Origin of the sequence: Streptomyces sp. NPDC086554 (assembly GCF_040686095.1) — a bacterium.
Taxonomy (GTDB): Bacteria; Actinomycetota; Actinomycetes; order Streptomycetales; family Streptomycetaceae; genus Streptomyces.
On sequence record NZ_JBFBJK010000038.1, the window covers coordinates 1 to 55761 of the forward strand.

General features: G+C 69.5%; 54 protein-coding genes and 9 pseudogenes (1 of these 63 only partly in view). 30 read left to right on the forward strand and 33 right to left on the reverse strand.

Translation table 11 applies throughout. The annotated features are described in order from the left end of the window. Positions 1-158: 158 nt before the first annotated feature. Together AB0O76_RS39765 and AB0O76_RS39770 are read left to right on the forward strand one after the other, a co-directional pair. A complete protein-coding gene (locus AB0O76_RS39765) occupies positions 159-1151 on the forward strand; it encodes an immunity 49 family protein (protein WP_365501871.1) in 993 nt (330 codons plus the stop codon). Positions 1152-1269: 118 nt separating this feature from the next. Next, the gene (locus AB0O76_RS39770) at positions 1270-1593 is read left to right on the forward strand and encodes a hypothetical protein (RefSeq protein WP_365501873.1); all 324 of its coding nucleotides are present in this window, start codon (positions 1270-1272) and stop codon (positions 1591-1593) included. A 177-nt stretch (positions 1594-1770) separates the two neighbouring features. On the opposite strand, the pseudogene AB0O76_RS39775 reads toward AB0O76_RS39770, so the two are convergent. Then, positions 1771-2978, reverse strand: a pseudogene (locus tag AB0O76_RS39775) (IS701 family transposase). A gap of 262 nt (positions 2979-3240) precedes the next feature. Here AB0O76_RS39775 and AB0O76_RS39780 point away from each other — a divergent pair. Continuing rightward, positions 3241-4005 (forward strand): annotated as a pseudogene (locus tag AB0O76_RS39780) (helix-turn-helix domain-containing protein); the annotation flags it as partial. On the opposite strand, the gene AB0O76_RS39785 reads toward AB0O76_RS39780, so the two are convergent. After that, entirely contained in the window at positions 3921-4148 is a 228-nt protein-coding gene (locus tag AB0O76_RS39785) for a hypothetical protein (RefSeq protein ID WP_365501992.1), read from the reverse strand. The pseudogene AB0O76_RS39780 and the gene AB0O76_RS39785 sit on opposite strands and share 85 nt — an antisense overlap. 244 nt (positions 4149-4392) lie before the next feature. Next, positions 4393-5082 carry a TetR/AcrR family transcriptional regulator gene (locus AB0O76_RS39790; RefSeq protein WP_365501875.1) on the reverse strand — a complete coding sequence of 230 codons (690 nt, stop codon included), beginning with the start codon at positions 5080-5082 and terminating at the stop codon, positions 4393-4395. On the opposite strand from AB0O76_RS39790, the gene AB0O76_RS39795 reads away from it, so the two are divergent. The 10 genes and pseudogenes from AB0O76_RS39795 to AB0O76_RS39840 all read left to right on the forward strand — a co-directional run bounded on the left by AB0O76_RS39795 (position 5081) and on the right by AB0O76_RS39840 (position 13610). Beyond that, the gene (locus tag AB0O76_RS39795; RefSeq protein ID WP_365501877.1) at positions 5081-5599 is read left to right on the forward strand and encodes a cupin domain-containing protein; all 519 of its coding nucleotides are present in this window, start codon (positions 5081-5083) and stop codon (positions 5597-5599) included. The two genes, AB0O76_RS39790 and AB0O76_RS39795, sit on opposite strands and share 2 nt — an antisense overlap. Before the next feature lie 1517 nt (positions 5600-7116). Beyond that, positions 7117-7407 carry a hypothetical protein gene (locus AB0O76_RS39800; protein ID WP_365501879.1) on the forward strand — a complete coding sequence of 97 codons (291 nt, stop codon included), beginning with the start codon at positions 7117-7119 and terminating at the stop codon, positions 7405-7407. Between the two features lie 280 nt (positions 7408-7687). Further along, positions 7688-8097: pseudogene (locus tag AB0O76_RS39805) on the forward strand (DUF932 domain-containing protein). Between the two features lie 130 nt (positions 8098-8227). Continuing rightward, entirely contained in the window at positions 8228-8503 is a 276-nt protein-coding gene (locus tag AB0O76_RS39810) for a hypothetical protein (protein WP_365501881.1), read from the forward strand. Then, positions 8487-8960, forward strand: a complete 474-nt coding sequence (locus tag AB0O76_RS39815) for a hypothetical protein (RefSeq protein ID WP_365501883.1) — start codon at positions 8487-8489, stop codon at positions 8958-8960. The genes AB0O76_RS39810 and AB0O76_RS39815 overlap by 17 nt, the downstream gene beginning before the upstream one ends. Positions 8961-10098: 1138 nt before the next feature. After that, positions 10099-10665 (forward strand): hypothetical protein, encoded by a 567-nt coding sequence (locus AB0O76_RS39820; protein WP_365501885.1) that lies wholly within the window; start codon positions 10099-10101, stop codon positions 10663-10665. Further along, positions 10662-11042: a VOC family protein gene (locus tag AB0O76_RS39825; RefSeq protein ID WP_365501887.1), complete on the forward strand. Its 381-nt coding sequence runs from the start codon at positions 10662-10664 to the stop codon at positions 11040-11042. Before AB0O76_RS39820 ends, AB0O76_RS39825 begins: the two co-directional genes overlap by 4 nt. Positions 11043-11588: 546 nt before the next feature. Next, complete coding sequence (locus AB0O76_RS39830) at positions 11589-11864, forward strand: hypothetical protein (RefSeq protein ID WP_365501889.1); 276 nt, start codon at positions 11589-11591, stop codon at positions 11862-11864. Between the two features lie 181 nt (positions 11865-12045). Continuing rightward, a complete protein-coding gene (locus AB0O76_RS39835) occupies positions 12046-12453 on the forward strand; it encodes a YciI family protein (protein WP_365501891.1) in 408 nt (135 codons plus the stop codon). 17 nt (positions 12454-12470) lie between these two features. Then, positions 12471-13610: a DUF6596 domain-containing protein gene (locus AB0O76_RS39840; protein WP_365501893.1), complete on the forward strand. Its 1140-nt coding sequence runs from the start codon at positions 12471-12473 to the stop codon at positions 13608-13610. 45 nt (positions 13611-13655) lie between these two features. Here AB0O76_RS39840 and AB0O76_RS39845 read toward each other — a convergent pair. From AB0O76_RS39845 to AB0O76_RS39855, 3 genes and pseudogenes are all read right to left on the reverse strand, one after another. Continuing rightward, a pseudogene (locus AB0O76_RS39845) lies at positions 13656-13871 on the reverse strand (cupin domain-containing protein); the annotation flags it as partial. 120 nt (positions 13872-13991) lie between these two features. After that, positions 13992-14384 (reverse strand): SDR family NAD(P)-dependent oxidoreductase, encoded by a 393-nt coding sequence (locus AB0O76_RS39850; RefSeq protein ID WP_365501895.1) that lies wholly within the window; start codon positions 14382-14384, stop codon positions 13992-13994. Further along, positions 14345-14686, reverse strand: coding sequence for an SDR family NAD(P)-dependent oxidoreductase (locus tag AB0O76_RS39855; protein WP_365501897.1), 342 nt, complete (start codon positions 14684-14686; stop codon positions 14345-14347). The genes AB0O76_RS39850 and AB0O76_RS39855 overlap by 40 nt, the downstream gene beginning before the upstream one ends. Here AB0O76_RS39855 and AB0O76_RS39860 point away from each other — a divergent pair. Continuing rightward, positions 14654-14761: pseudogene (locus tag AB0O76_RS39860) on the forward strand (transcriptional regulator); the annotation flags it as partial. The gene AB0O76_RS39855 and the pseudogene AB0O76_RS39860 sit on opposite strands and share 33 nt — an antisense overlap. A 16-nt stretch (positions 14762-14777) precedes the next feature. On the opposite strand, the gene AB0O76_RS39865 reads toward AB0O76_RS39860, so the two are convergent. Both AB0O76_RS39865 and AB0O76_RS39870 read right to left on the reverse strand, forming a co-directional pair. Then, entirely contained in the window at positions 14778-15155 is a 378-nt protein-coding gene (locus AB0O76_RS39865; RefSeq protein ID WP_365501899.1) for a toxin Doc, read from the reverse strand. Continuing rightward, positions 15155-15394 carry a hypothetical protein gene (locus AB0O76_RS39870; RefSeq protein WP_365501901.1) on the reverse strand — a complete coding sequence of 80 codons (240 nt, stop codon included), beginning with the start codon at positions 15392-15394 and terminating at the stop codon, positions 15155-15157. Before AB0O76_RS39870 ends, AB0O76_RS39865 begins: the two co-directional genes overlap by 1 nt. 55 nt (positions 15395-15449) lie before the next feature. Between AB0O76_RS39870 and AB0O76_RS39875 the strand changes: the two genes are divergently transcribed. Further along, complete coding sequence (locus AB0O76_RS39875) at positions 15450-15896, forward strand: hypothetical protein (RefSeq protein WP_365501903.1); 447 nt, start codon at positions 15450-15452, stop codon at positions 15894-15896. A 43-nt stretch (positions 15897-15939) separates the two neighbouring features. On the opposite strand, the gene AB0O76_RS39880 is transcribed toward AB0O76_RS39875, so the two are convergent. From AB0O76_RS39880 to AB0O76_RS39900, 5 genes and pseudogenes are all read right to left on the reverse strand, one after another. Next, positions 15940-16509 (reverse strand): DUF664 domain-containing protein, encoded by a 570-nt coding sequence (locus tag AB0O76_RS39880; RefSeq protein ID WP_365501905.1) that lies wholly within the window; start codon positions 16507-16509, stop codon positions 15940-15942. Beyond that, positions 16497-16939, reverse strand: a pseudogene (locus tag AB0O76_RS39885) (hypothetical protein). The gene AB0O76_RS39880 and the pseudogene AB0O76_RS39885 overlap by 13 nt, the downstream one beginning before the upstream one ends. Positions 16940-17061: 122 nt before the next feature. Then, positions 17062-18486 carry a carboxyl transferase domain-containing protein gene (locus tag AB0O76_RS39890; protein WP_365501907.1) on the reverse strand — a complete coding sequence of 475 codons (1425 nt, stop codon included), beginning with the start codon at positions 18484-18486 and terminating at the stop codon, positions 17062-17064. After that, positions 18479-19978 carry an acyl-CoA synthetase gene (locus AB0O76_RS39895; protein WP_365501909.1) on the reverse strand — a complete coding sequence of 500 codons (1500 nt, stop codon included), beginning with the start codon at positions 19976-19978 and terminating at the stop codon, positions 18479-18481. Before AB0O76_RS39895 ends, AB0O76_RS39890 begins: the two co-directional genes overlap by 8 nt. Before the next feature lie 131 nt (positions 19979-20109). Next, a complete protein-coding gene (locus tag AB0O76_RS39900; protein WP_365501911.1) occupies positions 20110-21375 on the reverse strand; it encodes an SLC13 family permease in 1266 nt (421 codons plus the stop codon). Between the two features lie 299 nt (positions 21376-21674). Between AB0O76_RS39900 and AB0O76_RS39905 the strand changes: the two genes are divergently transcribed. Continuing rightward, positions 21675-22388 carry a FadR/GntR family transcriptional regulator gene (locus AB0O76_RS39905; protein ID WP_365501913.1) on the forward strand — a complete coding sequence of 238 codons (714 nt, stop codon included), beginning with the start codon at positions 21675-21677 and terminating at the stop codon, positions 22386-22388. A 130-nt stretch (positions 22389-22518) separates the two neighbouring features. Next, positions 22519-22980, forward strand: a complete 462-nt coding sequence (locus AB0O76_RS39910) for a pyridoxamine 5'-phosphate oxidase family protein (protein WP_365501915.1) — start codon at positions 22519-22521, stop codon at positions 22978-22980. 324 nt (positions 22981-23304) lie between these two features. Here the strand turns inward: AB0O76_RS39910 and AB0O76_RS39915 are convergent, their stop codons facing one another. The 5 genes and pseudogenes from AB0O76_RS39915 to AB0O76_RS39935 all read right to left on the reverse strand — a co-directional run bounded on the left by AB0O76_RS39915 (position 23305) and on the right by AB0O76_RS39935 (position 26932). Continuing rightward, complete coding sequence (locus tag AB0O76_RS39915) at positions 23305-23949, reverse strand: dihydrofolate reductase family protein (RefSeq protein WP_365501917.1); 645 nt, start codon at positions 23947-23949, stop codon at positions 23305-23307. Between the two features lie 159 nt (positions 23950-24108). Next, entirely contained in the window at positions 24109-25314 is a 1206-nt protein-coding gene (locus AB0O76_RS39920; RefSeq protein WP_365501919.1) for a glycosyltransferase, read from the reverse strand. A 67-nt stretch (positions 25315-25381) separates the two neighbouring features. Continuing rightward, positions 25382-25985, reverse strand: a pseudogene (locus AB0O76_RS39925) (hypothetical protein); the annotation flags it as partial. A 42-nt stretch (positions 25986-26027) separates the two neighbouring features. After that, positions 26028-26324, reverse strand: coding sequence for a hypothetical protein (locus tag AB0O76_RS39930; RefSeq protein ID WP_365501921.1), 297 nt, complete (start codon positions 26322-26324; stop codon positions 26028-26030). Between the two features lie 176 nt (positions 26325-26500). Beyond that, entirely contained in the window at positions 26501-26932 is a 432-nt protein-coding gene (locus AB0O76_RS39935) for a PPOX class F420-dependent oxidoreductase (RefSeq protein ID WP_365501923.1), read from the reverse strand. A gap of 129 nt (positions 26933-27061) precedes the next feature. On the opposite strand from AB0O76_RS39935, the gene AB0O76_RS39940 reads away from it, so the two are divergent. The 3 genes and pseudogenes from AB0O76_RS39940 to AB0O76_RS39950 all read left to right on the forward strand — a co-directional run bounded on the left by AB0O76_RS39940 (position 27062) and on the right by AB0O76_RS39950 (position 30147). Then, a complete protein-coding gene (locus tag AB0O76_RS39940; RefSeq protein ID WP_365501925.1) occupies positions 27062-27784 on the forward strand; it encodes a DUF4352 domain-containing protein in 723 nt (240 codons plus the stop codon). Then, positions 27781-29871, forward strand: coding sequence for a SpoIIE family protein phosphatase (locus AB0O76_RS39945; RefSeq protein WP_365501927.1), 2091 nt, complete (start codon positions 27781-27783; stop codon positions 29869-29871). Before AB0O76_RS39940 ends, AB0O76_RS39945 begins: the two co-directional genes overlap by 4 nt. Before the next feature lie 79 nt (positions 29872-29950). Then, positions 29951-30147 (forward strand): annotated as a pseudogene (locus AB0O76_RS39950) (DUF1272 domain-containing protein). A gap of 375 nt (positions 30148-30522) precedes the next feature. Here AB0O76_RS39950 and AB0O76_RS39955 read toward each other — a convergent pair. Next, positions 30523-31095: a winged helix-turn-helix domain-containing protein gene (locus AB0O76_RS39955; protein WP_365501929.1), complete on the reverse strand. Its 573-nt coding sequence runs from the start codon at positions 31093-31095 to the stop codon at positions 30523-30525. 136 nt (positions 31096-31231) lie between these two features. Between AB0O76_RS39955 and def the strand changes: the two genes are divergently transcribed. Beyond that, on the forward strand, positions 31232-31894 hold the full coding sequence (gene def, locus AB0O76_RS39960; protein WP_365501931.1) for a peptide deformylase: 663 nt from the start codon (positions 31232-31234) through the stop codon (positions 31892-31894). Between the two features lie 34 nt (positions 31895-31928). Then, entirely contained in the window at positions 31929-32123 is a 195-nt protein-coding gene (locus AB0O76_RS39965) for a hypothetical protein (RefSeq protein ID WP_365501933.1), read from the forward strand. Positions 32124-32378: 255 nt separating this feature from the next. Here the strand turns inward: AB0O76_RS39965 and ligA are convergent, their stop codons facing one another. Together ligA and AB0O76_RS39975 are read right to left on the reverse strand one after the other, a co-directional pair. After that, positions 32379-34457, reverse strand: coding sequence for an NAD-dependent DNA ligase LigA (gene ligA / locus AB0O76_RS39970; protein ID WP_365501935.1), 2079 nt, complete (start codon positions 34455-34457; stop codon positions 32379-32381). Between the two features lie 135 nt (positions 34458-34592). Next, positions 34593-35273 carry a TetR/AcrR family transcriptional regulator C-terminal domain-containing protein gene (locus tag AB0O76_RS39975; protein WP_365501937.1) on the reverse strand — a complete coding sequence of 227 codons (681 nt, stop codon included), beginning with the start codon at positions 35271-35273 and terminating at the stop codon, positions 34593-34595. A 70-nt stretch (positions 35274-35343) separates the two neighbouring features. On the opposite strand from AB0O76_RS39975, the gene AB0O76_RS39980 reads away from it, so the two are divergent. Then, positions 35344-36453, forward strand: a complete 1110-nt coding sequence (locus tag AB0O76_RS39980) for an FAD-dependent monooxygenase (RefSeq protein ID WP_365501939.1) — start codon at positions 35344-35346, stop codon at positions 36451-36453. Positions 36454-36535: 82 nt separating this feature from the next. Here AB0O76_RS39980 and AB0O76_RS39985 read toward each other — a convergent pair whose 3' ends face one another. Next, complete coding sequence (locus AB0O76_RS39985; RefSeq protein WP_365501941.1) at positions 36536-36856, reverse strand: hypothetical protein; 321 nt, start codon at positions 36854-36856, stop codon at positions 36536-36538. Positions 36857-36910: 54 nt separating this feature from the next. Here AB0O76_RS39985 and AB0O76_RS39990 point away from each other — a divergent pair, with 54 nt between their 5' ends. Further along, a complete protein-coding gene (locus AB0O76_RS39990; RefSeq protein WP_365501943.1) occupies positions 36911-37645 on the forward strand; it encodes a MerR family transcriptional regulator in 735 nt (244 codons plus the stop codon). Between the two features lie 60 nt (positions 37646-37705). Beyond that, positions 37706-39142: a polysaccharide lyase 6 family protein gene (locus AB0O76_RS39995; protein WP_365501945.1), complete on the forward strand. Its 1437-nt coding sequence runs from the start codon at positions 37706-37708 to the stop codon at positions 39140-39142. 102 nt (positions 39143-39244) lie between these two features. On the opposite strand, the gene AB0O76_RS40000 is transcribed toward AB0O76_RS39995, so the two are convergent. Next, positions 39245-39382 carry a hypothetical protein gene (locus AB0O76_RS40000; protein WP_360780052.1) on the reverse strand — a complete coding sequence of 46 codons (138 nt, stop codon included), beginning with the start codon at positions 39380-39382 and terminating at the stop codon, positions 39245-39247. A gap of 938 nt (positions 39383-40320) precedes the next feature. On the opposite strand from AB0O76_RS40000, the pseudogene AB0O76_RS40005 reads away from it, so the two are divergent. Then, a pseudogene (locus tag AB0O76_RS40005) lies at positions 40321-40584 on the forward strand (GNAT family N-acetyltransferase); the annotation flags it as partial. Positions 40585-40804: 220 nt separating this feature from the next. Beyond that, complete coding sequence (locus AB0O76_RS40010) at positions 40805-41209, forward strand: Rid family hydrolase (RefSeq protein ID WP_365501948.1); 405 nt, start codon at positions 40805-40807, stop codon at positions 41207-41209. A gap of 115 nt (positions 41210-41324) precedes the next feature. Here AB0O76_RS40010 and AB0O76_RS40015 read toward each other — a convergent pair whose 3' ends face one another. Both AB0O76_RS40015 and AB0O76_RS40020 read right to left on the reverse strand, forming a co-directional pair. Then, a complete protein-coding gene (locus AB0O76_RS40015; protein ID WP_365501950.1) occupies positions 41325-42614 on the reverse strand; it encodes an MFS transporter in 1290 nt (429 codons plus the stop codon). Between the two features lie 68 nt (positions 42615-42682). Continuing rightward, positions 42683-43024 (reverse strand): DUF5958 family protein, encoded by a 342-nt coding sequence (locus AB0O76_RS40020; RefSeq protein ID WP_365501952.1) that lies wholly within the window; start codon positions 43022-43024, stop codon positions 42683-42685. Between the two features lie 280 nt (positions 43025-43304). Here AB0O76_RS40020 and AB0O76_RS40025 point away from each other — a divergent pair, with 280 nt between their 5' ends. Continuing rightward, positions 43305-43526, forward strand: a complete 222-nt coding sequence (locus AB0O76_RS40025) for a hypothetical protein (RefSeq protein ID WP_365501954.1) — start codon at positions 43305-43307, stop codon at positions 43524-43526. A 26-nt stretch (positions 43527-43552) separates the two neighbouring features. On the opposite strand, the gene AB0O76_RS40030 is transcribed toward AB0O76_RS40025, so the two are convergent. Then, a complete protein-coding gene (locus AB0O76_RS40030; protein WP_365501956.1) occupies positions 43553-44395 on the reverse strand; it encodes a winged helix-turn-helix domain-containing protein in 843 nt (280 codons plus the stop codon). 412 nt (positions 44396-44807) lie between these two features. Further along, positions 44808-46310 carry a helix-turn-helix domain-containing protein gene (locus AB0O76_RS40035; RefSeq protein ID WP_365501958.1) on the reverse strand — a complete coding sequence of 501 codons (1503 nt, stop codon included), beginning with the start codon at positions 46308-46310 and terminating at the stop codon, positions 44808-44810. Between the two features lie 175 nt (positions 46311-46485). On the opposite strand from AB0O76_RS40035, the gene AB0O76_RS40040 reads away from it, so the two are divergent. Next, a complete protein-coding gene (locus tag AB0O76_RS40040; RefSeq protein ID WP_365501960.1) occupies positions 46486-47388 on the forward strand; it encodes an LLM class flavin-dependent oxidoreductase in 903 nt (300 codons plus the stop codon). 13 nt (positions 47389-47401) lie between these two features. On the opposite strand, the gene AB0O76_RS40045 is transcribed toward AB0O76_RS40040, so the two are convergent. Continuing rightward, the gene (locus tag AB0O76_RS40045) at positions 47402-48880 is read right to left on the reverse strand and encodes an oxidoreductase (protein WP_365501962.1); all 1479 of its coding nucleotides are present in this window, start codon (positions 48878-48880) and stop codon (positions 47402-47404) included. An 86-nt stretch (positions 48881-48966) separates the two neighbouring features. Further along, on the reverse strand, positions 48967-49506 hold the full coding sequence (locus tag AB0O76_RS40050) for a CGNR zinc finger domain-containing protein (RefSeq protein WP_365501964.1): 540 nt from the start codon (positions 49504-49506) through the stop codon (positions 48967-48969). 150 nt (positions 49507-49656) lie between these two features. Between AB0O76_RS40050 and AB0O76_RS40055 the strand changes: the two genes are divergently transcribed. Next, on the forward strand, positions 49657-50916 hold the full coding sequence (locus tag AB0O76_RS40055) for an MFS transporter (protein WP_365501984.1): 1260 nt from the start codon (positions 49657-49659) through the stop codon (positions 50914-50916). A gap of 140 nt (positions 50917-51056) precedes the next feature. Here AB0O76_RS40055 and AB0O76_RS40060 read toward each other — a convergent pair whose 3' ends face one another. The 4 genes from AB0O76_RS40060 to AB0O76_RS40075 form a co-directional block, all read right to left on the reverse strand. Further along, a complete protein-coding gene (locus AB0O76_RS40060) occupies positions 51057-52352 on the reverse strand; it encodes a phosphatase PAP2 family protein (protein ID WP_365501986.1) in 1296 nt (431 codons plus the stop codon). 308 nt (positions 52353-52660) lie between these two features. Next, positions 52661-53902 (reverse strand): hypothetical protein, encoded by a 1242-nt coding sequence (locus tag AB0O76_RS40065; RefSeq protein WP_365501966.1) that lies wholly within the window; start codon positions 53900-53902, stop codon positions 52661-52663. 217 nt (positions 53903-54119) lie between these two features. Then, positions 54120-55304: a MalY/PatB family protein gene (locus AB0O76_RS40070; RefSeq protein ID WP_365501968.1), complete on the reverse strand. Its 1185-nt coding sequence runs from the start codon at positions 55302-55304 to the stop codon at positions 54120-54122. A gap of 36 nt (positions 55305-55340) precedes the next feature. Further along, positions 55341-55761 carry the 3' portion of a family 16 glycoside hydrolase gene (locus tag AB0O76_RS40075; RefSeq protein ID WP_365501988.1) on the reverse strand. It continues 2528 nt past the right edge of the window, so only the last 421 of its 2949 coding nucleotides appear in the window; its start codon lies off the right edge, out of view; the stop codon is at positions 55341-55343.

Sequence of the window (55761 nt, forward strand, 5' to 3'; positions counted from 1 at the left end):
CCCAGGCACAGCCGTGGATTTGGGGCCGTCCGCCCCCTCCCACCCGCACACGCAGGCGTCGCTACATGTACATCCTTTGAGGAACGCAGCACTAGTGCTGTCAGTGCTCGTTGATAACGTGCTTGTCCAGTCGTGGAGTTCATGAAGGGACGGGGCACGTGCAAGATGTGACATGCCATCAGGTCGGCGAGCAGCGGTTGGCCGAGGCGCTCGACGACATCGACGGGCGGGCCTACACGCGGTGGCACTCGCTGCGGTACGGCAGCATCTCGCCGACGCTGATCCGGGCCATGGCGGACGAACTGCTCGACCATGTCGCCGCGCGAACGGTGACGGAGCCGGGGCTCGACGCCGCGGCCGGCACGGTCGCCGTCACCGCCGCGGAGTGTGTGCACGGAGTGCTGAGCATCATGTGCTTCCCGGACGGGGACCAAGAACTCCGGTTCCCCCTCGTCGGGGAGCGGATCAGCACGGACCCGGACGACGACGAGTTCGGGGACGGGCCCATCACCTTCCGGGACGTCGTCAGGGAGGCGCCCACCGCGCGGACCTGGCTCGACATGTTCGAGATATGTGTCGTCAGCGGGCATGTGTGGGACTGGGAGGGGGTCACCGGGCTGCTGCTGCGCGGCGACTACGCGCCCGCCATCCGTGACGGCGTGCCCTACAACCGGTACACCTCCGTCTCCGACCCCGCCGACCTCGCCGCCATGGACGCCCTGTGCCCCTATCTCACCGAGGCGGCCGGGCATCTGCCCCGCGACTGGCCGACGGTTCCGCTGCGCAAGCCCGACGCCGGGGAGCGCGCGGAGGCCGCCCGGCGGCTCGACGAGGTCGGCGACGCGCTGAGCGCGGACCAGCAGCTGCTCCGCGTACTCCTCGACGACGACCAGCACGCCTTCGAGGACGCCCTCGTCGCCCGGCTGGTCGCGTACCGGGAGAGCGTCGAGGCCGATGCCGGTGATCCCGCGCCCCGGTCCCTCCTCCCCCTCGGCACCCTCGCCCTGGCCTGCCTCGCCGTCCAGGTCCATGGGTGGGAACTCGGTGTCCGGTCCGGGTATCTGCCGTACGGTCTGCTGGGATCGCCGGACGCGACGCGCCGGGCGGCGGAGGGGAACCGGAACAACTTGGGCTACTGGGCCGCCAAGTAGGCCACCCGGGGGGGCGGGGCATGGGTGTAACGGGCGTGACGGGTGTGATCTTGCGGGAGTACCGCGCCGACAGACGCGCGCGGCTGAAGGTGCTCGCGCTCATCGCGCTGATGCTGGCGTGCGGGGTGCTCGAGGTGTCATCAACGACCTGCCGGGCTGGGTCGCGGCGATCCTGATAGGAGTTCTGACCATCGTCGACGGCGTGTGGGCCCTGTCCCTGTGGTGCGCCCGCACGGTGGTGCGGGCGCGCGGGATCGCCGTGGTCGGGGTGGTGCGGGCGCGGAAGTGGGCCTGGCCCGACAGCCAGGACATCGTCGTGGAGACGGACTCGTCCCCACCGAGGCAGCGCGTACGTCTGTGCGATAGCCAAGGACGGAAGACCACCCTGCCCCACGTCGGCGAACGCCATCTGCCGGATCTCCACGCCCTGCGACCCCGGTAGCCCCGCCGACGCCGAGCCTCAGTCCGTGTCTTTCGCGATGATCCGAAAGACACGGCCTAGTAGGACTTTGTTAGGTGGTGTCGTAGGGCTGCCAGGGTGCGGGTTGGTGGCAGGTCGGGCAGTTTCCTGACCAGGTGGCGAGCAGTTGCTGGAGTCCGGCGAGGGCCTGGTAGAGGGTCAGGCCCCGGCGGGGGCTTTTGGGTCGGTGTGCCGTTCGGTGAGGAACAGGTGGGCGGCGGTTACCAGGGTGACGTGGCGGTGCGAGCCGTCCCAGGAACGGCCCTCGAAGTGGTCGAGTCCAAGGGCGGTCTTCAACTCGCGGTAGTCGTGCTCGATGCGCCAGCGTGTCTTGGCGAGCCGGACCAGGACGCGGGGCGGGAGGTCGGCGGGCAGGTTGGAGAGCCAGTACCTGACCGGCTCGTCGGCGTCGTTGGGCCATTGGGCGATCAGCCAACGCAGGCCGATGGCGCCGTCGGCGGCGGGCTTGGGGCGACGCCCGGCCGGGCGGACGTGCAGGAACACGAACCGGGCCCGCATCCGGCCTCTCGAGCCCCGCCGCCAGGTGATGGTGATGGCCTGTTTGCGGCCCGCGGCCAGCACGTGTACGCGCAGGCTGAGCGGACGGGTCCGGTAGCGGGGCAGCGGGCGTGGCCCCAGCTCGCCATAGGGCAGGGTGACCGGTTCGATGTCCGCTTGGAAGGCCGTCAACTCGCCCTTGACCTGCAGCACATAGGCCACGGACCGCTCTTCCAGACCGGCACGGAAGGACGCATTGTTGCCATAGGCAGCATCGGCGGCCACCACCGCGGGCCGCACCCCGAGCCCGGCCAGCTCATCGAACATCTCCAACGCCAGCTGCCACTTGGGCGGTGATGCACGTCAGGCGGAATGCGGCAGTGCCGACGCCGGTCGGCCGCCGCGAGCCCGTCCCAGCGTTCCGGCGCGAACAACCGCCAGGCCAGCGGGCAGGACGCGGTATCGGTGGCCGCGTGCACGCTCACCGCCACCTGGCAGTTGGCGGTCTTGCCCAGCGGCGGACAGTACTGCGCGGCCACCGCAGGCGAGTGGTCACCGTCCTTGGGAAAGCCGGTGTCGTCCACCACCCACACCTCCGGCCGCAGCACGGCCAGCGCCCGCTGGGCCAGCCGCTGCCGCACCGCAGCAACCGGCCAGGTCGACGACGTGACGAACTGCTGCAGCCCCTGATGATCCACACCAAGCCGGCGGGCCATCGGCTGCATCGACTCACGCCGCCGATCCAGCAGCAGCCCCCGCAGATACAGGCCGGCCTTGGCCCGCTGGTCCGACCGCACCAACGGCGCGAACACCTCTGCCGTGAACTCCTCCAGCCGGTCACGACACCCGGCGAGCTCCTCCGGAGTCATACCCCAAGCCAACTACCAGAGCCGAACCATGACCAGCCACCTAACAAAGTCCTACTAGTGCGTTGACCGCGATGGTCGGCCGGGTTGGGGTGTGACGATCTCGGTTTCCGGTCAGGTGCAGGACCTGCCACTTCGTCGTGGAAGGAGTCCTGTGATGGCTAGGCTGGTACGGGCCCGTCGGCTGACGGACGAGGAGGGCCCCACCCTGCTGCGGATCGTGCGACGGGGGCGGCGCGGCACGATCAAGGTCCGTAGGGCGATGATGGTCCTCGCGTCGTCCTCGGGCAATACCAACGAGGCGATCGCCGCGCTGGTCGCGGCCGATCCGGACACCGTCCGCGATGTGATCCACGCGTTCAACGACCGCGGCCTGGGCACATTGGAGCCGCGGTGGTCCGGCGGCCGACCGCGGCGGATCACCGAGGCCGACGAGGCGTACGTCGTCGAGGTCGCCAAGATGCGACCCAGGAAGCTTGGCCTGCCCTTCACCCACTGGAGCCTGCGCAAGCTGGCCGACTACCTGCGCCTTCAGCCCGACCGCCCGGTGGCCATCCACCGGGAGCGGCTGCGGGTACTGCTGCACCGCCACCACCTCTCCTTCCAGCGCACCCGCACCTGGAAGGAGACAAAAGATCCGGACGCCGACGCAAAGCTGGACCGCATCGAGGAGGTGACCCGCCGGTTCCCCGACCGGTGCTTTCGCCTTCGACCAGTTCGGGCCGCTGTCCATCCGCCCCTGCCACGGCGTGTGCTGGGCGAGACACAAACACCCCAACCGGCTACGCGCCAGCTACCACCGCGCCCACGGCATCAGCTACTTCCACGGCTGCTACAGCCTCGGAGACGACACCCTGTGGGGTGCCGTCCGAGATCGAAAGGGCGCCGACACACCCTGACGGCGCTGAAGAGCATCCGCGCCGCCCGCCCGGACGGCGCCCCGATCTACGTGATCCTCGACAACTGGTCCGGCAACCGCACCGCCAAGATCCGCTGCTGGGCCGCGAAGCACAAGGTGAACCTGTGCTTCACCCCGACCGACGCGTCCTGGGCCAACCCGATCGAGCCGCACTTCGGGCCACTGCGCAGCTTCGTCGTCGGCAACAACGACCCCCGGGCCAGCCAGCCCTGGCCCGCCAGATCCACGCCTACCTGCGCTGGCGTAACACCCACCGGCGCGACCCTGACCTGCTACAAGCCCAACGCCGCGAACGCGCCCGCATCCGCGGCGAGAAGGGCGTCCGCTGGGGCCGCCCCGTCCCAAGGCTGCATGATCAACCAAGCCTGTCGGCCATCGCGGTCAACGCACGAGCCGGCCTCTCGCTCAACCGACCGGCCTCGTGCTCGCCTCCCTCACAGTCACATGCCGCCTTGGACCGTCCGGGCTGCGAGTACGTGTTCATCTCCGAGTGCTGATTCAGTTTTCTGCGCTGACCGCCTCGACCAGCGCGACCATGGCCTCGACCGCCTCACTGTCTTCGAGTCCTTGTTCCCGGCACAGAGAGTGCCATGTGGTGAAGGCCGCCGCGTGTCCGATCGCTGCGCGCCGGATCCGATCGTTGTCCTCCGCTGACGCACCCACCAGAACCTCGACGTACCGCCGGTTCGTTTCCTCCCACGCCTGCCGGATCGGCTCCGGGACGGCGTGCTGGTCTCGGACGCCCAGCGTCAGCATCTGCTCGCCGCCGCGGTAGAAGCGGTAGAGGTCGGTAAGCCCGATCCGCACCCGCTCGTCGGGATCCTCCTCAGCGGCCCATTCCTCCGGCCGGGGCAGCGTCTGCTGCGACAGCCAGTGTCCGGAGCACGCCGCGAACAGCGCCGGCTCATCGGGGAAATGCCGGTAGACGGTCAGCCGGGTCACTCCTGCACGCTCGGCGATCGCCGCGATGCTGGTCGCCGCGGGGCCGGTGGTGCCGTGCAGGTACACGGCGGCTTCGACGATGCGCTGCCGGGTGCGACCGACGTCCTCGGCGCGCTTGCGCATCTCGTAGCCCCGTGATTTGGCTGAACGATGCTGTTCACTCAACTTGACGCCTCGTGATCCGGGATGGACACTTTTAGCAGAACACCAGTGTATCTCGAAATCGATCAGAGGAGTGATCGCCATGACCGAGGAACTGGTCCCTCCGCTCACGGTCGTCCGCCCCGGCGAGGGCGCCGAGGGCTTCCTTGGTTCCATCGGGGTGGTCTTCAAGCTCTGGGGTGCCGATACCAACGGCGCCTTGTCGGTCGTCGAGCACCCGTTCCCGGTCGGCGCGCTGGTGCCGCCGCACCTGCACACCCGCGAGGATGAGTACTCGATCGTCACCGAAGGCGAGATCGGCTTCCGCTCCGGCGACCGCGAAGCCGTGCTGGGCCCCGGCGGCTACATCACCAAGCCGCGCGGCGAGCTGCACGCCATGTGGAACGCCGGCTCGGTCCCTGCCCGCATGATCGAGATCATCAGCCCGGCCGGCTTCGAGAACTGCTTCCGCGAGGTGGCCGAGATGCTCGCCGACGGCCCGCCGCCGTCCGCGGACGCGATTCCGGCACTCGTGGCCAAGTACGGGCTCGAATTCGGCCAGCCGGAGTGGCTGCCGGACGTCATCTCGCGGTTCGGGCTGACGCCGCCGCCGGGAGCGTAAACCCACAACCGCTGACCAGCCAGAACACCACCGCCTAGAGAAACGCCCTCCAGGCCGCCGCACCCATGCCCGCCCAGGTCAGACCCCTGATTCGGCACTCCAGGCCGCTGAATTACGCGGATCGCGGGCTTCACCAAAGCCGACTGTCTGACCCACAGTTGCCTACTGCCGCGGCGCACGATCTGCTGCAGCTTCCGCCCCTCCTGGTCGGTCAGTCTGCGCACACGAACAGGCTCAGCCACCGCGCCTCCAGCGGTCGGATCGAACGTCACCGCACATCCAACGCCACGACCACCAACCCAGCGAACCTATGCGGTCACAGCACTAGCGGACGGGCCACCGCCCGTACACGAGCCCCTGCCTGCCGATGCGCGGGTAGGGACTTTCCCTTGTCTGTGAAGGAGGCGCAATACGCCATGTACATAAAGGGAGTCCCGCTGAGCGACTTCCGTGAACTGACCGCCGACGTCTTGAGCAGCTGCGTCCGGCCGGCATGGACCGTACGCCTGTTGGCACGCGTTCCGAGACGTCCTGTTCGCGCTCTTCTGCGCGCACCCGACGGCCAGCGTTCGGACCCGTTGCGCGATGTATCGAGGCATCCACGGGTTCGAGGAGAACTTCCAGATCACGGAGTACGAGAGAATCTCGGGTCTGAACTGCACCCCAGGTACATCCGAGACCTATGCGTCATGGCGCGCTGCGGCGACCCGAGGGAGATCTGGGAGACCCCTGCGTTGTCGCAAGCGGACGACGTGGTCACGCGTATGTACAGCGAGCTCGAGATGGCTGAAGACGCCTTCCCCGAAGTGGACTTCACCGGACCGGTCAGCCTGTGGGGCGCGCCCGATCTCGCCTACAGCTATGAGCGCTGAGCTCGCTCTGAACGCCCCGCCCGTCCGCTTTCCCCACCGCCCGGGCGGGCGGGGTCGCACCCTGCCGCGATGATCGCGGCACGTCTGCCTTTCTGATCGCCTGGGCGCTCCGGTGGCCCTCCCCAGGCCGGGGTACCCAGGTCTTCCTCCCTGGGAGACAGGGGCGAACACCATGAGTTCATCCGCACTTCCTGCGATCACGCATGTGTGGTCCAGCTTTGGCCACCACTTCTACAGCGAGGGTGGCTGCGACGGTCACCCCGATGGATCGTCGTGCGAACGGTGCATGACGTGTGGCGCTGTCTACGAACTGCGGCGGCGTCCCGACGGTCCGGGTGGCGGCGACTACGTGGCGGCCAACGGTGACGACCCCGCCGAATGCAGCGGCGACACCTCTATGGGCCACGGAGAAGAGCGTTGCCAGGCCGACAACGGCCGGCCGTGCAACGCCGGGACGGAACCGTGCCCCCATGAGACGCACGTCTGCAACTGCCTTCTCTGCACCAACTGAAGGCGACGTGCGGCAGCGGCTGTGAGCTGCCGCACGACCGGTTGATCACACGTGGGGTGGACGGCGGCTCGCTCCGGCCCGTCCGCAGCCCGCCCCACGCCCCGCATGTCATAGACCCTGAAGGGAGATACGCGATGTCCAAGGAATCTCTTGAGTGGCTGAACGCGACTCTGGAGTGGCTGAACGCGAACACGCTGATCGGATTCACCGACAAGCGCGGCACCGCGTGGCACTACCGGGCTGACCTGCAGAGCACCGAGACCAACCACTACCCGGGCGCGATCCCGGTGGACGACGCCAAGTGGCGCCTCTTCGGATGGGACGCCGTGGCCAGCCCGGTGTACGTGGAGAGTCCCGTCACCGGCGGATTGATCCACGTACCGGAGCGCGCCAGGCCTTCGTTCGGAGCGACACCGGACATGTGATGGGGATCTTCAGCGATGGATATCAGGCACATCCCTACGAGGAGTGGGAGGAGTGGCTGATCGACACCATCGCGCAGCTCCTGGACGCGGACCTGGCGATCGGTTCGGCCGGGCTGCTGCGGCAAGGTGCGGTCACCTGGGTCTCGGTCGAGGTCCCGGAGAACGTCGTCACACCCGAAGGGGTGGAATTTAGGCCACACTTGTTCGGAGCGACGAGTTTTGACGCTCGCTCGCGACGACCTTTAAGCGGGCCGTCACGAACGTGGTGTGTGACAACACCATGAGCGCAGGACTCGCCGAGTCCGGCCAGCAGCTCAAGATCCGCTACTCCCGCTACTCTCAACTGCGGCTCGGCGAAGCCCGGGAGGCGCTGAACATCGTCTACGAGATCGCGGAATCGACGCGCACGCCCGGCTGCCAGAAGGACCAGGCCGTTCCCGCACGCTCGCCGAGCACAAGCGCGAGAGCCTCGAGCGGTTGTGGCGGAACGACACACGGGTCGCCCCCTGGCAGCACACGGCCTACGGGGTGCTGCAGGCGGTCGACACCTTCACGCATCACGAACAGACTGTCCGCGGTGCCGTCCGCGCGGAACGCAACATGCTCCGAGCTGTCACCGGCGGTGTCGACGATCTCGACCTCGGCACGCTGCGGACGCCGGACACCGTGCTTGCAGGCGCATCGGTTTGAGCCGCTGCGGCGGGCAGGGGCGCCGGTGGCCGAGCAAGGTTGGGTCACCGGCACCCCGGTGATCGCCTCAGATCCCATCTCCGCTCCGAAGTACGGGAGACCACCCGTAAGCCTGGAGGTGGGATCGGTCGTGAGCATTGATCTGCGCAAGGCAGCAGAGACTGCCAGGGAGCTGCTCGCCGCGCTCGAGGAACTCGGCGGGGCGACGCCAGACGAAACTCCGACTCGAGCAGGACGACGTGAGCGTGCCGACGTCACGCGGAAGCTGCTTTACCTCTCCCACCTGGGCAACCGAGCCTCTGTCGAGATCATGGACACGTATCACGCGTTCAAGTTGCGCGAGGACCGGGCGGGCGAGTGGAGGGCGGCCACCGGAAACGAGCGCTCCGGTGAACCAGGAGACTGAAGCGCTGCTGCTCGATGTCGTATCTCGGCTCGAGCGGGCGATCCAGGATCGCGACTGCCCGGCGGTCGCCGCGCTCCAAGGAGAGCGCACCCTCGTGCTGTTCGACTACGACTACTTGCGCGACGAGGAGACCGCGGCGGCATTCGAGGAACGAGCCGCCGTCCAGGGGCGGGAGCTTCGCACCGTCCGATGGGTATTCGCTGTCCCCCAGGTGGTGGTTCTGGCTGATGAAGGCTTGGCCGCGAGGGCGGCGTCAAACCTTCCGCAGCGTGCAGGCGAGCGCGAGGCCATCATGTGGATGAGCTGCGACCTTCGCGACGGTGTGGACTACGGCTTGGTGCCCTACCGTCGCCAGCCCGATGGAGAGCCAGTCTTTGGCGCACCGGAAGTGTTCACAGCCCCCGTAAGACCCGGCGAGAGGGTGCCCGGCATGGGATTGCTGCGCAGTCTTGGGTAGGGCCGCGTCGTGCGTCCCCGCGATCGGCTGTGACGTGCGGGAGGCGGCCCCTTGTGCCAGGAGGGCCTTTCAATCCACGGAGCAAGATCTCTGCGAAGAGAAGGAAACAGGGCGACGCCCGACGAGATCAGGGCGTGAACTGCACGCCCCGGAGTGTGAGATGACGCATTCGAGGTCGCGTCGCTCTGTAGCTCTTCTCGACCATGACGCATGGCCACATGGGGCCACATTTTCGGGAGCCATGTTCACCCGTATAGGTGAACCCAGGCCCCGAAAGGGGAACTTCTTGGGCTTTGATCAGTTCACACTGTGTCTTGGCGGGTCTTGGCGGTTCGTCAAAGTCCTACTACGGCATCGAGCTCCCGAAGGGTCATCAGAACTGCAAGAAGAGGTGCGAGTGCAGTGCCATGAAGGCCTCATGGTGCTGCCCCTATAACTGAGAACGCCAGCGGGAGGCGCAACCTGCTGGTTGCTCCTCCCACTGGCTACTGTGTGATCTACCTCCTTGGGCGGCGGATTGCGGCCTGGAACGTCCGCAATGCAGCGCTGGACAGGGTGGCAAGGGTTTGCCGGATGCGAGGGCATTGCTGCGCGATGGCCAGTGCGACGCAGGTCAGCTGAACCGTTAGTTGAGTCGCGCTATCGAGGCCGACGAAGTCGGCTAGCGGGACCGAGACTTGGAGGACAGTGCTGGCGATGTCGACGAAGCCGTTGCAGCTCTCTGAGGGCTGGTCGCGCTCAAGATCGCCGCGAGGTGGGATGTCTTGTGAGGGCATCGTGAGCCTTGCGGTAGGGAGGCGGCGCCCGGGGTCCTTGCCCGCCAAAGCTGGTGCCCCGGGCGTCACTCTCGGTTGAGATGAACATCTGGGGAACCGTTTTGTCTTTACGCGGGTAACGGCCCACGTCCTCAGGTGCACCCAATGAGGGGGAGTCTCAGCAAAGGGCTGGACCTCACAGGGTTCTGCGGGTATAGCAACTGCGACACTGAGGTGCTGGCAGGTTCTGGACTGGATCGCCGAGTACGTGATCGTCCCGTACGGGCCCGCGGCCGGAGAGCCGCTGGTACTCACTGACGAGCAGGCACTGTTCGTCCTTCAGCTCTACGCTCTTGACTCGCACTTCGACGGGCCGGCGATCCGTGGGCACACTCTGGTCAAATGGCTGGCGCATCAGCCGTGCCGTGCTCTCCCGGCCGAAAGGCCGGGGCAAGTCGCCATTCTTGGCTGCGGTGTGTCTCGCCGAGGCTCTCGGCCCGGTGGTGCCTGACGACTGGGACGCCGACGGTGAGCCGGTCGGCCGCGAGTGGACCTGCCTTGGCTTCAAGGCGAAGGTGCGGAGCATGCTGGACGCGTACGCCATCGAGCCGATGGAGCCCTTCGTCAACGTCCCTGATGGACGAGTGGAGTTCACCACATCGGCCGCCTCCTCTGGCGAAGGCTTCCGGCCAGTCTTCGGCGTCTTCGATCAGACGGAGTCATGGCTGCCGAGTAAGGGGTGTTCACGGGTGCGGTTGGCAAGCCATTACTCCGCACTCGTGAAGGTCGTTTCCCGGCCGGATGGTGATCGTTGCCCGGTTTCAGCGGTTCAAGCGTGTTCGGTCGACTCGGGCCTCTCGCACTGCGCAAGATGGCGGCGCCGGCCGGGGGTTGAGGTTCTGCCCAATCGGCGTTCTGGTGGCGAAGGCTTGCCCAGGCTGCTGAGATGACGATGGTCAAGCAGGTTTCGCTGGGTGTGGTCGATGACGTGAGGGCGGGCGAGTTCTGGCGTCAGGCCCTGGGGCATGTGCGGCGGCCTCCGCGCTGCGAAGGCGATGACTGGATCGTCCTGGAGCCTCCCCAGGGTGTGCCTGGTGTCGCGATTGCGATGGATGTGAGCGAGAGCCCTGCGGAGGAATTTCCCCGTATTCACTTCGATCTCGACGCCGGTGAGCGCGATCTCGACGAGGAAGTCGGCCGTCTGGTGGCGCTTGGCGCCCAGCGTGTCGATGGGCAGCACTACCCGGAGAACCCGGCTCGACCGTACGTCGTACTGGCCGACCCGGAGGGTAACCAGTTCTGTGTCGAAGGCCGACGGGCCGACTGATCCAGGGGGGTGTGGTCCCGCCGTTCGAAGCGTGCATGACCCTGTAAGCGGGAGCGGGCAACGTTTGTCGTCGGTTTCGGGCAGCACTTAGCGATCACAGTGCTCGGAAATGTCGATGAGAATCAGCAACGCGGCCGTGATGTTGCGGGCACCTGCTGCTACGGCTGGCGCTGGTCTGCTTCCGGCCTGAGCAGGACTGTCGCCGTTCGCGTGGTCCTCCCCACCGAACGCCTCCCGCTGCAGCGGCGGAGTGAGGACGCGGCATCAGGGTCCCAATCCGGACCGATGCTGACGCCACTAGGTCCGCGGTCGGTCCGGCATCGGAGTTTCACGGACCGGGCCGAATCCAGCGGGACTGCCCCAGACCGCTTCGACGCAGTGATCGCGTGCGTGGACGTGCGGTCGACCGACTGGATCGACTACGTTCCCTGGGGCGTACTTCTGGGGCCAGCTGGACTCCTCGCCTTCCTTGTCCACAGTCCTGCAGCGGGCGGTTACCCGACGTTGCTCCACGGGATCCTGTCGCCAGCTCTCCGCCGCGCCGGCTTGATCCAACTCGACCAGGACACTCCGGACGCACTTCAGACCCGCTTCGATCTGTTGCTGTTCATCCGCCCGCTTCCCACGGTGAGCCACATCGCGGTCCAGCCGGTGACCGCGGAAGTGTGGGCCCGCTACGGCGGGCTGCGCTCCGAGCAGCTCCAGGCCCGGATGCTGGCGGACGGCGACGAGCCGGACGTCACAAAGGTCAGGCAGTTCTGCGAGCGGGCTCGCGAGCTGTTCCGAGCGATCACCGACGGCAGCGTCGAACACCGCAGCTGATCACTGGTGCCGGGCCGGCGCCACGGCCCAGCGGGCGAGCATGCGGGAGGAAGCACTGGCTCGGTCGTTCGAGTGAGTGTCAAAAAGGATTTCGGGCGGCGATGTCGAGAACCGCCGACCGGCTCCGTCCCTGCTATGAACGCGACCACAATGGGTCGCACCCGTACCAAGGAGAACCGCCATGGCCAAGTACCTGCTGCTCAAGCACTACCGAGGCGCCCCGGCCGCGGTCAACGACGTGCCCATGGACCAGTGGACGCCGGAGGAGATCTCGGCCCACGTGCAGTACATGCAGGACTTCGCGGACCGGCTCGAGAAGACCGGCGAGTACGTCGACAGTCAGGCGCTGTCCGCCGAGGGGACGTTCGTCCGGTACGACGGTGAGGGCCGCCCGCCGGTCACCGACGGCCCGTTCGCCGAGACCAAGGACCTCATCGCCGGCTGGATGGTGATCGACGTCGACAGTTACGAGCGGGCCGTCGAGCTGGCCGGGGAGCTGTCGGCCGCCCCCGGCGCGGGCGGGAAGCCGATCCACGAGTGGCTGGAGCTGCGCCCGTTCTACGGCGTGCAGCCCACCATCACGGAGTGACCTCTCAGGTGACTCAGATGAACGAGGCCCTGCTGAGGAGCCTGACGCCGAGCGTGCTCGGAATCCTCGTCCGCCGCGGAGCCGACTTCGCGGCGGCCGAGGACGCCGTACAGGACGCGCTGATCGAGGCCCTTCGCGTCTGGCCGTCCGACCAGCCGCGCGACCCGAAGGGCTGGCTGGTCACCGTGGCCTGGCGCAAGTTCCTCGACACGACCCGCGCGGACACCGCCCGTCGCCGACGCGAGGACCGGGTGGAAGAGGAACCGGCGCCCGGCCTCGCGCCCTCGGTGGACGACACGCTCCAGCTCTACTTCCTGTGCGCCCACCCGTCGCTGACGCCGTCGTCCGCGGTCGCGCTCACGTTGCGCGCCGTCGGCGGACTCACCACCCGCCAGATCGCCCAGGCCTATCTGGTGCCGGAGGCGACCATGGCGCAGCGCATCAGCCGGGCCAAGCGCACCGTCTCCGGCGTGCGCTTCGAGCAGCCCGGCGACGTCGCCACCGTCCTGCGCGTCCTGTACCTGGTCTTCAACGAGGGCTACTCCGGCGACGTCGACCTCGCCGCCGAGGCCATCCGGCTCACCCGGCAGCTCGCGGCCGCGATCGACCACCCCGAGGTGGCGGGGCTGCTCGCCCTCATGCTGCTGCACCACGCCCGGCGCGCCGCCCGTACCGCGCCCGACGGCAGCCTGGTGCCGCTCGCCGAGCAGGACCGGGGCCGGTGGGACACGAAAATGATCGCCGAGGGCGTCGAGATCCTGCAGGCGGCCCTTGCCCGCGACCGCCTCGGCGAGTTCCAGGCCCAGGCCGCCATCGCGGCACTCCACGCCGACGCGCCGACCGCCGAGGAGACCGACTGGGTACAGATCGTCGAGTGGTACGACGAGCTCGCGGGCCTCACCGACAGCCCGGTCGTCCTGCTCAACCGCGCCGTGGCCCTCGGCGAGGCAGATGGACCGCGCGCCGGTCTGACGGCGCTCGCGAAGCTGGACGACTCGCTGCCCCGCCACACCGCGGTGGCGGCGTACTTCCACGAGCGCGACGGCGACCTCGCGACGGCGGCACGGCTGTACGCCGAGGCGGCCCACAAGGCCCCCAACCTCGCCGAGCGCGACCACCTGACCCGGCAGGCCGCCCGGCTCAACGCCCGCCGCTGACGCTGACGCCGGGACCGGGCGCCGGGACGGAGCTTCGCGGGCTTCCTCCAGCCACGTGGTCTCCGGGCGGTCGTCGCCGGTGCCCTCCCACAGGGCCAGGTGCTGCATGAAGCGGTCGGGCGTGGCGCCGGAGGAGAAGCGCACCATGTTCGTGCGCATGCGCGAGGGCTCTTGCCCAGCGCAGATGACGTCGAACCAGACGTCGTCGGTGAACCAGTCCGCCGGAGCCTTCACGGTCGGCTGCTGCTTGAAAAGTTCCACGGGGTGTTCCTTGTGGTTGGGGTGTTGGGGTCTTGGCGGGCTCTAGGGACAGGGCGCGTCGGCGTGGGCGAGGTCCGCGCCCAGGGTGCGGCAGCGGCGGCTGCTCCAAGGCGGCGACCTTCAGCAGGGCGTCGGCGAGCTCGGCGGGTCGCCGACCTGCTGCCCGTTCATGGACTGCCAGGCGGCCTTGGTGGCGGCGGTGCGCTCGGCGTAGTCGATGGACAGTTCCGCCCACGTGGTGGAAGCGTCCACCAGCAGCTCGGTGCGGAAGTAGCCCGGTTCCACGATCGTCGTGCGGACTCCGAACGGCTCGACGTCGAAGCGCAGGGACTCCATCCAGCCTTCGAGGCCGAACTTCGCGGCGGCGTACGCGACGCAGAATTCCTGGCCCACGAGCCCGGCGATGGAGGACAGGGTGATGACATGGCCGTCGCGCTGGGCGCGCATGACGGGCAGGATGGCGCGGGTGACGTTCATCGGGCCGAACAGGCTCGTCTCGATCTGCCGGCGCATCTGGGCGTCGGAGATTCCTCGAAGCAGCCCGCGTGGAAGTTCGCGGCGTTGTTGACCAGGACGTCGATCCGGCCGAACGCCTCCACGGCCTGCTGCGCGACGTGGCGGGCCTGGTCGAGGTCAGTGATGTCGAGCGCGGCGACGAGCAGGTTGTCGTGGTCGCCGCCGAGCGCGTCGAGGACCTGGTCGGGCTTGCGGCCGGTGGCCACGACCCGGTGACCGGCGTCCAGCGCCTGACGCGCGATGTCGGTGCCGAGGCCGCGGCCGGCACCCTGAGCGTGGGCACGAAGAAGCTCCGCCACCCCCTGGTCGGCGAGCTGACCCTGGACTGGGACATGCTGACCGCGAGCACCGACCCCGACCAGCAGCTGGTCGTGGCGGCGGACCAGGAGGTCAGACCTTCCAGGACCTGATCTGGTCGGCGACGGCGTAGACGCTGATGCGGCTCTCGCGGATCTTGCGTACGAGATCGGAGAGCGCACCGTAGGGCGGGTCGATGCCCTCGCCGGACTGGTCCATGTACTGGGCCGCCACGAAGGCGGCGTACAGACTGTTGCGGTAGGGCAGCGGCTCAAGGCGCACGATGGTGTGCAGCAGTGCGGCGGCGCGCCAGGCGGCGTCCGGGTCGGCGGATTCGAGGGTCGGCAGCTTCGTCTTGTGCCGGGCCACCGCGGCAACCAGCGTGGAGTAGTCCGACACGGTCATGTCCTCGGGCGCGACGGCGAACTCCTGGACGTCCAAGAGCCAGGCGACGTCTATGTACAGAACCATCAGGCGGCCGTGGACCCCTCATCGCGCTCGGAGGGCGGAATTTCCTGGGGGCGGTCCTCGTCGAACTCGGACCGCAGTTTCTCGGCCCATTCGGAGGCGCCGACGATGAACTGCTTGCGCTCCGCTTCACGGACACCGAGGTCGTGCACGTACTGCTTGAGACTCTTGCCCGCGGCCGCCGCGGCCGCGCGGACTCCCTCGAACTCCTTGTCCGTGAAGGACACGTTCAGCGATGGCATACCACCAAGGTACCAACCAGGTACCTGAGGTGTCCGGCTGCGCGAAGATCTACGCATGGAACTGGATCGCCCGCTGATGGGCCACTGGAGCAGCCTCCCCTTCTCCTACGGGGTCATGGAGGCCTCTGAACTGGGACTTCTCGGCGACGGCCGGGGATGGAGCGCCTGGTTCAACGCCGACGCCCTCTGCGTCACGCGCCTGACGTGGCGGTGCCCAAGGCCGGGCGTCGTCGAGCTGCACACGAGGTGGAGTGTGCAGGGAACCATCAGCGACGGCCCCGGACCGCTGTCCTTCTCCACGACGGAGCCGGTCGAGCGGCGGGACGAGGTCACGCGCCACGACTACGTCATCGCCCCCGCGATCCCGATGCCGGGAGCCGCCGATCCGCTGACGGCGATCACCTTCGAGGAACCGGTGGAATTCTGCAACCAGTACGCCCGGGGCCCAAGGGAGATCCGACGCGAGGACGACCCCTCCCACCTCGTACTTCCGTATCAGTAGGCTGCCCGAGCGCCTGCTCGGCACCACCGGAACCGAATTGCTGCTACTGGCCCACCCTGCCGTCGACGCACTCGCGCAACAGGTCGGCGTGCCCGCAGTGACGCGCGTACTCCTCGATCCTGTGCACCAACAGCTCACGAATCGCGATCCCGTCCTTGCCCACCCGCTCGCCCAGATCCGGGTGGGCGGCCAGCGCGGCGTCGGTCGCGGCCTGCTCGCGCTCCAGATCGGCGTACGCGGCGTCGACCTCGGCCTGCTCGGCGACGGCTCCGTCGAAGTCCGCGTCACGCTTGCCGTACAGCTTCGGCACCGGATCACCGTCGGTGATCCAGTTGCGCCAGTCCCGCTCCACCTCGACGATGTGCCGGATGAGGCCGAGCAACGACATCGTCGACGGCGGAACCGACCGACGCGCCATCTGCTCCGCGTCCAGGCCTTCGCACTTCATCCGCAGCGTGATGCGGTAGTTCTTCAGAAAGTCCTGCAGCGTCGCAAGCTCACCGTCCGGACTGACTCCTTCGCTGTCGCGGGGGTCGTCGTCGGGGTCGGCCCACATGTCGGGGTAGACGGTGGCCTGGGTCCAGCGTGCGGGTTGGTCGCTCATGGGTTGCATGCTCGGGGGTGGGGTCCTGGGCTCGCCACTGATTTTTCCCATTGCGTCAGGAAGGCGAAGTCGTCGGGGGTCAGGCCGATTCGGGGGTCGACGCGATGAAGCAGGGCGGGGCCGTCATGGTGGGCCTTCACCCATGCACGGTCGGCAACGGTGATCTCGTCGTCGACCCAGGCGAACGCACGACCCTTGGCCCATGCGCCGCCCAGACCAGATCGAAGGGGAGGGCGGCCAGCGCCGGCCCGCGGTCGGGGTTGAGCCACACCCGCAGTGGTTTCACCCGCTTGTCGGGCAGCCCTCACTGATCCAGTCGGTGCCGTTCGGCGGCCTCCCACCGGGGCGTCAGCAGGCGGTGTGTCCGGTGGCCCCCGGGGCGGCGGTGTGGCTTTGCGGCGTAGGGATTCAGCGGTCCGTCGACGTCGATCAGCAGCATGGGGCGCACCGGCTCACTCCCTTGATCGGTGGCCGCACGGTATCGGCCGTTGACGGAGACCGCCGAGTGGATTTTCGACGGGCGGGCGGTCTCCGGCGTGGGGTGGCCCCTCTGCTGACGGTCTAGGACGGGTCTTTCGTGTCCACGATGCCGCGTACGACGTCGAGGTCCACCAAGTCCTGTGGGCGGATGTGGAGTTGGTCTGCCGTGGCGCGTACCTCTTCCTTTGGCCGTTTGAGGATGGCGGCCGCTGCCTCCGGGGCGATGACCGAGAAGTAACTGTCCGGCGTTGCCCAGGTGTTGGCCGGGGCGGCGAGTGCCAGTGCGCCGCCCGAGCCGCCCTCGCCGATCAGAAGGGTCGTGATCGGGGTGTCGGCGGCGGCCACGGCGCCGAACACTTCCGCGATCGCCGCGCCCGCGCCCTGGCCTTCCGCCTCCGCGTCGTTGGCGGCTCCCGGGGTGTCCACCAGCGTCAGTACGGGGATGCGCAGTCGGTCCGCGAGGCGGATCAGCCGTGCGGCGGTGCGGTAGCCGGCGGGGCGGGTGGGCGTGCCGGTCTGGGCCGCGTAGGCGACCGTGTGCGTACGGCCGGTGGCGTCCGTGCGCTTCCCGAATCCGCACAGCATGCCCTCGTCGGTGCCGCCGCAGCGGTCACCACTGATCGGTGTGCGGTGCGTGAGGTAGGTGTCCAAGTAGGCGGTGGCGCGCGGGCGTTGGGGGGATCTGGCGTTGCGTACGGCGTCCCAGCCGGTGGCCGGGAGGTCGGTGACGGCCAGGGCGGCGGGAGGCGGGGCGGGCTCGGTCGACGGGTGGCTGAGCAGGTGCAGCCAGCGTCCGAGCACCCGCGGAAGCTCCTGCGGGGGAACTACCGCGTCGATCGCGCCCGCCGCCAACTGGGCCTCCGCCGTGTAGGCGGCCGGGTCCGCGTCGGGCGGCCGTACGCGTGAACCGGCGAAACCCACCTCGGCGCCCGGCAGCGCCAGGATCACGTCGGCGCCCGCGCCCAGGGTGGCCCAGCCGCCTCCCGTGGTCGGGTCAAGGAGGACGGCGATCTGGGGCAGTCCGGCCTGCCTGGTGCGCGCGGACTGCCCTGCCACGCGCTGGAGTTGGACCAGTGCGCGCATGCCCTCCTGGACGCGGCTGCCGCCCGTCGCGACGAGCGAGACGAGCGGGACGCGGGCCTCACGGGCGTACGTGTACGCCGCCTCCAGGCGATCACCCGTGCGCTCACCCAGCGACCCGCCCAGGAAGCCGAACTCGAAGGAGATCAGCACGGCGGTGACCCCGCCGACGGTCGCCGTGCCGCAGACGACCGACTCCGCCTCGCCGGTGCGGTCGGCGGCGCGCACACGCGAGGCGTCATAGCCCTGCCAGGACAGAGGGCCGTCCGTCCTGTACTCGCCTGCTGGGGCGGGCAGTTCGGTGAAGTCGTCCGTGACGAGGCCGATGGCCTCGCGCGCCGTGAGCCGCCGGACGCCGGCTGCGGGGCGCGCGTCCTCGGTCGGCTGTCGCCCGTCGGCGGCCACAGATTGCCGGTCGTCAGTCATGGGCCAGCGCCCGCTTCATGATCTTGCCCATGTCGTTGCGGGGCAGGGTGTCGAGGTAGTGCACGACGCGGGGCCGCTTGTGAGGGGCCAGGCTGCGCGCCACGTGGTCGGCCAACTCCTCGGCGGGCGGCGGGGATTGGGGATCGGCGGGCACGATCCACGCCACGATCCGCTCGCCGAGGTCGGCGTCCGGCTCACCGGTGACCGCGGCCTCCCGCACACCGGGGTGCTCCAGGAGCGCGTTCTCGATCTCGCCCGCCCCGATCTTGTAGCCGCCGCTCTTGATGAGGTCGGTGGCCTTGCGGCCGACGATGCGTACGTAACCGTCGGGATCGCGCACCGCCATGTCGCCGGTGCGGAACCAGCCGTCCTCGGTGAACGCCGCCGCCGTCGCGTCGGGGCGGTTGAGGTACTCGGTGAAGAGGTTGGATCCGCGCACCTGGATCTCGCCCACGGTCTCGCCGTCCCGGGCCGAGACGGCCGTCACCCCGTCCTCCTCCGTCAGGCGCAGTTCGACACCCGGCAGCGGCACCCCGACCGTGCCCGCGCGCGGCTCGCCGTCCGCGCGCACGCTCGTGTTCATCAGCGTCTCGGTCATCCCGTACCGCTCGATGACGCGCCGCCCCGTCGCCGCCGCGATCCGCTCGTGGTCGTGCACGGGCAGCGCCGCCGACCCCGACACGAGCAGCCGCGCCCGCGCAAGCGCCTTGGCCAGCGCGGGGTCGTCGGGCAGCGCCTCCGCGATCCGGTGGTACATCGTCGGCACCCCGAACAGCATCGTGGCGCCCTCGCTCAACTCCTGTGCCACGCCTGCCGTTTCGAACCTGCCGAGATGCCGTACGGATCCACCGCGACGCAACGGTCCGAGGATGCCCAGGATCAGACCGTGCACATGGAAGAGGGGAAGCGCGTGGACGAGTACGTCGTCGCCGGTCCACTGCCAGGCGTCCGCGAGGGCGTCCAGTGTGGCGGCGACGGCCCGCCGCGGGATGACGGCGCCCTTCGGCGGTCCTGTGGTGCCGGAGGTGTAGACGACCAGGGCGGAGTCCTCGGCGCCGCGTTCCGCGAGGCCGGTGGGGGAGGGGACTGGGTGCCCCGTACTTCCCGTGGCGCGCACGTCGACCTCGACGTCTACGCGCTCCAACGCATCCAGCGGGGAGGGCAGTTGGTCGCCCTCGGCCGCGAGGACCAGTGTCGGCGCACTGTCGCTCACGATGTGCCCCAGCTCGCTCTCGCCCGACTTCGGGTTGAGCGGCACGGCGGGGACGCCCGCAAGCAGCGCGGCGACCACGGCGACCGCGGTCTCCAGGGTGGGGGTCGCCCACACGGCGACCCGGCCCGCGCCCGCGACGCGCGCGGCGAGCGGTGCCGCCGTGGCCGCGAGCTCGCCGTAGGTCAGGGAACGGTCGCCGAAGCGCAGGGCGGGCCGGTGCGCGTCGGCGCCGTCCGGTTCCGCCAGCGCCGCCGTCAAGGCCGGGAAGAGAGGGGACACGCGTCGTACTCCTTATGTCGTTCGTCAGCCGTCCGTAAGGCCGTTGGTCATAAGCCGTTGGTCATAAGCTGCTGGTCATAAGCTGCTGGTCAGCTGTGTGTCGGTCCGGATGGCGCGGCCGCGTCGCCGCGTCATCCCCAGTCGGGCACCACCAGCGCGAGCCACACCACAGCGGGCACCACGGCCACCACGATTCCTCCGTACACCATCAGCTGCCGGAAGAAACGCTCCCGGTCGACACCCGGTGCCGCGGCCAGCACCAGCGCGCCGTTGGTCGAGAACGGGCTCACATCCACCACCGTCGCCGACACCGCGAGCGCAGCCACCATGCCGACCGCCCCGATCTCGCCCTGCGCCAGGAAGGGGACCGCCAGCGGAATCAGCGCCCCCATGATGCCGACGGAAGAGGCGAACGCGGAGACCAGCGCGCCGATGTAGCAAAGCAGCACGGCGGACAGCAGCGGGACGCCGATGTCGCTGACGCCCTCGCCCGCCCAGTCGATCGTGCCCATCTGGTCCAGGACGCCGACGTACGTCAGCACTCCGCAGATCAGCAGGACCGTCGACCAGGCGATCTGGCTGACGGCGTTGCGGCTGTCCTCGGGCCAGCAGGCGGCGAGGAGGACGGCGAGGGTGATGGAGGTCAGCCCGGCGTCCAGATCGAAGGCGAGTACGGCGACCACCAAGGCCACGAGGGCGGCGAGGGTGGCGATGCGGGCGGGGGTGAGACGGGCTGCCGCTTCGGCCGCCTTGTCGGCGTCGTCGGGGCCGCCCTCCGCGAGCGCATCGACCTTCCGCAGCTTCAGCCCTCCGAACAGCACGAACACCACAGCGGCGATCACGAGGTTGACGACGAGTGAGGCGAGGAACAGGGTGATCTCGTTGCCGGGGAGGTTCTCGCGCTCGACGATGCCGTTGACGATCGTCCCGTAGATGCTGATCGGGGAGAAGCCACCGCCCTGTGCACCGTGCACCACCATTGCCCCCATCAGCAGCGGGCTGATCGCGTACCGCGCGGCGAAGCTCAGGGCGATCGGCGCCACGATGGCGACGGCGGCCGGGCTGACCGCGCCGATCGCCGTGAGCGCACCGGTCAGCACGAACATCACCCACGGGATCAGCACCACCCGCCCGCGCACGAGCCGGATCGAGGCGTGCACCAGCCAGTCGGTGGTGCCGTTGGACCGTGCGATCGCGAACAGATATGTCACGCCGACGAGTACGACGAAGAGGTCACCGGGGAAACCGGCGAAGATCTTGTCGGCGTCGAGGTCCGCGACGAGTTCGCCGACGCCGAACGCGGCGGCGAAGGCGAGGGCGCCCATGTTGATGGAGCGGGTGGTGGCGATCACGAACACCACGACGAGCACGAGGATCGATATCAATTCGGCGGACATGCGGGCTCCCGTCCTTGGGTCCCCAGGCCAGTAAGTGGTTGAGCGGCTGAGCGGCCGAGTGGCCGAGTGGTCAAGCGGTGCAGTGGTCAAGTGGTGCAGTGGTCAAGTGGCGCAGTGGTCAAGTGGCTGAACCACATTGGGTGTTGCGCGTCGAGACCGTCAAGAGGCGCGACATGAATTGGCTCAGCCACTTATCCACTCGGCCACTTATCCACAGACCCGGTGAGCCAGCTGCCCCCGGTGTTACGCTGCCGCCGCAGGGGACCAACACCGCGCAAGAGCGGGCAAGGGGGACGGGCATGACCGACGCGCTGCGCCCGGTGGCGGCCAAGCCGCGCCTGTACGAGCAGGTCCTCGACAGCCTTCGCGACTACGTCGCCAAGGGCGGCCTGGGAGCGGGCGACCGCCTCCCACCCGAGCGCGACCTGGCGGCCCGGCTCGGCGTCAGCCGCGCCTCCGTGAAGCAGGCCATCGTCGTACTGGAGGTCCAGGGCCTGGTGGAGGCCCGGCACGGCGGCGGCACCTACCTGGTCCGCGACACCCTCGACGTCGAACCCGTCGAGCAACTCGTGGAACGCCGACGGCGGCTCCCCGACGTATTGGACGCGCGCGAGGCCCTGGAGACCAAGCTCGCCGAACTGGCCGCCGAGCGCCGCACCGACGAGGACCTGGCGGCCATCCGCTCGGCCCTGGCCCGGATGGCCACCGAGATCGAGGACGGCGCGCACGGCGTGGAGGGTGACCGCCTCTTCCACGCGGCGGTCACCGCGGCGGCGCACAGCAGCATCCTCGCCGAGTTCATGCGCTCCATCACCGACCAGATCGCCGAGAGCCGCAACGAGTCCCTGCGTCAGCCCGGCCGCCCCCCGCGGTCGCACGCCCAGCACCTCGCGATCCTAGAGGCGATCGAGGCCCGGCAGCCCAAGAAGGCGGCGGCGGCGATGCGCAGGCATGTCCGCACAGTGGCGAAGGTACGGCTCCTGGACTGGGACCCCGAGCCGGACAACGAGTAGCGGCCCGCAGCTTCCCCCTGCAGCCGAGTTGCCCCACCGCCGGGACGATGGGCTGAGCAGCAGGTAGGTCGCCAGGCGTAGGACCCCCGCCCCATGCGTGCGACGCGGCCGCCGCATAGGGTCACCATCCATGCAGACCACGGAAACCACTCACCGCAACGTGGCGGAACGCAGGCGCGACACCCTGGCACGGCTCGAGTCGGAGCGGGACATCTGGGTGGCGACGTCCCACCCCGAGCACGGCCCGCACCAAGTACCCCTGTGGTTCTGGTGGGACGGACAAGGCATATGGATGTGCACCGGCGAGACATCCGTGACCGCACGCAACGTACGCAAGGAGTCCCGCGTCCGCCTGTCGCTCCCCGACACCGTCGATGTGGTGCTGCTGCAGGGCGAGGCGGAGAGCTTCCTGGACCGGAACGTGCCGACGGACGCGGCGGACGCGTTCGTCGACAAGTTCGGGTGGGACCCTCGCGCGGAGGAAGCCACCTTCCTGTACGTGCACGTGGTTCCGAAGACCGTGCGCGCGTGGCGGTGTGAGCCCGAACTGCGCGGCAGGGTCATCATGCGCGACGGAGTGTGGCTGGGCTAGGGCCTGTCCGATGGGTCAGGCCGGTCTTTGCGCCGGGTGCCGATTCAGCAGGGCCGAGCGGGCCCTGGTGCGTGCAGCTGCAAGGCGGAGGAGGGCGACAACGCGGAGCGTTGGCAACCGACGTCAACGCGGGAGGGGGCACCTCCCTGCTCGAGCGAAGCCGAGAGCTTGGGGGAGTGCGTGCCAGGGGTCGCGACCCCGGCAGGACCCATCGGACAGGCCCTAGCGCTCCGCGCACCCTCGCGATCGCCCAGCCGAAACACCCGCAGTCCCCGCGCTGACTTCACCGGGCAGGGCGCTGACTTCACCGGGCACGCCGTGACGTCACTTTCGCCAGAACAGGTGGTGCGTCACGCCGCTCGGGCTCGGCACGACGTCGCAGTGGAACCGGTCGAGTAGCTCGTCGGGGGACTCCCAGAGCCGCGCCCCGGCTCCGAGTTCCGTCGGCGAGACCGCCACGTGCAGGGTGTCCACGAGGTCGGCGTCGAGGAACTCCCGGATGGTGGTGGCCCCGCCGCCGAGTCGCACGTCCTTGCCCTGCGCTGCCTCACGCGCCCTTTCGAGGACCGTGGCCGGGTCGTCGTCGACGAAGTGGAACGTGGTGTCGGACAGCGTGAAGGAGGGGCGTGTGTGGTGGGTCATGACGAACACCGGGGTGTGGAAGGGGGGTTCGTCACCCCACCAGCCGCGCCAGTCGTAGTTCTCCCAGGGCCCGCGCTGGGGCCCGAACTTGTTGCGGCCCATGATCTCGGCACCGATGTTGCGGTCGTAGTCCCGGGTGAGGTAGTCGTCGAGGCCGCGGCTGCCTCCGGGGTCGGTGCGCATGGGCCAGCTCGCCGTGGCTCCGGCCCAGGCGAAGATCTTCCCCGGATCGGCATGCCCGAACGGCCGCTCGAGGCTCTGGCCCTCGCCGGCACCGAACCCGTCGCTCGAGACGTTGAAGTTCTGGACCCTCAACAGCTGTGGCACGTGCTTCCTCCTGTGTTGGTTGACGGTGATGGAGACTGCCCGGGGATTGAGACTGCCCGGGCCGCGCAAACTCATCGCGGCGGTCGGGACCGGCCGGCAAAGGGGGCTCATCGAGTGAACCCTCAACCTCCGGTTCAGGGTGAGAGTGTCCGATTCTTCTCAGGCGGCCGCGTCGAGAAGCAGCCTCGCGGCCACAGCCATCCCGTCCGTTCGGATCGTGCCGGCCACGGTCGCCGCGCGTGCACGGACCTCGGGGGCCAGGGCCGTCTTGAGCGCGGCTGACAGGGACGCGAAGGTCGGCGTCGGACCGTCGTGCGCCGCGCCGATGCCCAATGCGGCCACCCGGCCGGCCCAGTACGGCTGGTCCGCCAACTGGGGCACCACCACCTGAGGCGCGCCGACCCGGGCGGCCGTCGTCGTCGTGCCCGCGCCGCCGTGGTGCACCACGGCGGCCACCCGGCCGAACAGCGCCTGATGATTGGCCTCGCCGACGGCGAAGCAGTCGTCCCCGTCGTCGATCAGGTCCAGGTCGGCCCAGCCGCGGGACACGACCGCACGGCGGCCCTGCGCCCGGATCGCTTCGATGACCACCTGGGCGGCATCCTTCGAGGCGCCCAGAGGCATGCTGCCGAAGCCCGCGTACACCGGTGGCTCGCCGGCGTCCAGAAACTCCACCAGATCGTCCGGGAGCGGGCGTTCGTCCGGCAGGATCCACGCGCCGGTCTGCACGACGTCGAGGTCGGCAGGCTCCTGCCACGGATCCAGGACCGGGTCCGTCGCCAGCCACGGCCGGTCGCCGATGACGTAGTCGCGGACGTCGGCCACCGGCGGCAGGCCGAACGACGCCCGATTGGTGTTGAGCGCCTCGCCGAAAAGCACGTCGATGCTCTGGGCGTCCAGCTCCCACAGCGCCCGGTTGTCGGTCACGTCCGGCGGGAACGGCCGGCCCGGATACGCCAGCGGCGCGTGGTACGGCGACGGCAGGGTGACCTGCTGGAAGGTCACGGACACGGACGGGATGTCCAGCTTCTCGGCCACCGACAGCGCACCGGCGGCCGCGGGCATCATGCCGGTCGCCAACAACACATCACACCCCTCGACCGCCGAGGTGACCACGTCGAACTGGCTGGCGATGACCGCGGCCGCGCGCTCGGGCAGCGACGACGGGCGAGGCGCCGCCTTCGTCATCGCGCGCGCCGACTGGCCGACCGGCACCAGCGGCACACCGACACCGGCAAGCCGCTGCGCGAAATCCTCGTCCGGCGGCGCACACACCCGTACCTCCGCGCCGAGCGCCCGCAACCGCACCGCGAGTCCCACCAGCGGTTCGACATCCCCGCGCGACCCAAACGTAGACAACAGCACACGCACTCGGTGACTCTCCCGTTTCCGCTGGCTCTGGCCCTGGCGCCGACCATTCTGCGCCGGCCGACACGGCGTTGCCCTTGCGGCCCAGTTCGATCAGGCGCTGCGTCGAAGTCTCCGTGCCGTTCTGCACTTGGCATTCGAGCACCGAGGTCCACGCCTTGCCGTCGAGCGCGACATTGAACGCGAGCAGCGGCAGGACGGCGGCGGTGAGTGCGGCGGCGATCCACTGCTCGGCACCCGCCACCCCGCGCAGCGCGAACGCGATCAGGCCGGTGGCCAGGCCCCACCAAGGCCCGTAGAAGCAGGAACGGGTTGACGACCGTCAACGCGATCCGTCGCGCGGTGTCGGCCAAGCTGTGCCCCTTGGGCACGGCGCCGCGCGCCGCGAACAGCGCGAACACGACCCGCGAAGCGACGATCCCGAACACCGCGCCGAGCGCCGGCTCGGTGAGGAGCATCCCGAGCACCACGTCGGGCCAGTTGGCGGGCTCCATGCCGACGAAGACACCGCGTGCGTTCGCCCCGCCGCCCACCGTGTACGTCACCTTCACACAGGGCAGCGCCAGCGCCAGTGCCAGCAACAGGGTGTGCCCGGGCCCTCCCTTGCTGTCGACGGCCTGCGCCCGTGCGACCTGCTGATCCTCGCTCTGCGCGCTTCCGCCTGACAGGGCGACCACTGCGTAGGCCGGGCGTGCGGCCGTTCTCGCCGCTCAGGTGAGCAGGGCCGATGACCCGGAGGTGAGCCAGCGGCGGACCGCGAGGGCGACCGTGTCGTCGAGGGTGCTGAGCGCGTCGATGGCCTTGGTGTCATCGGGGTGCGGAGGGATCCCGGCCGCGGTGAGTGTGGCGTGGAGGTTCAGCCGGTGCCGGTCGCGGGCGGTGAGGACGTGCTGGGGGTGTGCCGCCGTGTCCAGGCGCTGCGTCGGGTCGGGCGGAGGCAGCAGGAAGTCGGCCTCGGCGTCCCAGTTCACGGTCGGCAGGATCGCGTCAGTGGTGGGTGCGGTCATGGTGGCTTCCTCACGTCGGGCGGGCGGTGCGTGTGCCGATGAGGAGGCAGTGGGGCAGCGGTCCGGTTGCAGCCGTGCCGCCGAGCCACCCGAACGTTGTAACGGTGACGCGGAGTTGGATGACGGAGCGGCTGTACGGTCAGCCGCTCCGTACGTGTCCATGGGGCAGCCCGTTGTCAGCGGATGCTGGCGCCGTACACGTTCTCGACGGTCATCGTGATCAGCACTCTGCGGTCGGAGACCATGACGGCGCGGTACTCGTCCCAGTCCGGGTGCTCGCCGGCGGCGCTGCGGTAGTAGTCCACCAGCGCCTGGACCTCCGGACCATCGGGGTCGGTGCCCGGTCCGGTGAGGGTGACCGTGCCCTCGGCGGTGGCCCACGCCCGGCCGTCCGGACTTGTCACTTCCAGTGCGGCGCGGGGATCCCGGCGCAGGTTGGCGATCTTGGCGGTGTGCTGTGTCGTCGACACGCGGATGACGCCGGCGGCGCGGTCGTACGACGGCATGATCGGGGAGAGCTGGGGGCGGCCGTCGGATTTGATCGTCGCGAGCACGCCGAGGTTGCTCTGGGCGAGCAGTGCGTGCGGGTCGAAAGGTGTCTCTGTCATGTCGGCCCCAACTTACCGTCGGGGGCCGCGTATTCCGGCTTGTGCAGGGCCGGTGGGCTCCGGAGTACTCGACTGGGCCGCCCCGGAACGGGCGCCGCATGTGCCGGGCGGTTGGCGAACCTGCTGGGGGTGTGCGCTTTCATCGCGGCCGGTGGTGTGAGCGTCCGGCTGGCCGCTGCCCCGGCAGTCGCGGCGGCTCCCGCCGCCTTCACGGATCGCCGACCAGAGGCGGCTCCTTCCCCGCCGGAGCCCGGCATCGGCGCGACGCTGTCCTTGGAGGGGAACACCCGTGGTGAGCGGCTCGACGTCACCGTCCTGAAGGTCGTCGACCCGGCGCGCACCACGAACCAGATCTTCGCCCCTGAGCCCGGCAACCGCTATGTCGCCGTCCAGTTCCAGCTGAAGAACACGGGCGAGGCTCGGTACAAGGACAGCCCGGGCAACGGAGCCGTCCTTGTCGACGCCGACGGTCAGCACTTCGACGTCGACGCCGACGGTCGGCACTTCGACTCCGCCCTGTCCGCCAAGACCAGCGCCGGTCCCTCCTTCCCCGGGTCCGTCTCGATCTCGCCCGGTGACACCGCCCGCGGGTTCATCACCTTCGAGCTGCCGGACTCCGCCGCGCCCGGACGCCGCGCGGCACCGAGTGCCATGGGGATGCCTTCACCCGAGTCGGGGCATGAGTGCACTGCGGGGTCGAGCCGAGTGATCGATGCACCGAATGGGCCCGCCGAGCCGATCGGGTGGACGATGGAAGCGGTCCGATCTGCCCGAAGCTCCGCCCGCCGGGGTGGGGCCAAGGCGTCGGAGCCCGTCCGCGGCCGGGCACGGGGAAGGGAGAACCTGCCATGAACGCGTCTGACGCCTTCAAAGCCAGGCCCTGGCCCGAGCCGCTCACCCCGTCAGCGCCGGGCGGCCTCCTCGACATGCTGGGCGTGGCCGCCGTGGTGCTCGACGCCAAGGGGCGGATCACCCTGTGGAGCCCGCAGGCCGAGAAGCTGTTCGGCTGGACCGCCGAGGAGGCGCTGGGCCAGTACGCGGCCACACTCCTGGTCGCCGAGGAGCACGCCGAGGTCGCTCTTGACCTGTTCGCCAAGGTCATGACCGAAGGCGGGAGCTGGGCGGGGGTCTTTCCCGTCCACCACCGGGACGGGACCTCGCGCCTCGTGGAGTTCCGCAACATGCGGCTGCTCGATCAGGACGGCTTCGGGTACGCGCTGGGAATCGCCGCCGAAGAATCCGTCGTACGCGGGGTCGAGCGGCACCTGGCGCTGTCCGGGAAGCTGGTGACGCAGTCACCGACCGGGGTGGCGGTGGTGGACACCGATCTGCGATACGTGCTGGTCAACCCGGCGCTCGAGAGGATCATCGGCCGGCCCGCCCAGTGGTGCCTGGGCCGCAGCGCCGTCGAGGAACTGCCTTTCGGTGATCCCGGGACCATCGAGGCCGCGCTGCGTCAGGTCCTGGACAGCGGCACTCCGCTGCTCGACCGCTCCGTCACCGAGCGTGCGCACGTGGGTGTGGAGGGGCGTCGGGCGTGGCGGGTGTCGTACTTCCGCCTCGAGGACTCCGTCGGCCAGGTCGTCGGCGTCACCATGACGGTCATCGACGTCACCGAGCAGTACCGCGCGGATCTGCACAGCACACAGGCCCGCAAGCGCCTGGCCGTGATCGCGCAGGCATCGGCGCGCATAGGCACCACGCTCGACCTGGACCAGACCGCCCGCGAACTCGCCGACACCGTGGTCCCCGACCTCGCGGACATCGCCGCCGTCGACGTCCTTGACTCGGCCCTGGCCGCACAACCCCCGCACCGCACCGTCACCTCCGAGCCCGCCGTCTTCCGTGCCCTGGCCGTCAAGGCCGCCTACGCCACCCGCGCCGCCGACGCCGCCGACCCGCCGGGCGAGATCACCCGTTATGAGTCCGACCGCCTTGTCACCCGGTGCGTCACCACCGGACGCACCGTCCACGTCGCCCACGTCCGCCCCGACCACCTGCGGCACATCGCCCGCGACGACGAGGCCGCCGCGGTCCTTGCCCGCTCCGGCGTCCACTCCTACCTGGCCGTGCCGCTCATCGCCCGCGGCGAAGTCCTCGGCGCCCTCGACCTCAAACGCGCCCGCAACCCGCTGCCCTTCAACGCCGACGACATCCTGCTCGCCGAGGAACTCGCCGCCCGCGCGGCCGTCTGCATCGACAACGCCCGCCTGTACCGCACCCAGCTCCAGGCCGTCACCACCCTGCAGCGTCACCTGCTGCCCGAGACCCCGCCCGACCCGCCGGGTCTCCGCGTGGCCTGCCGCTACCGGCCCGCCGGATCCGCAGGACATGCGGGCGGCGACTGGTTCGACGTCATTCCCCTCGCCGGAGATGCCACGGCCCTGGTCGTGGGTGATGTCATGGGATCCGGCCTCAACGCCGCAGCGACGATGGGCCAACTCCGCACCGCCACCCGCACTTTGGCCCGCCTCGGCCTCGACCCCGCCGAGATCCTGCACCACCTTGACCTGCTCACCCGCGAACTCGACGAGACGATCGCCACCTGCGTCTACGCCCTCTGTGAACCCCGCGCCCAGCAGTGCCGCATCGCCCTGGCCGGCCACCTGCCGCCCGCCGTCCACCACGCGGGAAGCCCGCCCGCCCTCCTTGACCTGCCCACCGGCGCCCCGCTGGGCGCCGCCGAGGGCGTGGACTTCACCACCACCCGCATCGACCTGCCGCCCGGCACCCGCCTGGTGCTGTACACCGACGGCCTGGTGGAAACCCGCACCGAATCCCTCGACACGCGCATGAACGCGGTCCTGCGCCTCCTCTCGGGTCCTCAACTGCCCCTGGAGGTCACCTGCGACCACCTCCTCGCCACGCTCCCCGCCGCCGACAGCCGCGACGACGTAGCCCTCCTCATCGCCGAAGCCCTGGACGACGGCCCGTCCTGAGCGGGTACTCGTATACGTACGGCGGGGACGCATCCGTATGCTCACCGGGCGACGGAACCCCGAACTCGCCAGGAGAGCCATGGCTTTGGAAATGCGCGACCGCTGCGAACGATGTGCCGACGCGGCGCTGCCGCAGGATGCGCCCGCCCGCATCTGCTCGTACGAGTGCACGTTTGCACGTTCTGCGTGCCCTGCAGCGACGCCATGCAGAACTCGTGCCCCAACTGCGGCGGCGAACTCGTGCCGCGTCCCCGCCGCGCCCCGGCCGCTCCGTAGACATGATGCGGCTGCCCCGTCTACGAGGGCAGCCGCCCCTCCCGCGCCGCCGAGGGGGAGTGGCGGCACATGCGTGTCCGTGGCGCGACAGCGGTACGGGGTGAGGGGGCGTCGTCGCGTATGCAGCGCCGCCGCGATCTCCGTACGCGAGGTGACGTCGCGGTTCGAAACACCCTGTGCCACGAGTGCAGCGACCTCCCGCTCGCGCGGGGTGAGTTCGCCGATCCCGCTGCCGTTCCGTGCACCAGGGCGAGTTCCGCAGTACGTCCGACGAAACTGGTCGGTTCGACGGGGAGTTGCCCGCCGCGCCGCTGCCCAAAGCTGAATCCCATTGGCGTCCCCGTGACCATCGACTGCCGTCCGGGCTTCGGCCCGTCAGTCGTTCTTCGTCTCGCCCGTCGGATGGGGGAGCAGGGGGAACAGCCGGGTGATGAGGGCGACGGGGTGGGCGCCGTTGGGCCGGGCCAGGGGGCGTTGTTCGCGGTCCTGGTAGGGGGCGAGCGCCCGTCGGATGACGTCCGCGACCCGGCTCATTTCGTCGGGTGTCAGATAGGCGACGGCGCTGAAGGCCTCGTCGTGGCGCCAGTCGGGCGGAGCCTGGTCACGTTGGGCGAGCCATCGATTCCAGCTCTCGTCCTCCAACCCCCGGGCCAGGTCGCTGAATTCGTCCGTGGGCGCACCGGTGTCGGGGCTGTGCTGCCGCAGCCGCCAGGGCCGTGCCCGGCCTCCGCTGTGGGGAGCCTCTTCGACGTGCCCATGGCGTGCGAGCTGGCGCAGGTGAAAGGAGCAGAGCCCGGAGCTGTAGCCGAGTCGGGCGGCGGCTTCGGTCGCGGTGACGGTGCCGACGTCCGCGAGCAGGTTCAGCAGGGCGGTGCGGACCTCGTGCTCGCGCAGTCCGTCGCCGGAACGGGTGTGGTCGGGCGGGGTGTTGAGGTCTTCTTCGGTCACTTTGCAAAGTCTGCTACTTTGCAAAGCGCATGGCAAGTTCTTGGTCAGGAGCGCCGGAAGCGTCACGAGCATCAGTCCGCGATGACATGCGCGTGACGTTCGTGGCGTCCGCGGCGCCCGAAGAAGGGGAGGCATCATGCCTGTTGGTCACGAGCGGTCCCGTCCCATCGACCGGCGGGTGCGTGTTCAGGGGAGCCCCGTCGACTCCTATCCGGCGCTGCCGCCGGAGGCGCAACGGGGCTCGGTGCTCCGGGTCACGGTGGTCGGAGAGGACGTCCTGAGCCGCCGGTGCCAGGAAGTGACCGAGTTCGGCTCCGCCGAACTGTCGGCGCTGATCGACGACATGTTCCTGACGATGCATGTGGCCGACGGTGCCGGCCTCGCCGCCAATCAAGTCGGCGTCGACCTGCGGGTGTTCGTGTACGACTGCCCGGACGACCAAGGGATCCGGCACGTCGGTCACATCGTCAATCCGGTTCTGGACCTGCCCGATCCCGGGAGCCGCCGACTCATCGACGCCTACGAAGGCTGCCTGTCCGTGCCGGGTGCCACCAAGGAGGTCGCCCGCACCGACCATGCCGTAGCCCGAGGATTCGACAAGGACGGCAACCCGGTCGTCATCGAGGGGACGGGCTACTTCGCCCGGTGCCTCCAGCACGAGACCGACCACCTCGTCGGCCACACGTATCTCGACCGGCTCCCCAAGCGCGATCGCAAGGACGCCTTGCGGCAGATGGAAGACCGCCGCGAAGACGTCTTCGCCCAACGCGCGGTGAAGGCAGCGCAGTTGGGACGGTGAGCCACGTGAGCCACCCGCTGGATGAATCCGAACCGTGATCCGTAGAGTCTCAAGGCAGTCCAAGGCAATCGGGGTGCTGGTCTGCGCCTCCCTGTTCTGGGTCTATGCCGCATGGCAGGTGTTCACGCCGTACGACTCCACCTACAACGCGGTGGACTGCTCGGCACCGGTCAACTCCGAACGCAGGGACGTCTACTTCGAGGATTCCGGTTACGCGCATGAGAGATGACCGTCGGCGCGATCAGCGTCCGGCTGCGCCGTCACGACGACGCGCTGCAGAAAAAGCCCCGGGTCCCTGTGGGAGCCCGGGGCTTGTCGCGAGCGCTGGGCAGGCCTTGCACCTGCATTTCCCCGCAGGAAGCGGGGCGTCTTTCCTTGGACGACCAACGCGAGGCCCAGTGCCGGGAGTTCCGGCTGCGGGCTCAAGATCAACTATAGCGCAGGCCCGCGCCTCCCCGTACCCCCCGTTCACGCAGGGCGGGCCTCAGGCCAGCAGGCCCGCCACCAGCCCGGCGAACTCATCCGGCGCGGCAAGGCGTACGCCGAGAGACTCGGCCTTGGCTCGCTTGGATCCGGCGCCTTCGCCCGCCACGACGAGGCTGGTGCGCTTGGAGACGCTGGAGGACGACTTGCCGCCGGCGCGCTCGATCAGTTCGTTCATCTGGTTGCGGCTGAGCTGCTCCAAGGGGCCGGTCATGGCGCCGGTGACCACCACGGTCATGCCCTCCAGCGGACCCGCTTGCGCGGCGGGCTCGCTCTGGTCGTCGGGGGAGGGTGCCGTGGCGCCGGGCTCGGTCATGTTCACCCCGGCCGCGGTGAGTTTGTCGATGACCGGGGCGAGCGCTTCCAGCTCGGCGACGATGACCGGGGCCTTCTCGCTGCCGATGCCCTCGACCTGCTGCATCGCCTCCGCGTCGGCGGACCGGATGTGGTCCATGGTGGCGAAGTGCCGGGCGATGCGGCGGGACATGGAGCGGCCGGTGCCGCGCACGCCCAGGGCGCACAGGACCCGAGACAGTGGCTGGGCCTTGGCCGCCTCGATCGCCGCCAGGAGATTGTCGGTGCTGGTCTCGCCCATCCGCTCCAGACCGAGGAGTTGTTCGCGGGTGAGGGCGAACAGGTCGGCGACATCGGTGACCAGGCCCGCGTCGACGAGCTGGATGACGCGGCTGGCGCCCAGGCCCTCGATGTCGAGCTGGTCGCGGCCCGCGGCGTAGGACAGCGAGGCGACCAGGTGGCAGTCGCGGCCGCGTTCGCACCGCCAGCGCAGCTCGCCGACGTCGATGCCGGAGCCGCACTGCGGGCACGCCTCGGGAAACGCGATCGGCTCTTCGTCGCCGGTGCGCAGATGGGCGACGGGCGCTTCCACGCGGGGGATGATGTCGCCCGCCTTGTAGACCATGACGTGGTCGCCGAGGCGCAGGTCGCGCCGGGTGATGTCGGACGGGTTGTGCAGCGTGGCGTACGTGACGGTGGAGCCGTCGATGTCGACCGGCTCAAGGACGGCCCGCGGGGCGATGATGCCGGTGCGGCCGACGTTCCACTCCACCCCGACCAGCTTGGTGATCTTCTCCACGGCGGGCAGCTTGAAGGCGATCGCCCAGTGCGGGGCCCGGCTGCCGGATCCGGCAGCCTGCTGATCTTCTGCGAGGTCGGCCTTGATGACGATCCCGTCGATACCGAAGGGCAGTTCGGCCCGCAGCGCGGCAATCTCCTCCACCCGGCGCAGCACGTCATCGACGGCTGTCAGCGTGACGCCCGGAACCGGGGTGCCGGCCGGGGTGCGCAGGCCGAGGTCGACGGCGTACTGCATGAGATTGCCGTGGGGCAGCGTGGCCAACTGCTCGGCGGCGTCGGCCGGTGTGGCCGGCAGCGGCAGCAGGCCGTAGGCGAAGAACGTCATCGGCACCGTGTAGGCACGGTCCTTGGCGCGCAGGGTGCCGGCCGCGGCGTTGCGCGGGTTGGCGAACGGGGCGCCGCCGTGCGCGGTGCGCACGGTGTTGGCGTGGTCGAACTGGCCGGTGGTCATCAGGACTTCACCGCGAACCTCCACGGTCAGGGGTTCGGTGAGCTCGTCGGGCAGGCCCTCGATGGTGCCTATCGCATGCGACACGTCCTCCCCGGCCGTGCCGTCCCCGCGGGTCACCAGGCGGGTGAGGCGGCCATCGGTGTAGCGGGCGGCGATGGCCAGGCCGTCCAGCTTGGGCTGAACATTCCACCGCGCCACCTCGCGGCCGATCCGGCGGGCCACGGAGACCGTCCAGGTGGTGAACTCCTCGGCCGTGAACACATTGTCCAGGCTGAGCATGGCCACCGTGTGCGGGACATCGCTCTGAACGGCACCGCCGGCGACCTTCCCGGTCGGGGAGTGGGGCAGCACCTGCTCGGGATGCTCGGCCTCGAATGCGGCGATCGACCGCACCAGACGGTCGTACGCATCGTCGTCCAACGCCGAGGTGCCGCCCACGTAGTAGGCGGCCGCGGCCTTCGAAGCGTCCTCGACCGCCTGAGCGTAGGCGGCGGCATCGGCAAACACAGGGGCGTTGGTTGTCATGTGAGCCATCGTGCCTGGCGGCACTGACAATCGGGTCTGACGTGCACCGCGCCTGCCCCTGGACCTCGGGTGCGACCGCTCGACCGGGGGCGGCCTGCGTCGATGGAGGCGATGCCAGGGCCAGTCCGGTCCTTCGGCCGTGCTTCACCTTGCGATGCGTGCTTCGATGCCGTCGAGCAGGAAGTCGAGGCCGATCCGGAAGGTGTGGTCGGCGTCCAGGTGGGCGGCATCGCGCACCACCGTGGCCAGCGCGGGGAATCGGCCGGTGGCGAAGGTCCGCTCCAGATAGGGCCCGAGTGAGGCCTGCCAACGCTTCTCGTCCATCCCGGTGGCCCGCTCGGCACGCCGCTCGGCGATCTCCCGACGTACCGCGCCGATCGCGTACGCGTTGACTGCGGCGACCACCGGCATGACGGCGTCCACGTCGACGTCGCCCAGCGCGGCCACCACGGTCTCCCCGCTGGCCAGTGCGTGCGGCCCGAGCTGGGGTCGGCCACCCAGGAGATCGGCGAGCCATTCGTGCTCGTGAGCGGCGTGCCGAGTGGCTTCGGCGAGGGACTGGAGCACCTCCCGCCAGCCTTCTCCGACCGGCCGGATCTCGGCATGGGCGGCGTCGACCATGAGGTCGAGCAACTCCTCCTTGCCGGCGATGTAGCCGTACAGCCGCATCGGACGGACATCCAACGCGGTGGCGACCTTGCGCAGCGACACCGCGTCCAGGCCGTCCGCGTCGGCCAGCTGGATCGCCGCTCGCACGATCCGCTCCCGGCTCAACGGGGCCGGCACGGGGCGATTCGGTGGCTCCGGCCTCTCCCACACCAACATGCCGCAAACAATACATCGCATCGGTCGATACACTGTATCGATCAGTACGGCGTATCGAAGAGAGGCATCCATGACCATCGCCATCGTCGGAGCCGGCCTCGGCGGCCTGGCTCTCGCCCGTGTACTGCACGTGAAGGGCATGGAATCCGTCGTGTATGAGCGTGAATCGTCACGCGGTGCGCGCGGTCAGGGCGGCATGCTCGACATCCACTCCGGCCAGCGGGCGCTGCGCGAGGCCGGTCTGATCGACCGCTTCCACGCGATTGCCCGTGGTGAAGGCCAGGACATGCGTCTGCTCGAACCGGATGGCACTCTGCTGCTCCAGGAGGACACGCCCGACGACGCCCCGCTCGATCGACCCGAGGTCGACCGCACCGATCTGCGCAACCTGCTCCTTGATTCCCTCCCCGATAACGCGGTGCGCTGGGGGCACGCGTTCACATCCGCCGACAACGGCCTGCTGCGCTTCGCCGACGGCAGCAGTGCGACGTATGACCTGCTGGTCGGCGCGGACGGCGCGAACTCCCGTGTCCGCGCGCTGCTCACCGACGCCCGCCCGACACACATCGGCCAGAACGTCGTCGAGATCGGCATTCCCGACATCGACCGTACGCACCCCGACCTCGCGGCGATGGTCGGGCGCGGCACCTACTGGGCGCTCGGCAACGGACTGTCCCTGGCGGCGCAGCGCAACGGCGACGGCCGCGTTCGCATCGGCCTCAGCTTCTACAACACCGCCGAGGACTGGTTCGCCACCAGCGGGATCCCGTTCGATGACCCGGCCGCCGCCCGGGCGCGGCTGATCGACCTGCTCCCCGGCTGGGACGCACGGTTCGCCGCACTGATCGCGGCCTGCGACGACACGGTCGTGCCGCGGCCGATCACCACTCTCCCGGTCGGCCTGACCTGGCCGTCGACGCCAGACGTCACACTGCTCGGCGATGCCGCACACCTGATGCCGCCGGTGGGAGAGGGCGCCAACATGGCGCTGCTCGACGGCTCCCTGCTCGGTCTCGCGCTGGCCGCGCACCCGGACGACTTTCCCGCCGCCGTCAAAGAATACGAACGCGAGATGTTCGAACGCACCAGCGCCGCCGCCCGGATGTCCGCGGACATGCAGGAATTGCTGACGTCGCCGGACGCCGCCCAGAAAATGCTCGCATTCTTCCAACCTGGCTGAAGCCGGCTGTGATCGGTCGGCGTCGACCTGCTTTCGGCCTACGGCTCCGGAACATCTCCCAGCACGGCATCCGGACGACTCCTCACGTCCGAGGCGCCCGATGTCCGTCGGCGGGCGCCTTCAGGAGCCGATCCAGCTCACTGCCGGCCTCGTCGTACCCGGCATCGGAGATCCGCTGCAGCTCGCGCAGGTCACCGGCCGCGGCCGCGCGCCGCGTGAGCAGGAAGCCGGCGCGCATGCATCCCTCGTCCAACAGCGCGCTCAACTCCTCGAGATCGCCGGCCGCCTCGGCGAGGTCGGCAAGGCGGTCCGCCGCGGTCTCGTTGCCCGCATCGGCCAACGCGCGCAGCGTCTCGCGATCGAAGTTCGCATTCATGCTCGTATTCGCGTTCGTGTTCGTCATGACGCCATGCTGCGGCCCTGCCCCTGGGGAAAGGTCAAATGCGACGATGGCCGAGTGATCACCATCGGGCAGTTGGCCGGCTACGTCGGAGTGTCGATCAAGACCATTCGCGTCTATCACGACAAGGGACTGCTCCCCGAGCCCGACCGAGATGCGTCGGGCTACCGGCGCTACGGCGCGAGCGACGCCATCGACCTCATCAAGATCCGCACGCTCGCCGAAGCCGGGGTCCCCCTGGCCCGTATCCGGGACCTGAGATCAGCGACAGACGACGAGTTCCAGCAGGCGCTGCACGAGATCGACGACGAACTCACCGCCCGCATCCGTGGCCTGCGGGCAACGCAGGGGCGCCTGCGCGAGCTCGCGGCCGGGCAGCTGACGGCCCCGCTGCCCACCGAGGTCGGCGCCCACCTGGAGCAGCTGACCCGCTGGGGATTCACGCCGCGCTGGGTGGACCTCCAACGCGACCTGTGGATCCTCGTGTTCGCAGCCCACCCCGACCGCGCCATCGCACTCTTCCACGACCAGGCCGAGACCCTGGCCGACCCGGCGCTGCGGCAGCTCTTCCACGACTACGACCACGCACACGACCTCGACCCCGACGATCCCCGCATCGACGACCTCGCCCGCAGAATCGCCGAGGCGACCCGGGAACGCTATGCCACCGACGCCCCGCCCGAACTGGACGCGGCCTCCGAGATCCCCGCCCTCATCCAGGGCACGGTCAACGCCGCGTCCGCGGCATGGCGGCGCCTCGACGGGCTCCTTCGCGCGCAACTGGACGTATGAACTCGACGGGCGCTGTGGGAAGACCAGATAACGCAGGCCACCCACCAATCAGGAGGCACCATGCAACGACGTACGTTCCTCACCGGCACATTGCTGGGCACAGCGTTAGCCGCGGTGCCGCTCCACGCCTCGATCTCGGCCGGCGCGGCGCCGGCCGCCGCAGCGCCGGCCGGTTCCCTGGCAGACCTGCAGAAGGCGATCGACCGGGCGGTTCCCGGCGATCAGATCGTCCTGGCCAACGGCACATACACCGTTCCGTCGGGCCGCGCCGTCAGAGTGTCCGGCAAGCACGGCACCGGTGACGCACCGATCACCATCGTCGCGCAGTCGCGCGGCGGAGTGGTGCTGCGCGGCGAGCGCGGCTTCGTCTTCAGCGACGAGAGCAACATAACCGTCCGGGGCTTCGTGTTCCGCCAGAGCACCACGCTGGAGATCCCGGCGAGCTGTACGCACATCCGGCTGACCCGCAACGACTTCGGATTCACCGACACCGGCGCCGGATTCGACTGGGTCGTCGTCCGTGGCGACGACGTCAAGATCGACCGGAACCGCTTCCACGACAAGAAGACCGAGGGCATCTTCCTCGTCGTCGACGGCCCCGGCCCGACCGCCATGGCGCAGCGCCTGACCATCTTCAAGAACCACTTCGCCGACCACACCTTCACCGGCGCCAACGGCGGCGAACCGATCCGCCTCGGCGTCAGCGGACGGGCGCTGTCCAGCGCCGACGCCGTCGTCGAGCACAACCTGTTCGAGCGGTGCGACGGCGACCCCGAAACCATCTCGGTGAAGTCCTCGGACAACACCATCCGGTACAACACCATTCGCAACAGCCGCGGCGGCATCGTGCTGCGCCACGGCAACCACTCCACCGTGGAGGGCAACTATCTGATCGACGGCGCCAACGGAGTGCGCGTCTACGGCAACGACCATCTGGTCGTCAACAACTACCTCGGCAATCTGTCGGACCGCGCCCTCGTGATCGGCAGCGGCACCACCCGGGATCACCACCCCGGCGAGACGACCGAGGAGCGGCGGGGCAACGACGCGTGCGACCGCGCGGTGATCCTGCACAACACCCTGTACGGCAACGCCGTGACGCTGTCGGGCGAGAGCAGGGACTACGAGCCGCAGAAGGTGGTCATTGCCGACAACCTCCTGGTCGGCGACGCAGGCAGCCTGGTCGCGATGGGAAAGACCACTGGTTTCACCTGGCAGAGCAACATCCTGTGGGGCGCGGCATCCGACGGCAACATCCCCTCCGGCGGCTTCCGCCGCACCGACCCTCTCCTGCACAAGGAGTCCGACGGCATCCACCGACTGGCGGCGGGAAGCCCGGCGATCGGCGGGGCGACGCTGGGGACACCGACCGTGGCCGACGACATCGACGGCCACCCGCGCGGCACCACCCGTGACATCGGCGCCGACGAGTACGCGACCGCGGCGCCGCTCCGTCGTCCCCTCACGGCGGCTGACGTGGGCCCGAACGCATCCTGAGCGAGCGGCCGGGAGCCGGTGCGGTGGTCATGCTGCCCGCCGCACCGGCTCACCGAGGTTCACGCCTCGCCGATGCCGGCGCGCGGACTGCTGGCGCTCGGACTACCGGCCGTCCGCGGCGGGCCCGACGGGCGTGCGCCTGCGTTCGCGGCACGCCGCGCAGAACTCCAGGCACACCCACACGCCCACGGCGGCGACCGTGAGCAGGACAGTGACACCAACGACAAATGGGATGATCATGCGGTGAGCCTATCTTGGCGTATCGCCTCTCACCGCCTTCGCCAGCAGGTTCGCCAGCACCGATCACTCACCCCGTAACCGAAATGCTGGCCGTCGCGCCCGGACGCACGGCGGAAACATTCCGCTCGGCGTCCACCCCCGAGGCCGCATTCGATGCGCTGTATCTGTATGCCGCCCCGGAATTGACTCACGAGACACGCCTGCTCACCGGATGTCGCGGACGAGCCTTCGAAGCGGTCGAGCACGCTTTCTATTGCGCTTGGGAACACTGGCCAGAGATTGCTGTCGACCCGAACCCCGTCGGATGGGTGCGCTCACACGCGTACGCATACGCGCCGCCATCAGCGGCCAATTCCCCGAATTGGCACGGTCGCCGTCCTCATAGGCCTCATCGCTGCCTCGATCCTCACGAGTACGGCTGAGCGCGACAGGCCGAGCGCACATGGCCGGGCCGCGGCCCGCGCCACTACCACGAGCGGGTGGTGGTGTGAGCACCGTGCGCCTCAGGAGTCGTCGGGGCGTGGGTCTCCGTCGTCCGACGGGGCCCGGGAATCGCCCGGCGCGGGAGAGCGCACGGACAGGACGAACTGAGGGCTTCGGGAAGTTCTCGTACGCCTCGCGCTGCTCCTCGAGGAAACGATGAAGGGTCACCTTGGCTTCTTCGTCCGCCACCGCCACCGCCACCGCCACCGCCGACGACGGTGGCGGATCAGCGGGAGAGCGCTTGAGCGACTCAGGGCGGCTTGTGCGACCGCCGGGCCGTGGCGGGCGCCGACGGGCGGCGGAGCTCTGGCCTTCGAGGACGACCCAGAAGTCGCGCCCCGCTCGCGCTTGGGCGTGGTCAGAGCGGCACCCAGGCGCTGCACAGTCTCGCGGCGATGGCCGATCGCGTCATCGTGTACGTCCGCCACGTTGCCCCCTGTCGGCCGCGAGTGACGTGGTGCATCCGCGTACGTCCCGGTCACCGGAAGCAGGGCATCTCGCACGCCCTGATCGCCGGTGCGGTCGAGTTCGCCCGTGCGCACGGCGCACCGGTGGTCGAGGCGTACCCCCTCGACAGCGGTGATGCCAAGGTCGACCTGACGATGGCGTACGCCGGGATCCGCAAGAACTTCGAACGCGCCGGATTCACCCACGCCGCCGATACGGCCTCGGTGCTGGCAGGTCATCCCCGGGTCCTGATGCGGTTGGACCTGCGCTGACAGGTCGGCTGCCCGGGCCGCGAGGGGACCGGCTTAGGTAGTCTCGCAAAGCGCGCCCAACTCGGCTTCAGGGAACGCCCGGCCCGTGTCTTCCCTTCCCATATGCAGTCGGCGTAGACAGGCCCACAGGCTCGGCATCCGCCCCGCGCGAACACGGCCAGGCGTCCCGAGCCAGGAGCCGGTGCGGAATGAGCACGCCCGCGCGGACGTTCGAGGAGACATGACGAACGATCAGCGCACCATCACCAACCCCGCGACTCTCCACGACCCGACACCGTTCGGCTACAGCCACGCCGCCTCGGCGCCGGGCGAACTCGTCTTCATCGGCGGCCAATACGCCTCTGACGCCACCGGCGCACCCGTGCCCGGAGACTTCGCCGCTCAGGTAGACCTGGCCTTCGACCGGCTGCGATCGGCGCTGGAGGGGGTCGGTCTCGGATACGAGCACGTGGTCCGCCTCGGAACCTTCATCGTCGACCACGACCTCGACAAGCTGGAGACCCTGGGCAAGGCGCTGCAGGCCCGCTTCGGCGACCGGCTGCCGGCCCAGACGCTGAGTGGCGTCGCCTCTCTCGCGCTGCCGGGGATGCTGTTCGAGGTGGATGCGGTGGCGGTTCGGCCCTAGCGGATCGCTCCGACGGCGGGCAGGTCGGAGCCCGGCTGCCGTCGTTGCCGACAGGCCTCGAGTCGATGCCGAGGCCTGTCGACACCTCATCAGGCCAAGGCCTGTCGACACCTCATCAGGTTTCCCTGCCGGCGGATTCCTCAACTGCGGCCGGAGCGGCCTTGGATGTGCCTCGCCCATCCACCTTCCGTAGATTGCGGATCGCCGGCACGGACAGCAGCGCCACCGCCACCCCCATCGCCATCACCGCGTTGAACCCCAGCACCTCGCGCACCCCGAAGATCTCCGACGCGGGACCGGCGAGGGCCTGCCCCACAGGCATCATCGCCACCGATCCGGCCACGTCGTAGGCGTGAACCCGGCTCCGCACCTCAGGCGGCACCTGGGTCAGGATGCTGGTCGTCCACATCACGCCCCAGAAGGCGTTGGCCGCACCGGCGGCCGCGAGCCCCGCGGCGATCAGCGGCACCGGAAGGCCGAGCGCCACCGACGCGGGCTGCATCCAGTACAGCAGCAGCGCCACGGAACCGGCCCGCAGTGGCCGCACCGGCCGCACCCGCATGGCGACGATCGCGCCGACCACCATGCCCGCGCCCATCGCCGAGTTGACCAGGCCGAGCGTGCGGGGGCCGTGCTCGGAGACGATCTGGGTCGCGATCAGCGGGATCATCGGCCCCCAGGACGAGATCATCAGGACCATCCAGATCACGATGACGCCCCAGAGCCAGGTCCGGGACCGGAACTCCTGCCACCCCTGCACCAGATCGGACCGGAAGGAGTGCTCTTTCGCCACCACGGACCGGTCCGCCGCCGGCAGTCGCAGCAGCGCCAGGCAGACGGCACTCGCCAGATACGTGAAGGCGTACGCGACGAAGACCAAGGCCGGCCCGGTGAGTCCCACCAGCGCACCGGCCACCGCGGGCCCCGCCATGGTCATCAGGGACTCGATGGTGCGGATGGCCCCGTTCGCGCCCTGCACGTCCGCGGCGATCCGCGGGATGAGGGTGGGCAGGCCCGGCTGGAAGAGCGCGGCGCAGATGCCGTTGACGGCGGACAGCAGACAGATCTGCCAGACGACGATATGGCCGGTGAAGAAGAGCCCGGCCATGACGCCTTGCACGACGACGCGTACAAGGTCCGCCCCGATCATCAGCACCCGGTTGTTCACCCGGTCGGCGATCACCCCGCCGAAGATGACGAACCCGGCGAAGCAGGCCGTCATGCTGGCCAGTACGGCCCCCACCACCCCGGCCCCGTATCCGCTCAGCACCAGCCCGGCGGCCAGCGCCACCGGGGCCATCATGTCGCCGAGCCGGGCGATGCCACGGGCGGCGAAGAAGAGCGAGAAGTTACGGGACCACAGGCCCCCTGGCGCGACGGATATGTCCCCGGGAGCACTAGGCATGATGGGCGCAGTGTCGCGGCCGCCAGATGCTCCGGCAACCGGATTACGTCAGCCCGCACGCAGCACGATCACACATCGCCGTTCCGCGCATCCTGGTCTGGGCGAGCCACCACCTGGATGTCTGACGCGCACGACATCGTTGCCCCGGCGATTCCGTCCGCGTGCCGGCCTTGATGCCACTCGTGGCTGCACCCGTCGGCGCAGAACCGCTCTCGCCGCCGCGCATCGGCAAGTCCCAGGATGTGAATCAGTAAGCGAAATGCCTTGATCCGTTCATGCCGCGGGGTCAACTCGGCGACCTTCCCCAGCTGTTCGTCGATGCGTCCTCGTCCGACCAGAACCGACGGCGTGTGGGTCGGCCGCAGGCCGGACCGGCGGATTCCCTCCGCGGCGTCGAGCCCTTGCGACAACGGGCGCAAGCCTCGGAGGGCGGCTTTCGGGGAGCGCCGAAAGGTATCGCGGCCCTGGGGCGGAGATTCGTAGCGTCATCGGCATGAACAAGACACAGCAGGGCATTGCGGTGCTGGCCTCCGGACTCGTTCTGGTGGCCGCCACAGGCAGTGGCACCGCGATACCAATGACGGGACCGCGTCGGTCACCCTCACCGCACCAGGGCAGGCGTCGAGCAGCAAGTGCCGGTCCGGGCGGCTGTGCCTGTGGGCGGGCGATTACTACGACCACGCCAAGATCGTGTTCTACAAGTGCGGCTTCCGCAATCTCGGCAAGGTGGGCTGGAGCGACCGCCTGACTTCGTTCAAGAACTACCAGACCCCAGGGACCAACTCGAGGTTCTACAACTGGCGCTCCGGCGGCGGTTGGCATCAACTGTTCGGCAGCACCGCCAAGCACAAGGTCGGGGACCTCGACGGAACTGGCTACAACAACATGGTCGACGGCGTTCACGTCTGCTGACCTTCCCCACTGCCCGTGCCCGTCCGTCACATACCCGCCCGGCCCGCGCCGGCGCCCGGCTTCCAGGCCAGGTAAGTCGGCGCTCCGGCACTGAGGAGATCGGCGCCCAACTGCGTGAGTATGTGCCGGACTTGGTGGCGCTCCCGCACACTGATAACCAGTCCCGCCCGGCGGAGTACCGCCGCGTGCTCACTGGCCGATGACAGCGACACGCCGGCGTGCTCCGCCAACTCCGTGGTGGTGTGGGGTTCTTGGAGCGTCTGCAGCACCGCGGCGCGGGTGTGCCCCAGGAGGGGCGCCAGCCTGGAGTCCGGTGTGGCCGCGTGCGGCAGGAGCGGGCGGGCCGGGTAGACCAGGACGGGCAGCAGACTGTCGTCCAGGAGGGCTACCGGCGTACGGCGACAGAAGTAGGACGGGACGAGCAGCAGTCCGCGCCCGCCCAGGTGGACCTCCCTGTCGACCGGGTAGTGGGCGCACAGCACCGAGGGCTGCCAATGCAGCATGGGCTCGAAGGTGCGCAGCATCGCCTCCGTCCCGGCGCGGCTCTGCACCCCGGTGCGGTGCTGCCGGTCGGCCTCGACGCGGGTGGCGATGCCTCGCCATCCGGGGCCGAGGACGCTCGAGTGGTACTGGCGCAGGGCCCGGCCCAACCCGCGCAGGGTGTCGACCTCGCCGTCGGCGAGGGAACGTGTCCAGGAGGGCAGCGCGTTGTCCTGCGCCAGCAGGGAGAGTTCGGCGCGCAGTCGCGGCTTCGGAGTGGACAGTACGGCGTCGATCCCGCTGTCCAGGCCGCCCGACGCCGCCGCGGGAGTGAGGAAATCCGGAAAGTAGCCGCGAGCCGGCATCAGCGGTGCCAGCACACGCAGCATCTTCCGCCGCTCCGGACATGTCCCTCCCGCGATGCGCGCCTGCGCATTCCTTCCTCCTTCCTGGAGTTGGTGCATGCTCAGGACGATTTCCCACAACGGGTCAGGCCCATCGGCCACCCTGGTCCGCGACAGATCTCCCTCAGTGAAGTGCATGCGCAGCACGGCATCCCCCGATAGTCCGCTACAGCGTTGTCCTGCGTACGCTGGATCGCTCTGTTCCTGGCGCCGGCACCGTTCGGGCAGGTCCGAAACACCGAGGGAGGCGGGTGCAGCCCTTCAGTGCGGTTCCGCCGGCCTTGGTCAGGGGCCGACGGCGTCTGGTGCACGGGCGGTCATGACCACGCTAGAAGTCACCGCACCCTGCGGCCAATGTGCACGGTGCTCAACCAAATGCGCTTGTTGTGCACGGTGCTCACAGGGCCCGTGCCGCGGTGATGTCCAGGGCGTGGACGACGTCGTGGGTGCCGGTGCCGGTGGTCAGCAGATCGAGCCCGAGGGCCGCCTCGGCGGTACGCAGGTGGGCCCGTACCGTGTTGCGGCTGATGTCCAGGCGGCGAGCGGCCTGTTGGGCGTCGGTGTTGGCGTCGATCCACGCCTGAAGAGTGCGGCGGTGCCGCGCGTGAAGGGGGCGCAGGACCGTCTGGGCCCAGGCGGCGGCGAGCTCATTGCTCAGCAAGTCGGGTAGGGCAGGGGCCCGTTGATGGTGGTCGGGTTCGGGGCCCGCGCATGAGTTGCCCAGAGCGAGGGCCAGGTGGACGGTGGCACGGGAGCGGACGTCGGACAGGTCCTGCCCCAGGGCGAGTTCGGCACGTCGCAGATGCGCGGTGACGGTATTGCGGCTGAGGCCGAGCAGACGGGCCACGCCGGACCGGGGCATGCTCACTGCCAGGCGGGTGATGTCGGCACTGGCTTTCGGGACCGAGTCCAGCGGCCGCAGAAGTGCGCGGGCCCAGGCGAGTGCGGGCTGAGCGGGAAGGATGCCGACCAGCGGCGTCTGCCCGTGGTAGTAGGACACACGGCCGGGAGTGGTGCGGGCGGCGGCCAGCGCGTGGGCGGCCTGGCTGTACGCCTCGGCCGTGGCGGTGAGGGGCTGCGCGCCGCTGATCCCCAGCGCATAGCGTGGATCGTCGCGTACGAGCAGACGCAGCGTCTGACCCAGCCCGCGCTCCGGTCCGCCGGAGCCGCAGGGTGTGCCGTCGTCGCCGTCGTCGGCGATGAGGCAGATCAAGTGCTCCTTGAATACCGGGCAGTGCACCATCAGGGCCTGGCCGTGGTAGCCGGACGGATCCTGGTGGGCCCGAGCGATCCGGTCACGGTCGCCCGACGGGCAACGCAGCAGATGCACGCGCAGCCGCTCGGCGTCCAGCACCGGCGGAACGGCACCGGTCGTCATCCGCCGGGCCAGCATCGGACCCCCCGCCAACAGCCCATGCAGCACGGCGAACCGCAACTGGCGTGCCTTGTCGTGATAGTCCCGCCACGTCCGGTCCACGCCTTCAGCGCGGCGCAGCAGGGCGAGCACATGGCCCGCGTGCGAGGTCAGCGCGACGGCCTCCGGAGTCGGCGCCGACCGCCCGACCACCACAAGCACCGGACGCGGTTCGTACGGCCCGAGGGCTTCACACCGCACATGCAGCCCATCGGCCTGGGTCGCGGCCGCGGCCAACTGCCCACCGGACAAGCGCGCGAGCAGCCCGGCGAGCGAGCGAAGCACCTCCTGCGGAAACCCTGTCGTGGACGACTCCACCGTCCTCGCGTCGTCCGCGACCACCGCGACATCGACGCCGGTCTGCTGGTGCAGCCAGTCGAGAATCCTGCATACGTCGGTCCCGGCCACGCACGACGCCTGACGCCGCACCTCACGCAACAACCCGCTGAGGCGGCCGTCCTGCCACTGCCCTTCCGCGTCCCCCACGGATCTCTGTCCCTCTGCCGACATCCCGTTCTCTCCGCGCGCTGCTCAACGACCCAGGCGCCCACGGGCCACGCGCCCGCTCCCACCGCCCGAGGAGTCCACTCCCAGCGTCTCACCGGGCCGGTGGGCGGGGGAGTCGGTTGCCGCTCCCGACGCCGTACAGCAGGATGCGGGAATGCGCTTCTCGGTCAACATCCCGAACTTTGGTGACTTCGCCGACCCCAAGGCCGTGGCGAAAGTGGCCGCAGCGGCGGAACAAGCAGGCTGGGACGGCCTGTTCGTCTGGGATCACGTGCTGCATCGCAAGCACGCGGGCCTGCCCTTCGGCGACCCTTGGATGCTGCTGACTGCCGCGGCGTTGGCGACCTCTCGGATCAGACTGGGCACGCTGGTCACCCCGGTCGCCCGGCGACGCCCGCAGCAACTCGCCCGCCAGGTGGCGACCCTGGATGCGGTGAGCGGCGGTCGGGTCACCTTCGCCGCGGGCCTTGGCGGGCCCGTCGAGGACGAGTACGCGAGCTTCGGCGACGCCACGGACCCGAAGGTGCTGGCCGAGCGACTCGACGAGGGCCTGGACCTGCTGGAGCGGTACTGGTCGGGCGAGCCGGTGAACCACGACGGACGGCACTACCAGGTACGGGACGTGACCCTGCTGCCCGCCACGGTGCAACGCCCTCGGCCGCCGGTCTGGGTCGCCGGCTTCTGGCCGAACCGCCCGCCGATGCGCCGGGCCGCCCGCTGGGACGGCGCGGTCCCGCTATTCACCGATGCCAAGCACGGCCACGTACCGCCCATCGATCAGGTCCGCGACCTGGTCGCGTACGTGCGCAAGCAGCGCGAGGACCTCTCCGACACGCACTCCGACACGCACTCCGGCACCCGCTCCGGCACCCCCTTCGAGATCGTCCTCGGAGGCGCCACGCCGGGCGGCGACACCGCCAAGTCCCGCGACCTGCTGGGCCCGTTGGCCGAGGCGGGAGCAACGTGGTGGGACGAGCGGCAGATCCAGACCACCGAAGCCCTCCACCGACTCGCGCCGGTGCTGCGCCGCATCGAGCAGGGTCCGCCGGTCCTGTAGTGCGTGAGACGGGTCAATTCCTGTTCAGGGTGCGCGTGATCCCTGCGAGCACCGCCGTCGTCAGGATCCATCCCGCAGCGATGAGGGTGTAGGCCAGCCAGGAGGGTGATCCTCCCTGCCAGTACCAGGACGTGCGTTGGCCGAGACCGCCGATGGGGATCAGGAGGTCGAGGGTGTAGACGAAGGCGTTGAACGGGGGCACCTGGCCGGGTTCGGTCGGCTTTGGTGAGTGGGCGTTGAAGACCGTGGTGCCAAGGAGAATGAGCGCCGCGAGCCACAGGCCCGCCAGCCACGGGCGGTAGCCGTAGCCGACGGCGGCGTCCAGGAGGTGTCCCCACAGCCGGGCGGGCAGCCCCAGGGTCTTCCTGCGGTGGCGCTGTTTGACCAGCAGGACGCGTCGGGCGTCGTCGTCATGGCCGATCTGCCGGTACCAGGCGGCCAATTGCTCGTACGGCTGGGCGGCATAGCCGGGCTGTCGCCGAATCCACGCCAAGCGACGCTCCACCGAGCTCTCCTGGAGGTCGCCGCTCTCGTGGAGAGAGCCGTAGGTGAAGCCCTGCAGGCGTACGGTGTCCGGCCAGGCATTCTCTCGGTCACGGATGGTCGCGGCCCGCGCGTCCTCCAGGTCCATCGTCCCCGACGGGGGCTCCGCCGGGGTGAAGACGAAGACTCCTACCTGCATGCGGGCACAGTCCAGCGCCGTGCCGCAGGCCCGTACAACGGCGCCGTCGAGGGTCAGTTGGTCCGCTATCTGCGCGTCCCGCAGGCTGACCGTCCCCTCGGCCGTGAAGCCCTCGGACAGCGCCATGGTGCGCACCACCGCATGGTCGGCGAGGAGCGCGATGCCATCGGGATGCCGCAGCTGTGCCCGCTCCATGTGCAAGCCGCCGGCCAGCTGCGCACCCAGGAGACGTATCCCGCCGTGCACGGTGGTTCTACGGCAGAACAGCCCGCCCTCCATGACGAGTCCGCCGGCAAAGACAGCCCAGTCGCCCGGGAGTGAGATCGCCGTGCCGCTGAGCACCAGTTCACCGGACAGGCGCGCGCTCATCAGCCCAAGCCTGCCGTTGAGAACCGTGCGACGAAGGGCGACCCTTCCGTCCACCCGGGCCATGGTCAGGTCGAGTCCCGGAAGCCTGCTGCCCTTGATCTCGATCGTCCGGGTGGCAGCTCCGTACAGCCTGACGCGCTGTTCGAACCAGCACCCCTCGAACCACATGCCGTGCCCGATCTCGGCCTCGCTGAGATCGAGGGTGCCGCTGATCCGGGCGCCCGCGAGCCGCAGGGCCGGGACGCTCCCCGGCTGCCCCGGGTTCCCTCCGAGGAGCAGGGCCGCCACGACACTGGCCCTGACCGTCCGCGCGTCGCCCCATCCATTCCCGTGCTCGGGGTCGTCTTCTGGACCATCCGTACGGAAGTCCACTGAACGGCCCGTGGGGTAGGCGTCCCACAACTGGCGCTCTGCTGACGTGAGTTCCTCGTAGGCGTGCACGCCGGAAGAGTAACGGGCGGCGGGTGCGGATGATCAAGTGCACAGGGAGGGAAGCTCCCGGCATGGGGCCGGTCGGCGGCCGTCGGCTATGTCGCCTGCCGCTGTCGCGACGCGTACGACCGTGTCTTGTTGCGGTTGCCGCACACCTTCATCGAGCACCAGCGGCGGCTGCGGTTCTTCGATACGTCCCAGAACGCCCAGCCGCAGGAGTGCTCCGCGCAGCGCTTGAGCCGGGCGGCGTCCCCGGTCGTGACCAGCTCGCTCCATGCGATCGCCAGTGTGGCCAGCGGCCTGCGCTCCGTGGGCAGTTCCGTCATGGGGGTGAGGAGGCCGCGGGCCGTGACCCGTACGGGGTGTTGGGCCAGTACCTGGTCCGCCGCGGCGAGCAGGTCCGGGTCGGGGGTGTCGCCGACGTGGCCGCCCAGCTCCTCGCGGATGCCTGCGCGCAGGGCCAGATAGCTCGTGTGGACGTCGGCGGGGATGTCGCCCGGCGTGTCGAGCAGGCCGCGTCCCGTCAGCCACTGGGAAAGACCGGCCGGGGTGGCGATCTCGTCGCTCGCCTCTTCCACGTCGACGGTGTTGGCGAATGCCTCCACCAGGACGGCTGAGGCCGGCGGCTCCAGCATGACGCGTCACCTCCTGCAGGTTCCCGCCATTCTACCGCCTAAGCGTTTTACCGGTTGCGTCATGGCCCGGAGGTGCGCCACAGTGGGGTCTAACCGGTTAAAGCGTTAGACGGTTAGGGGAGGCACATGGTCACGGCGGTGCCCGAGCGGATGGAGACCGGCAACGGCTTCGGTGGTGTGAGGCCGGAGGACTGCCCTCCGACAGACCCTGGCCGGCGCAACACCGCTGTCCTGGTCGGCTTCACCGCCGCGACCAATCTCGCCGACGGCGTGATGAAGATGGCCCTGCCCCTGCTGGCTGCCCAACTCACCGGCTCGCCCGCCCAGGTCACCGCCGTATCGATGACCCTCACGCTGCCCTGGCTGCTCGTCGCCCTGCACATAGGCGTGCTGGTCGACCGCTTCGACCGGCGGCGGCTGTTGTGGGGCGCGAACGGGATGCGGCTTGCGGCAATGAGCTGGCTGACCGTATCCGCCGTGACCGGTGGCATCACGCTCGTCCAGGTCTTCACCGCCGGGGTGGTCCTCGGCGTCGCCGACGTGCTCGCATCGACCTCCGCCTCCGCGCTGGTCCCCGCCGCGGTGCCTGCGGCGGGGCGGGAGCGCGCCAATGCCTGGATGGTGGGGGCCGAGACCGTGGGGCAGGAGTTCGCCGGGCCTTTCGTCGGCGGGCTGCTCCTTGCCGCGGGGACCGGCCTCGCGCTGGGGCTGATCGGCGCCTCGTACGCGCTCGCCGCCCTCGCCCTGCTCCTGCTGGTGGGCCGCTTCCGGGCCGCCCGGCCCGCTGCGGACGCCGCCCCCGTCTCGGTCAACAGCCGTATCGCCGAAGGGCTGCGCTTCCTCTGGGGCGACGCGGTGCTGCGCACGCTCTCGCTGGTCGTCGCCGTACTCGCCGCCGTCTGGGGCGCCTGGCTGGCCCTCATGCCGCTCTATGCCAAGCAGGCCATGGAGCTGGGGCCGCAGCAGTACGGCATCGTCCTCAGCGCCCTGGGGATCGGCGGGGTGGCCGGCACGGTGGCCGTGACGTGGGTGAACCGGCTGCTCGGCGCTCGCCGGGCGATGTTCGCCGACCTGATCGGCACCACCGCGATGGTGGCGCTGCCCGCCCTGACCACGAACATCGCGGCGGTGGCGGTGGGCGCCTTCCTCGGCGGTATGGGTGGCACCCTCTGGACGGTCAATGCCCGCACCATCACCCAGCGCATGGTCCCCGACGCGATGCTCGGCCGCTACGGCGCGGCGGCCCGGCTCTTCAGCTTCGGCGCCATGCCGCTGGGCGCGGCCCTGGTGGGCCTGCTGGCCGAATGGGGCGGCATGCGGCTGGCCTTCGGGGTCTTCGCCCTGGCCACGGCGGCGACACCGGTGCTGTTCCTCAGGAGCGTCACCCGGCAGGCCCTGGCGTCCCGATAGCAACCCGCCGGAAGGATGCGGGGACGCCGAGGGACGAGGGAGGGGCGGGAAGCCTGTGCCAAGAATTTCTTCGCCCGCACATGTTCAGCTTCCCGACCCCACCCGGTAAGCGCTCGGCCCACCACCTGCTGCAACCTGAATCACACGAGTTCGGGTTGCGGTTCCGATTCGGATCGCTGCGCCGGTACGGCCGCCTTCGGCTCCCACAGCTTGGTGGTCCGCATATAGCCGTAGACCACTGAAGCCATCGCGAGAATAAGAAGCGGTCCAAACACCCACGGATATTTGGCCATCTCCATCGGCAGGTAGCGATACGACAACAGGAGCAGGGCGAAGACCGTTACGCCGTAGGCGACCAGTTGGGTTCCTTGCCGTTCCCAGCCGCGGTCGTGCGCGCGCAGCGCCGCGTCGATGGTGAATGCGAACACCACGCCGGCAACGATATCCACGCCGTAGTGATAGCCGAATCCCAGCGTCGCGCCGAGGGTGGCGATCAGCCAGAACGTGCCTGCGTAGCGCAGAATGCGTGGGCCTTTGCGGGAATGAATGAAGATCGCGGTGGCCCACGCGGTGTGCAGGCTTGGCATGCAATTGCGAGGGGTGATCTCGTCGAACGGCATCGGTTGCGGGCTACCGACCGGCGGCGGCGTGTCCGGCCACAGATTGGCCACCGCCAAGTGCTCGCTGCCGGTTCCGAAGGCGCCGGTGCCGTAGGCGAAGATCGGTCCGACCACCGGGAAGATCATGTAGATGGCCGGCCCGAGCAGGCCGATGACCAGGAACGTACGCACCAGATGGTGGCCCGGGAAGCGGCGCTCGGCAGCCACGTTGCGCAGCTGGTACACCGTGACGACGACCGCGGCCACCGCGAGCTGAATGTAGACGTAGTCGAGAACATGGGCGCCGATCGAGCCGGTGGCCTCGACGATCCGGCCCGCCAGCCACGACGGATTGCCCAACGCGTGATCGGCGCTGGCCAGGTACTGGTCGAGCACCAACGGGCGGGTCTTCGAGGTGATGAGGAGCCAGGTGTCGCCCGTCTTGCGGCCGGCCACAAGGAGCAGGCCGAGACCGACGCCCTTCAGCAGCAGAACCCGTTCCGATCCGGTGCGGCGCGTGACGGCGATGACTCCATACGCCAGCAGCACCCACAACGCACCGTTGCCGAACATCATCTTGGCGTCGAGCGCCCAGCGAACCAGCAGGAAGACGAGGTCGATGCCGATCGCGAAACCGACCGCGATGAACCGTTGGCGCCAGGTGAGGACCACCATCATCAACGCCATACCGGCGTACAACAACGGCCCCGATTTGGGTGCGAATATCACCTCTCGCACCTGGTTGGCCATCGGCCCCGGTACGCCGTAGTGACGCGCGGCGATCTCCAGCACGATGAGGAATCCGAGGCCCACAACAACCGCCGTGGTCCACAGTATCGCCCGCGGCTGACGCCACGCGGTGAGCGCTTTTCTGCAGTTTCTCCGCGAAAATGTTCGCGATGCTATAGATATCAATGTTTGGCCGATTTGTTAGTTGTGGTTAATTGGCTCACTCTTTGTGCTAGATAGCGTGGTTTTCTGGTGAAGTACGGGCGATCAGGGCACTCCTGGTGAGTTCGATCATGTTAGCGGAGCGGTTCGGGCGGCTTTCAACGGCCATGGGCGCCGCGAAGGCGGCCAAGAACCGGCAGCCCGGGCAGGGAAGTTGGCGTACGGCACATCGAGTTGTTCCGCATGCTCCCTGGTCAGCCCTTATCTCTCAGGCGTACGACGACGGGGGCGCGGAAGGGATCGCCGGACTGGTTGACCTGGACGTGACCGGCGCCCAGCCACTCGTCGGTGCCGGGCACCCGGTGGATCTCCTTCAGCCACAGCGACTGGTTCGACGCCTTGCGGGCACCGGTGGACTCGGGCAGGCGGTGGCGCTTGATCTTCACGCACTGCCCGTCGTCGGTCAGGTACCAGTTGCCGTCCAGGAACAGGCCCTGGTCGTCCTCACCCACCGGGGTGCGCAGAGCGCAAGCACCGGGCGGGGACTCCTGCTCGACCCACCTTGAGCCGTCCCAGCGCACCCGGATGTACTCGTCCGCGGGCTCGTTCTCGACCTCGCCGTGGTTGAACGTGTTGATGCCGTACGCGCGCACCTCACCGCTGTCGAGCGCGAAGACCTGGTTGAGCCCGGCGCCGGGCTCCGGCGGGAGCGGATCATCGAAGCGGGCCCGGGGAGTGTCCACCGCCTTCCAGGACGTGCCGTCCCAATGCATCGAGGCGGGCTGGCTGTAGCCCCCGCTGTACCCCTCCAGCTCGGTACCCGGCCCGGTCGAGCGGCTGCCGACCGCCCAGACGTCGTCGGGTCCCACCACGGCGAGGTCGGATGCCCGGTACGGCAGCCGGGTCGTGGTCCAGCGGGTGCCGTCCCAGTGCTGAACGCTCTGCTCGCCGTCGAGGGCCCAGACGTCATCCGGACCCGAGGCCTCGAAGGCCCCGGCATTACCGGGCGGAGGGCTCGGCATCGCGGACCAGCGGGTGCCGTCCCACTTCGCCCAGCGGTTCACGGCGGCGCCGTCTTCAGAGGTCTGCGGCCGCAGCCACAGTGCGTCCCCACCGAGCTCTTCGAGCAGGGGCGGGTAGACGCTGGTGCCGAGAGCTTCGGGGAGAGGCTCGCGCTTCCACGTCGTACCGTCGTAATGCAGCAGGCGGGCATCGGCCTCACTGTTGAGCTCGGTCCCGACAGCCCAGACATCGTCCTTCGCCAGTACGGCGACATCGGCGAGCTCGCCATCGAAGTCCGCGATGTGCTCGAACTCCCAGGTCAGGGAGGGGGCTGGTGCCTTCGACTGACCCTTGCCACCGCCGGACCCCGTGCCCGTCCCGCGGGATCCGGCCGCCCCGGAGTCCGAACCGCACCCCGCAGCCGCAAGCACCGCACCGGCCAGCACGGCGACGGCCACGATGCCCCTGGGTCTGATACCGGCAGCTCTGCGCATGATCGATCCCCCCTGGCTGCTCCACTACGGAGCGGTTCTCGGCAAGCGGGCAGCGTACCGCCTGACGTGCGGGGACCTCGGCGACGGGAGGCGGTGCTCAGAGCCAGACTGGTTCCCCACGATGTGATCGCCCGGGCCGGCCAACCGCCCGCTCGCCAGAGCAGCAGCAAGGTCTACATCCTGGCTGTCCGGCGGCACTTCGGGCAGTCGTCCGTGCTCAGACGACGGCCGAGGCCATCCGTCGGACCGCCTCGGTGATCACTGCCGGGGAGGTGGCCAGATTGAGACGGACGAAGCCCTCGCCGCCGGTTCCAAAGGCTCTCCCGGAGTTCAGAGCGACGCGGCCGCGCTGCAGGAAGGCCTCGGCCGGGTCGCCGTCCAGGCCCAGGTTCCGGCAGTCCAGCCAGGCCAGGAAGGTGCCCTGCGCGGGCGTGTAGCCGATGGCGGGCAGGTGCTCGGCCAGCAGAGCGGCCAGTAGCCGACGGTTGTCATCGAGGCCGACGAGCAGCGCGTCGAGCCAGTTGCCTCCGTCCCGCAGAGCCGCGGTGTGGGCGATGATGCCGAGATGGCTGGGGCCGTGGCTGACCTCTTCGGGGATGCGGGCGAGGTCGTCGGCGGCTTCGGGTCCCGCGATGGCGAGGGCGGCCTTCAGCCCGGCCAGGTTCCAGGCCTTTGACGCCGACATCAGGGACAGTCCGTTCTCCGCTCCGGGCACGCTCAGGAAGGGGACGAAAGAAGCGTTCGCCGCCACGATCGGGCCGTGGATCTCGTCCACGACGACGCGCACGCCGTGCTCCCGTGCCAGGTGCGCGACCCGCGTCAACTCGGCGACGGTGTGCACGGTCCCGGTGGGATTGTGCGGGCTGCACAGTAGATACACCGGCCGGTTCGCCCCTCGTGCCGCACGCTGGAACACGTCCTCCAGCGCGGCGAAGTCGATCCGCAGGTTCGGCCCCAGGGGCGCCTCGACGACGGGCCGGTCCAGGTTTCCGACGAACTGGTAGAAGGGCGGGTACACGGGACAGTTGACGATGACGGGGTCGCCGGGCTTGGAGGCCAACTTGAGTATCTCGACGATGCCGAGCATTACGTCGGGCACGATCGCGGTGCGCTCGACGGAAAGCCCGTCCCAGCCCCACCGTTTGCGGGCGAACTCGGCCAGCGCCTCGGCGTAGGCGGTCCCGGCGGGGTAGCCGGTGTCACCGATCGCCACGGCGTCGGTGATCGCCTCGGCGACCGGCTCCGCCAGCGGGACATCCATCTCGGCTACCCACAGCGGCAGCACGTCGTCCGGATACGTCCGCCACTTCATGCTCGTACGACGCCGCAGCTGCTCCAGCGAGAGCCGACGCAGCGGATTCGCGCCGTCCGGCACAGTGAGATCACGCGACACATTTTCCATACGTCAAAAGTAGGCAGGCCCAAGCGGATTCCTGGTTCAGTCGACGGGTTCGATCCAGATGTTGCGGAAGCGGACTTTGTTGCCGTGGTCCTGCAGCCGGATCGCGCCTGCTGCCGCGGATTCGGGGTCGCCCGCTCCGGTCGGGCCGTCGACGGCCACGTCGTCGTGGACTTTCTTGCCGTTCCACACCACGGTGATCCTGGCGTCGGCGGTCTTCTTTCCGTCGGCGTCGTAGCCAGCGGCGCGGAAGGTGATGTCGTATGTCTGCCAAGTCTCGGGCGCGGTGGAGGCGTTGAGGTCGGCGGCCTTCTTGTTGTAGATGGAGCCGGCTTCGTTCGCGGCGAGTTTCTCCACTCCGTACGAGTCCAGGATCTGGATCTCGTACCGCTCCTGGAGATAGATCCCACTGTTGCCGCGATCTTGCCCGGTGACGTCGTCCGGCAGCTTCGGCACACGG

What these genes read in the sequence shown, in the direction of transcription:
- AB0O76_RS39935 (WP_365501923.1), bottom strand. Translation starts at nt 26,932, where the DNA reads ATGACAGAGACACCTTTCGACCCGCACGCACTGCTCGCCCAGAGCAAC.
- AB0O76_RS39980 (WP_365501939.1), top strand. Translation starts at nt 35,344, where the DNA reads ATGACCATCGCCATCGTCGGAGCCGGCCTCGGCGGCCTGGCTCTCGCC.
- AB0O76_RS39905 (WP_365501913.1), top strand. Translation starts at nt 21,675, where the DNA reads ATGACCGACGCGCTGCGCCCGGTGGCGGCCAAGCCGCGCCTGTACGAG.
- AB0O76_RS40015 (WP_365501950.1), bottom strand. Translation starts at nt 42,614, where the DNA reads ATGCCTAGTGCTCCCGGGGACATATCCGTCGCGCCAGGGGGCCTGTGG.
- AB0O76_RS39975 (WP_365501937.1), bottom strand. Translation starts at nt 35,273, where the DNA reads ATGTTGGTGTGGGAGAGGCCGGAGCCACCGAATCGCCCCGTGCCGGCC.
- AB0O76_RS40055 (WP_365501984.1), top strand. Translation starts at nt 49,657, where the DNA reads ATGGAGACCGGCAACGGCTTCGGTGGTGTGAGGCCGGAGGACTGCCCT.
- AB0O76_RS39930 (WP_365501921.1), bottom strand. Translation starts at nt 26,324, where the DNA reads ATGACCGCACCCACCACTGACGCGATCCTGCCGACCGTGAACTGGGAC.
- AB0O76_RS40000 (WP_360780052.1), bottom strand. Translation starts at nt 39,382, where the DNA reads ATGATCATCCCATTTGTCGTTGGTGTCACTGTCCTGCTCACGGTCGCC.
- AB0O76_RS39880 (WP_365501905.1), bottom strand. Translation starts at nt 16,509, where the DNA reads ATGCAACCCATGAGCGACCAACCCGCACGCTGGACCCAGGCCACCGTC.
- AB0O76_RS39995 (WP_365501945.1), top strand. Translation starts at nt 37,706, where the DNA reads ATGCAACGACGTACGTTCCTCACCGGCACATTGCTGGGCACAGCGTTA.
- AB0O76_RS39790 (WP_365501875.1), bottom strand. Translation starts at nt 5,082, where the DNA reads ATGGCGATCACTCCTCTGATCGATTTCGAGATACACTGGTGTTCTGCT.
- AB0O76_RS39900 (WP_365501911.1), bottom strand. Translation starts at nt 21,375, where the DNA reads ATGTCCGCCGAATTGATATCGATCCTCGTGCTCGTCGTGGTGTTCGTG.
- AB0O76_RS39890 (WP_365501907.1), bottom strand. Translation starts at nt 18,486, where the DNA reads ATGACTGACGACCGGCAATCTGTGGCCGCCGACGGGCGACAGCCGACC.
- AB0O76_RS39985 (WP_365501941.1), bottom strand. Translation starts at nt 36,856, where the DNA reads ATGACGAACACGAACGCGAATACGAGCATGAATGCGAACTTCGATCGC.
- AB0O76_RS39800 (WP_365501879.1), top strand. Translation starts at nt 7,117, where the DNA reads ATGTCCAAGGAATCTCTTGAGTGGCTGAACGCGACTCTGGAGTGGCTG.
- AB0O76_RS39875 (WP_365501903.1), top strand. Translation starts at nt 15,450, where the DNA reads ATGGAACTGGATCGCCCGCTGATGGGCCACTGGAGCAGCCTCCCCTTC.
- AB0O76_RS40010 (WP_365501948.1), top strand. Translation starts at nt 40,805, where the DNA reads ATGACGAACGATCAGCGCACCATCACCAACCCCGCGACTCTCCACGAC.
- AB0O76_RS39865 (WP_365501899.1), bottom strand. Translation starts at nt 15,155, where the DNA reads ATGGTTCTGTACATAGACGTCGCCTGGCTCTTGGACGTCCAGGAGTTC.
- AB0O76_RS40065 (WP_365501966.1), bottom strand. Translation starts at nt 53,902, where the DNA reads ATGCGCAGAGCTGCCGGTATCAGACCCAGGGGCATCGTGGCCGTCGCC.
- AB0O76_RS39850 (WP_365501895.1), bottom strand. Translation starts at nt 14,384, where the DNA reads ATGCGCCGGCAGATCGAGACGAGCCTGTTCGGCCCGATGAACGTCACC.
- AB0O76_RS40040 (WP_365501960.1), top strand. Translation starts at nt 46,486, where the DNA reads ATGCGCTTCTCGGTCAACATCCCGAACTTTGGTGACTTCGCCGACCCC.
- AB0O76_RS39945 (WP_365501927.1), top strand. Translation starts at nt 27,781, where the DNA reads ATGAACGCGTCTGACGCCTTCAAAGCCAGGCCCTGGCCCGAGCCGCTC.
- AB0O76_RS39835 (WP_365501891.1), top strand. Translation starts at nt 12,046, where the DNA reads ATGGCCAAGTACCTGCTGCTCAAGCACTACCGAGGCGCCCCGGCCGCG.
- AB0O76_RS40030 (WP_365501956.1), bottom strand. Translation starts at nt 44,395, where the DNA reads ATGCTGCGTGTGCTGGCACCGCTGATGCCGGCTCGCGGCTACTTTCCG.
- AB0O76_RS39825 (WP_365501887.1), top strand. Translation starts at nt 10,662, where the DNA reads ATGACGATGGTCAAGCAGGTTTCGCTGGGTGTGGTCGATGACGTGAGG.
- AB0O76_RS40070 (WP_365501968.1), bottom strand. Translation starts at nt 55,304, where the DNA reads ATGGAAAATGTGTCGCGTGATCTCACTGTGCCGGACGGCGCGAATCCG.
- AB0O76_RS39870 (WP_365501901.1), bottom strand. Translation starts at nt 15,394, where the DNA reads ATGCCATCGCTGAACGTGTCCTTCACGGACAAGGAGTTCGAGGGAGTC.
- AB0O76_RS39795 (WP_365501877.1), top strand. Translation starts at nt 5,081, where the DNA reads ATGACCGAGGAACTGGTCCCTCCGCTCACGGTCGTCCGCCCCGGCGAG.
- ligA (WP_365501935.1), bottom strand. Translation starts at nt 34,457, where the DNA reads ATGGCTCACATGACAACCAACGCCCCTGTGTTTGCCGATGCCGCCGCC.
- def (WP_365501931.1), top strand. Translation starts at nt 31,232, where the DNA reads ATGCCTGTTGGTCACGAGCGGTCCCGTCCCATCGACCGGCGGGTGCGT.
- AB0O76_RS39910 (WP_365501915.1), top strand. Translation starts at nt 22,519, where the DNA reads ATGCAGACCACGGAAACCACTCACCGCAACGTGGCGGAACGCAGGCGC.
- AB0O76_RS40050 (WP_365501964.1), bottom strand. Translation starts at nt 49,506, where the DNA reads ATGCTGGAGCCGCCGGCCTCAGCCGTCCTGGTGGAGGCATTCGCCAAC.
- AB0O76_RS39840 (WP_365501893.1), top strand. Translation starts at nt 12,471, where the DNA reads ATGAACGAGGCCCTGCTGAGGAGCCTGACGCCGAGCGTGCTCGGAATC.